This window comes from Mesorhizobium sp. M0276, from assembly GCF_040321755.1.
GTDB lineage: Bacteria > Pseudomonadota > Alphaproteobacteria > Rhizobiales > Rhizobiaceae > Mesorhizobium.
Map to the genome: position 1 here is coordinate 54,999 of NZ_JAMYSC010000017.1, position 57,671 is coordinate 112,669.

The window sequence follows — 57,671 nt, forward strand, 5'->3', positions numbered from 1 at the left end:
CACGCAGATGCGCGTCGAGCGCCGACAGCGGCTCGTCGAGCAACAGCACGCGCGGTTCACAGACAATGGCGCGGGCGAGCGCGACGCGCTGGCGCTGACCGCCCGACAGTTCGGAGACGCGGGCGCCGATCTTGTCGGCGAGGCCGACCATGTCGAGCGCTTCGCCGACGCGTTTTGCCTGTTGGCTGCCTGAAAGTCTGCGCAGCGACAGGCCGAAGCCGACATTTTCTTCAACATTCATGTGCGGAAACAGTGCGTAATCCTGGAACACGGTGTTGACCGGCCGGTCGTAGGGCCGCAGCGCCGTGATGTCGCGGCCGTCGAGCACCACCTTGCCGCTCGACGGGCTTTCGAAGCCGGCGATGACGCGCAGGCTCGTGGTCTTGCCACAGCCGGACGGGCCGAGCAGCGTGATGAACTCGCCGCTGACAATGTCGAGGTCGACGGCGTCGAGCCCGACGATGCCGCCGGGAAAGATCTTCGAAACCGCCTGCAGCCGGACGAGGGGATCAGGCGCCATCGCGAACCTCGGACGGCTTCGTGGTGTTGACCCAGAGGATCTGGCAGCGCTCGGTGCCCGGATTGCGGAAGGCATGCAAAAGCGTGCTCTTGAAGGCAAAACTGTCGCCCGCCTTCAGCACGTATCTTGTCGCATCCACCACCAGTTCGACCTCGCCCGACAGGACGAAGCCGAACTCATGCCCGGCATGGGCATAGGCCTCGGCTGTGCCGCCGCCGGCTTCCACCGTCACCAGCATGCCGGTCAGCGTCGCGCCAGGCGGCGACAGCAGCGCCTTGGCAATGCCTTCCGATTTGACCGGGATTTGCCGCCGGCTGCCGGCCCGTACACAATAGAGATCGTTGGCGGCATCGTTGCCGTCGGCGATCAGCGCCGACGGCTCGATGTCGAGGGCGGCGGCGAGCGGCCAGATCACCTTGACGCGCAGCGAGGACATGCCGCGCTCGATCTGGCTCAGTGCCCCGATCGACACGCCTGCCCTGGCGGCAAGATCGGCCAGCGACAGCTTGCGCTCGAGCCGCAGCGCCCGCACCCGCCGGCCGACCCGCACATCGGCATCGTCCTTCGGCTTCTCAGCCGCTTCGTCCAGCATGTCCATAGGTCGGTCCTTGTTGTGGTCACTTCACTGGCGCGGTGCTTCGCGGTTCTGCCTTCTCCCCTTGTGGGGTGAGAAGCGGTTCGCGCAGCGAACGAAAAGCCAATTGCTTGGCTTTTCGAGCTTCGAACGCCCTGAGCCTGCGAAGGGCCGGGCGTGGCTAGTCGATCCACCCTGCCGGGTCCCCGCTGCTTCGCAGCGTCCCGGCGTTCGCCGGCCTTTCATCGTGCCACTGGCACGATGAATTCGCCTACGCGAACCGGCTGCTCACCCCACAAGGGGAGAAGGGAAGATCTCAACTCAGCCGCCGGCCTTCACCTTCTCGAACATCTTGGCCAGCTCGTCATTCTGTTTTATCGGGCCGGTGAAGATGGTGGTCTTCAGCATCACTTCCGGGTCGGATGGCAGTTGCAGTTTCTCCAGTTCCTCATTCGGCACGGTGGCAAAGGCGGAACTCAGCGAGCTGCCATAACCATAGGACTCGATCAGGTATTTGCCGGAGTCGGCATCCAACCGGCTGTTGATGAAGTCGTAGGCGAGATCGACATTCTTGGCGTCCTTGAGCATGACGAAACCGCAGGCCCAGGTCAGCATGCCCTGCTTCGGCTTCATGAACTCGACCGGCACGCCCTGCTTCTTCAGCGAGGTGGCCGACGCGTTCCAGGTCATGGCCGCGACCAGCTGGCCGCTGGCCAGCGCTTGTTCGACCGAGGTCATGTCGGTGGTGTAGTTGGAGAGCAGCGGCCGCTGCTCGCGCAGCTTCTCGGCGACCTTGTCCATCTCGGCAGGCGTCATGTCGAACGGATTGACGCCGGCCAGAAGTGCGGCAACGATCGGCGTGTCGTGCACCGCGTCGATGGTCGCCATGCGGCCGGCATACTGCTTGTCCCACAGGAGGTTCCAGCTCGCCTCCGGATTCTTCACCAGATCGGTGCGGTAGAGGATCGAGGTGTTGCCCCAGTCCCACGGCACCATCCAGACCTTGCCGTCACCGGCCTGCAGGTCGGGCAGGTTCTTGAACACCGGGAAGATCGAATCCCAGTTCTTGATGCGCTTGGTGTCGATCGGCTGCAGCAGGCCTTCCTTGTTCCAGCGCGCCACCTTGTCATAGCAAGGGTGCGCAATATCGGGGCGGAAGCCGGCCTTGACCTTGGTGAACGCGTCGTCGTCGTCGCCGAAGATCGAGGCCTCGACGCCGTCGGGGTGCGCAGCCAGGAAGCTCTTGTTGAAATCGGGCAGCTCGTAGCCCGACCAGGTGAAATATTGCAACTTGTCGCCAGCGAAAGCGACGGTCGACGACAGCGCCAATGCCAGGGCGGCCAGGCCGGCCCGGATCGTCTTTCCAGATATCAGGTCGCCAGATTTCAGGTCGCCAGATTTCAGGTCGCCAAATTTCAGGTCGAATGCCATTGCAGTTCTCCTCTCTTGGTTTGTTTTGGTTGCAGTGGAACGGCGGGCGCCGCTGCGGCCAAGCCGCGATGGCGCAGGATTTCGGCTGCTGCCGCGATGACGAAGGACACCGCCAGGATCGACGTGCCCAGCGCCATGACCGTCGGCAGCGATTTGGGGAACCTGAGCTGGCTCCAGATGTAGAGCGGCAGCGTCGGCTCGGTGCCGGCCAGGAAGAAGACGACGATGAATTCGTCGAAGGAGATCAGGAAGGCCAGCATGAAGGCCGAGACGATAGCCGGCAGGCTGAGCGGCAGCATGACCCGCCGGAACGTCGTCCAATCTGAAGCGCCGAGATCGAGAGCCGCCTCGCGAATGGTTTTCGGGATGGCGGCGAAGCGGCTGCGCATGATCACCACCGTCGTTGGCAGCGCCACCAGGATGTGGCCGAGAACGATGGCGATGCGCGATGGCCCGAGGCCGATGAGGTTGATGAGGATGAGCAGCGATATGCCGACGATGACGCCGGGGATCAGGATCGGCAGCCGGGCAATGCCGCTAATGGTGACGGCCAGCGGCGAGCGGCCATAGAGATCCATATAGGATACGGTGATGCCGCACAGCGTCGCCCCCGTGGCGGCAATGACGCCGATGACGAGGCTGTTCAGGAGCGCACCGGTCAGCGCCGAATTGCCGAACAAAGTCGCGTACCATTGCAAGGTGAAGCCTTGCAGCGGAAACGCCGCCTGGATCGAGTTGTTGAAGGAAAACAGCGGGATCAGCAGCACCGGCAGATAGAGAAAGACCAGATAGGCGATGACATAGACGCCAAGCCAGCCGCCGTCTGCCTGCGTGCGCCGCCCCTTGCTCATGTGCGGCTGCCAAATCTGCGGTCGGCGAAGCGCGCGACCAGCACCACCCAGAGGATGACCAGCATGACGGCGACGGAGAGTGCCGCGCCAAACGGCCAGTCATTGGCCTTGCCGAATTGCGCCTGGATCAGCGTGCCGATCATGGTGCTGGCCGGACCGCCGACGAGAGCCGGCGTGACATAGTCGCCGACCGTCGGCACGAAGACGACGAGGGCTGCCGCCAGCACACCCGGCATCGAATTGGGCAGCACGACACGGCGGAAAGAGGTGAAGGGCCGCGCGCCGAGATCGGAAGCAGCCTCGATCAGCGATTTCGGGATCGTGTCCAGCGCCACATAAATCGGCAGGATGGCGAACGGCGCATAGGCGTGCGCCAGCGTGACGACGACGGCGGCCGGCGTGTTGAGAAAGGCCAATGTCGGCTCGGACCAGATGCCGCTTTCGATCAGCGCCGAGTTCAGCACGCCATTGTATGCGAGCACGATCTTCCAGGCGAAGACGCGCAGGAGATAGCTGGTCCAGAACGGCAGCGTTACCAGGAACAGCAGCAGGCCGCGTCGCCGGCCGGTGTGGAAGGCGAGATAGTAGGCGACGGGATAGGCGGTGACGACGGTGGCCAGCGTGACAAGCGCGGCAATGATCAGTGAGCGCAGTGTCACCGTCCAGTACAGCGGATCGGACACGACAGTTGCAAAATTCGCCACGGTGAAACCGGCGCCGAGCAGCGACCCGTCATTGCCGCGGAAGGCGAGGAAAAGCACCAGGCCGAGGGCAAACAGGATCAGCAGGAAGGTGACAAGCGCGCCCGGCAGCAGCATTGCGGCCCGGAAGCCCGATGACGACCGGGCCTCTGGCGCTGGTGCTGCAACGATGGTCGACATCGACCTGCCTGCCGAGATTTTGAAATTGGCTTAGAGTTTTTCATATTCATGAAACTGTCAAGCGGAATCCCAACCGAACCCCATCGGAATGAATTGCGGTGGTCAGCGCTCCAGCGCGTCGAGCAGGCGATACCAGGCGATGATCGAGGCGACGCCTACCTGCCGGAAGGCGTGGAATGGGATCGGCCGGATCGGTGAAAGCGGGAACGGCAATTGCCTCGCGTCACCACTTTGGAGATAGCCAGCGATACGCCCGCCAAGCGCTGTCATCAGGCCGACACCGCGCCCCTGGCAGCCGACCACGGCAAGCAGGCCCGGCTCCGGCTCGTGGATGTGCGGCAGGTGGTCCGGCGTCATCGCCACCCGGCCGAACCAGCGCTTCTCGATAGCGATTTTGGACAGCACGGGATAGAGCCGCCGCAGCGCCCGCTCGAGATGTGCCCAGTCACTGGTGCTCGTCGGCAAGGCCATTCGGCCACGCCCGCCAAGCACCAGCCGCCCGTCGGCGCTCTTGCGGTAGTAGACGAGAATGCGCCTGGAGTCCGACACCGCCTGCCCCTCAGGCAGGATCGTGGCTGAAAAGTCGGGTGGCAATCGCGCTGTCGCGATCTGGAACGAATGCAACGGCACGATCGTCTCGGCGAGACCGGGGATCAGACCATCCGTATAGGCATTGGTCGCCAGCACGACCGCTTTTGCCTGCAATTGCACCCCGTTCTCGGTTGAGATCCGCCAAACGCCGGCGCTCTTCTCCAACCGGACCACCTTCTGGTGTTCGGCGATTTTCGCGCCCGCTGCTGCGGCAATTCGTGCCAGTTCCGATGTGTAAGCAAGCGGATCGATGACGCCTGCACGGCGATCGAGCCAGCCGCCGAGATAGCCCTGCGCGCCGGTCATCGCCCTGATCTCCGTCGCGCTCAAAAGCCTGACATCGGCACCGCGCGCCCGCCACTGCCGGTCACGGTTTGCCGCGGCCTTCAGCGCGACCTCGGTGTGCGCCGCCTGGATCCAGCCATTGCGAACGAACGGCACTACCAATTTTTCGCCGCGGATCAACTCGAAGACGGCATCGGCGGTGGAGGCGGCGAAGTCGACGAGAGCCTGGCCGCGCTCCGGGCCAAAATGCGCCAGCAGCCATTCCGGATCATATTTCAGGCCGGGAATGACCTGGCCGCCATTCAGTCCTGATGCACCCTGGCCGATTTCGCCGGCCTCCAGCACCTGCACGGACAGGCCAAGGCGGGCAGCATGCAAGGCAGTCGACAGCCCCATGATCCCACCGCCGACAACGACGACGTCGGCACGTTCGCCGCTGGGAAAAAGTGATTGAAACGTCGAGGCCGCTTGCGACTTGCGCCAGATCAGATCGGAGAATGGTGCCGGCAAGAGGTTCACCTGAATGCGCTACGTCAGGTGAAAATCCTAGTCAGGATTTCACAGTTTTGAAAGAGCATTCCCAACTTTTGCCTCTGGACCAACGCCAGCAGACCTGTCGGACAATTGCAGTCCCAAGACGGGATAGACCTTTGACCGGAATCCGGTGAAAGTGCCGCCCCAATCCAGTCAGCCGCACTGCCGATCATTTCAGAGGACCGAATACCATGACGAACCAGACGCACCTGCCCACCGAGGGGCTTTTTGTCGGCCGCGTCAGCAGCGCCTCGCATCCGCTGGTGGTCACGGTGCGCGACGGCACGGTCTTCGACATCACGTCGCGTGCGGCGCCAACCATGCGCGACCTTTGCGAGTTGGACGACCCGGCAGGGCACGTCCGCTCGGCCAAGGGCAAACCGATCGGATCGCTCGATGACATCGCCGCCAACAGTTTTGAAACCAGGCGCGATCCGGCAAAGCCGTATTTGCTCTCCCCAGTCGACCTGCAGGCAGTAAAGGCCTCGGGCGTCACCTTTGTCGTCAGCCTGCTGGAACGGGTGATCGAGGAACAGGCGCGCGGCTCGGCGGAAAAGGCGGACGCCATCCGCGCCGACATTGCCGGACTGATCGGCCACGATCTGTCGAAACTAAAGCCCGGTTCGCCCGAAGCGATGGAGATCAAGGCCAAGCTCATCGCGCGTGGCGCCTGGTCGCAATATCTGGAGGTCGGCATCGGCCCCGATGCCGAGATCTTCACCAAATGCCAGCCGATGGCTTCGGTCGGCTTCGGCGCCGATGTCGGCCTGCACCCGGTGTCGACCTGGAACAATCCGGAGCCCGAGATCGCCATGATCGCCGCCAGCAGCGGCAGGATCGTCGGTGCCACCATCGGCAACGACGTCAATCTGCGTGACGTCGAGGGGCGTTCGGCGCTGCTGCTCGGCAAGGCCAAGGACAACAATGCCTCGGCCGCACTCGGTCCCTTCATCCGCCTGTTCGACGACACCTTCTCGATCGATGACGTCAAGCGCGCGGTCGTGCGCCTCAAGGTCGAGGGCGAGGATGGGTTTTCGCTGGAGGGCGCGAGCTCGATGGCCGAGATCAGCCGCTCGCCGGAAGAGCTGATTGCCGCCGCCATGGGTCCGCACCACCAGTATCCGGACGGGCTGGCGCTCTATCTCGGCACCATGTTCGTGCCGTCGAAGGATCGCGGCGAGAAGGGCAAGGGTTTTACCCACAAGGTCGGCGACATCGTCACCATCTCGTCGGAAAAATTCGGCGCGCTGGTCAACAGGGTGCGGCTATCGCCCGATTGCCCGCACTGGACCTACGGCGCCAGCCGTTTGATGCGGGAACTGGCGAAGGCCGATCTGATCTAGCACCTTTCGACACGCAGCCGTGGGTTCGGTTGTTGACGCTGGTCCGAGGAGTGGCCGCCGGCGTCATCCTCGTCAGTGCTGGTTGCGCTATCGCAGGTCGGGCAAACAGGACGACCCGTTCGGCTCAGTTCGACGCCAGTTATCCGACAGTCTGAAAAATCACATCAACTGATGCGATCTGATGGGAGCGCTGATGGCGCCCCGTCAGGCGCCAACTACATCTGCAGACGGAGGCTTGCCAATCGCCGAAAAAGGGAATGCTCTGACGGCGCTGGCAAAGACGCAATCCGGCGGTCGCCGGAACAAGGGACGGATTGAGAACTGACCATCGACAAACGGGAGGAATCAAATGCTGACACGGCTAAGACTCGTCCTATACGGCCTATTGGTGGCGCTGACGATTGTTCCGGCAGCGGCACAGGCCAAGACATTCTACTGGATTTCGCATGGCGGCCCGGCCGATCCGGTCTGGACCTACTTCCTGGCCGGCGCCAAGCAATGGGCCAAGGACACCGGCAACACCGTCAACACCTCGTTCCACAATGGCGATGTCGCCTCGCAGCAGGAAGCGGTTCGCGCCGCCCTCTCCGCCAAGGCCGATGGCATCGTCACCACGAGCCCCGATCCGGGCAGCCTGGTAGAGATCGTCAAGGAAGCGCGTGCGGCGAAAGTGCCGATCATCAATTTCAACACGCCGGACCCGAAAGCGGACTTCAACGCGTATGTCGGCGGCGACAATGTCACCTTCGGCAAGCACTGGGCACAATACCTGGTCGACAAGGGGCTGGTGAAGAAGGGCGACTTCGTCTGGATGCCTGTCGAGGTCCCCGGCGCCACCTATGGCGTCCAGGAAGAAGAAGGCATCAAGAGCGTCTTCGGGCCGCTCGGCATCACCTATGAAATCACCGAAGCCACGCTCGACCAGGCTGAAGTGATCAACCGCATGGTCGACTACCTCACAGCCAACAAAGCCAAGGTCAAGGCGATCATCGGCCTCGGCGATCTCGTCACCGGCTCGATCAAGCGGGTGTTCGACCAGGTCGGCATCAAGCCGGGCGAAATCCCGGTCGTCGGCTGGGGCAACTCGCTCGACACCACCCAGGAAGTGCTGAACGGCTACGTCAATGCCGGCCAGTGGCAGGATCCGCAGGCGACCAGCTATGTCGCACTCTCGCTCGCCAATATGGCCGCGAGCGGCATTCCTCCGGGCTTCAACGTCATCACCGGCGCGCTCTACGAGAAGGACACCGCGCAGGTCTACGACAACATCCTGTCCGGCAAGTAATATCCCGTGCCCAAACAGTCGCGATCGCCTCGGTGGTCGCGACTGGCTTCCTATTTTCGCCGAGCCGTTCACGCACGGATATGCAGGGCTCAGCCTTTCCACCCATATCGCGGGTTGCTCGTGGAAAATCGTTCGTTCATCCAACACTTCGTCGCACGGCCAGAATTCGGCCCCCTCGTGCTGCTCGTCGTCGAGATCGCCGTTTTCTGGGGCATCAACCACGACTTCCTGTCGCCGCAGAACATCTCCAACACGCTTGCCTTCACGGTCGAGCTCGGCCTGATCGCGCTGGCGATGACGCTGTTGATGACCTCGGGCGAATTCGACCTCTCGGTCGGTTCGCTGTTCGGTTTCTCGCCGGTGCTGATGTGGACGCTGTTCAACAGCGGCCTGACATCGCTGGAGGTCGGCTTTGTCGCCGCACTGCTGGTTGCCGGCTTCATCGGGCTGGTCAACGGCTGGTTCGTCACGCAGCTCAAGATCCCGTCCTTCCTGGTGACACTCGGCATGCTTTTGGTGGTACGCGGTACCGCCCTTTTCGTCACCGATGGCTTTCCGCAGCGCACCTGGAGCGCGGAAGGCAGCTGGCTGGCAGAGGCGCTGGTCGGCGATTTCTTCATCGGGCCGTTCCGCATCTACATGTCGCTCTTCTGGTTCATCGCCGCGGCCATCGCGCTCGGCTATGTGCTGACGCAGAGCCGGACCGGCAATTGGATCCAGGCGGCCGGCGGCAATCCCAATGCGGCGCGCGCCCGCGGCGTCAATGTCAGCGGCGTCAAGATCGGCCTGTTCGTGCTGTCGTCGGTCATGGCCTCGCTTGCCGGCGTCATCTCCTCGTTGCGCACCTCGGCTGCCAACCCCAACAGCGGCACCGGCTACGAGCTGGAAGTCATAGCCATGGTGGTGATCGGCGGTACAGCACTCACCGGCGGGCGCGGCACCATCATCGGCACCGTGCTCGGCATCCTGATCCTGCGCGTGATGCGCAACGGCATCGTGCTGATCGGCGTGCCAGGCCTTGCCTACAACATCTTCATCGGCGCGATCATCCTTGGCATGATGGCGCTCCATTCATGGCTGGAACGCCGGCATCAGGCAGGGACTTGAACCATGGCCGAGCCACTGATCCGCATGCAGAACATCCGCAAGTCCTATGGCCGCGTCCAGGCATTGGAGGATGCCAATTTCCATGTCAACGAACGGGAGATCGTCGGCCTGCTCGGCGACAATGGCGCCGGCAAGTCGACGCTGATCAAGGTGCTTTCGGGTGCCGTTCCATTGACCAGCGGCGATATCTTCATCCGCGGCCAGAAGGTGAGCCTGCGCAGCACCAGCGACGCCATCGCCCAGGGCATCGAAACGATCTACCAGGACTCGGCACTGGTCACGCAATTGTCGATCGCCCGCAATCTGTTCCTCGGGCGCGAGCCGCTAAAGCCACCGCGCTTCCTCAACCGGATGGACCAGGACGCGATGAACACGGTCGCCCGCGATCTGCTCAAACAGGTCGGCATCTCCAAGAACATACCGCCGACGACGCCGATCGGCTCGCTGTCGGGCGGCGAGCGCCAGGCGGTGGCGATCGCGCGCGCCATGCATTTCGACAGCGACTTGATCATCCTCGACGAGCCGACCAACAATCTCGGCGTCGCCGAAACACAGGGCGTGCTCAGCTTCGTTCGCAACGCCCGCGATTCCGGTCATTCCTGCATCTTCATCGCGCACAACATCCACCATGTCTTCCAGGTGGTCGACCGCATTGTCGTCATGCGCCGGGGCAAGGTGGTCGCCGACGACATCGACCCTAAGAAGACCAGCGTGTTGGAAGTCGAGCGGATCATCACCGGCATGTCGGACAAGGAAATCCGTGATGCCATTGCCGATGGCAAGCCATCGCACTGACTATCTGTGATGGACGGCAATCATCCGTCACCTCAGGTCGCATCGTTCATCTGGCGCGGCCTCGCATCGGCGCATAGGTTGCGGCATGAAAATCCACCGTCTCGGATATCGCCCGCAATCGCGGGCCGTGGGTTGCGGCATGAAAGCCACCGTCTCGGATATCGCCCGCAACTGCGGGCTGTCGACCGCAACGGTCGACAGGGTGCTCAACAACCGACCGGGTGCGAGTGCCGCCAACCGGCAGCGCGTCATGGAGGCGGCCAAGCAGCTCGGCTATCTGCCGGTCGCCGATCAGGTGACGCTGCCTTCGCGGCCCGCGCACCTCGAATTCCTGCTGCCGATCGGCAGCAATGCCTTTATGCGCGATCTTGCCGGGCATATCGAGGATTACGCCGCGCGCCTGCCGCTCGTCGCCTCGTGCCGGATCCACAACCTCGCCGGCATCTCGCCAAACGCGCTGCAGAGTGCCGTCGAAAATCTCTCGCTCAAGGCCAATGGCGTCGGTGTGATCGCCGTCGACCATCCGCGTACGCGCAACATCCTGCGCGACATCGTCGACGCCGGCATGCGCCTGGTGACGCTGGTGTCCGACGTTCCGGCGGCACCGCGCTCGGCCTATGTCGGCATCGACAACCGGGTGGCGGGACGAACGGCGGCGCTGTTGATGGGACGCTTCCTTGGCGGCCGCACCGGCCATCTGGCGATGGTCGTCGGCTCCCGCTCCTATCGCGGCCACGAGGAACGCGAGATGGGTTTTCGCTCAGTGGTCAATGAAGAGTTTCCCAACCTGACGGTGAGCAGCGCAGTCGAGATCAACGACGAGCCTGAGATTAGCTATGCCGAAACCATGAAGGCACTGCGCAACGAACCGGAACTGCTGGGCATCTATTGCGTCGGAGCCGGACATTCGGGCGTTGCAAGGGCGATCCGGGAAGCGAGGCCGAACCGCAAACCGGTGTTCATCTGCCACGACCTCACCAAGGACACACGCGGCCATCTGGTCGACGATCTGCTCGATGTCGTCATCGACCAAAATGCCAGGCTGATCGCGGAACAGTCGGTCATTCGCCTGCTCGGCTCAATTGCCTCCTCGGCGCCCTACCTTACCAGGAAGTTCATCGAACCGCGGTTGATCTTCAGGGAAAACATTCCGGTGCAGTGAGGTGGGCGACAAGGCACAACCCGGATTTGTACGACAATTGACACGGCAAATCTGCACAGCAGCTATGCAGGATTCATTATTGCCGAATCATTGGGCAAATCGTAGTTTCTGGTTGTCGGCCATCTACTCCTCCCAGATGCGATGCCGACGCTGAATGGGGTGCACCTCCTCCCGCACCACATTCGAAATCGAGCCCGCTGCCACCTCCTCCCGGCAGCGGGCTTTTTTTGTTCGGTCCTTGGAAATTTCCGGTGCAGCCTGCGTTGGGCCGGCGGTGATCGCCTCGGTCACACGACGGGCAAGACGCCAACAGTCGCGGTGGAAATCAACCGGCGGCGGTGCCCCGGAAGGAAACGATCAACCCTTCGGCCATGCGCACGAACTGCATGCTAGGACCTTCGTTTCCCACGGTCTGCACGCTGACACGCGCGCCCTCGAACAGCAGCGACAGCGTATCGGCGAGCAGTTCGGCCTGACCGATACCCGCATCCCTGCATAGCGTTACAAGGCGCTCACGCTGGGCTTCCTTGAGCTCCTTGATCACCAGCCTGGCCGGATGGTCCGGCTCGGTCAGTTCAGCGGCGGCATTGGCCATGTCGCAGCCACGACCGTCAGCATTGAGCATGGCAGCCGCCTTGCGAACCCAGGCATGCAGCTGGGCAAGCTTGTCACCAGGAAATTCGGCTTCAAATACATCCCACATAGCGCCGGCCTTGGCCGCATTGGCGCGCAGGCATTCGACGATCAGTTCGTCCTTGGATTCGAAGTGACGATAGAGCGTCATCTTGTTCGTGCCGGCAGCTTCGGTGATGGCGTCGACGCCGACGCCCTTGATGCCATGTTTGTGGAACATGTCGCGTGCCGTCTCCAGGATTCGCTCCCGGGGACGAGAGCGCTCCACGACGCCGTCTGTCATCATGATCTCCTTTCGTTTCCAAAAAACCCTCGGCCACCTCTTGACTAGGGTGTTACCGGTCTGTAACTTCCAGAATGTTACTTACTGGTAACACCTCTATCGTCCGTCGTCAATAACAAGGCCGTGAACTGGCCCTGCCAGGCGAAGGCGGATGAAAAACTGCCAATCATGCGGCCTCGGCCGGTGAAGAGATGAAAAACGGTTCGCGAGCATGGGCTGCGAACCGACAGACAAGGAGCCGGCCAATGCCACAGCGCCGCGATCTTACCATAGAGGAAGCCGTCCGGGATCCGATGATCCGGCTGGTCATGAAAGCCGATGGCGTCGATCCGCGCGCCTTCGAAAACATGCTGCGCTCACTCGCCGATGCGCAGCAGCGCGAGGTGCCGTTATTCCGTTCGCAGGATGAGTTCGGTGTCGGGCGCGCTCAACGGTTGTCCAGGGTTGCCAGTGCCTTCGGCAGGGCAACGGCGGCCGGGGAGGCGTGTGTGTCGTGGTAAACTTTTTCATCCATCGTCCGATCTTCGCCTCGGCGATCGCCATCATCATGGTGCTCGCCGGGACGATTTGTTATTTCCTGCTGCCCGTCTCCCAGTTCCCCGACATCACACCGCCGCAGGTCGTGGTCAGCGCCCATTATCCGGGCGCCAGCGCGCAAGTGGTGGCAGACACGGTAACGACGCCGCTCGAGCAGCAGATCAACGGCGTGCAAGGCATGACCTACATGTCGTCGACGAGCTCCAATGACGGCTCCTCGACCATCACCATCACCTTCGATGTCGGCTATTCGCTGAGCACAGCCGCGGTCGACGTCCAGAACCGCGTCTCGCAGGCAGCCTCATCGCTGCCGGCGATCGTCAACCAGGGCGGCGTGACGATCAAGAAGCAGAACCCGAACTTCGTCCTCATCGTCAACCTGACATCGCCGGACAGTTCCGTCGATCCGGTGGCGCTGAGCAACCTTGCCTATCTGCAGGTGGTCGATCCGCTGAAGCGGTTGCCGGGCGTCGGCGACGTGCAGATCTTCGGCGAGCGCCGCTATTCGATGCGCGTCTGGCTCGATCCCGACAAGCTTGCCAATCTCGGCATCACCGCGGTCGACGTGCAAAACGCCATCGCCGAACAGAATGTCCAGGTGGCGGCCGGCAAGATCGGCCAGTCCCCGGCCCCGGCTGGCACCGCTTTCGAGATGCAGGTCAATGCCGTCGGTCGCCTGAGCGATCCCAAGGAATTTGGGGACATCGTCGTGCGCGCCAATACCGGCACCGGCTCGCTGGTTCGGCTGCGCGACGTCGCCCGCATCGAACTCGGAGCGCTGCAATATTCGTCGTCCGCCTTCTTCGGCAAGGATCCGACCGTCGTGCTCGCCGTCTACCAGATGCCGGGTTCCAACGCGCTCGATCTGCAGCAGCGCGTCAAGGACAAGATGCAGGAGCTGTCCGGCCGTTTCCCGAAGGGCGTCTCCTATGCGATGCACTACGACACGACCCGCTTCGTCTCGGCATCGATGCATGACGTGCTGATCACGCTCGGCGAAGCGCTGGTGCTGGTCGTCGCCGTGGTGTTCATCTTCCTGCAAAGCTGGCGCACGACGATCATCCCGACCATCGCCATACCGGTTTCGCTGGTGGCGACGCTGGTCGTCATGGAGATGCTCGGCTTCTCGCTCAACATGCTCTCCCTGCTCGGCATGGTGCTGGCGATCGGCCTCGTCGTCGACGATGCCATCGTCGTGGTCGAGAATGTCGAACGACAGCTGGAGGCCGGGCTCAAACCGCTGGCGGCCACCAAGGCCGCGATGGCCGAAGTCACCGGTCCTATCATCGCCACGACGGCGGTGCTGATGGCCGTGTTCGTCCCTGTTGCCTTCATTCCGGGCGTCTCCGGCAGGCTTTACAATCAGTTCGCGCTGACGGTGGCGATTTCCGTCGGTATCTCCGCCTTCAACTCGCTGACGCTGAGCCCCGCGCTCAGTGCCGCCTTCCTGCGGCATCGCGGCGAGACGCAGTTCGCCCCGTTCCGCTGGTTCAACACAGGCTTCGACAGGCTGTCGCATGCCTATGCGCACGGCGTGCGCATTCTCATCCGCCTGCGCTGGATCATGCTCGGCCTGTTCGCGGCCGGACTGGTCGCCACCTACTTCGTCTGGCAGCGCCTGCCCTCGACCTTCCTTCCGGTCGAGGACCAGGGCTATTTCTTCGTCGTCATCCAGTTGCCCGACGGCGCTTCGCTGGAACGCACCGACGCGGTGGCCAAGAAGGCGCGCGACATCCTGCAGGCAACGCCCGGCGTCGAAATCGTCGGCTCGATCAGCGGCCTGAACTTCCTGACCAGTGCGGCTCAATCGAACTCGGCGGTCGAGTTCGCCATCCTGAAGCCATGGGAGGAACGCGGTCCCGATCAGAGCGCCTCCAAGCTCGTCGCCGACGTGCGCGGCAAGCTGATGCAGATCCCGGAAGCGTTTGCGCTGAGCTTCGATCCACCGTCGATCCCGGGTATCGGTACGACAGGCGGCTTCGAATTCGTCGTCGAAGACCTCACTGGTCGCGGCAGCGCAGCTCTCAACGACGCGACGCAAGCTGTGATCGCCGAGGCGCGCAAGCAGCCGGAGATCAATCCGCAGCAGCTGTTCTCGCCGTTCTCGACCTCGACGCCGCAGTTCAACTACGACCTCGACCGCAGCAAGGCGAAACTGCTCGGCCTTAACCTGCCGGATGTGTTCAGCACGCTGCAGATTTATCTCGGCTCGCTCTACGTCAACGATTTCAACCTGTTCGGCCGCACCTTCCGGGTGACCATCCAGGCTGACAAGGATGCACGTGCGGGCGCTGCCGACATTTCGCGGCTCTATGTGCGCAATGCCTCCGGCGGCATGGTGCCGCTCAGCACACTGGGCAAGCTCGTGCCGTTCGTCGGCCCGGAAACCGTGCCGCACTACAACAACAACGCCTCGGCCTCGATCAATGGCGGCGCTGCACCGGGCTTCTCCTCGGGCCAGGCGGTCGCCGCGATGGAACGGGCCGCCGCCACCGCGCTGCCCAGGGATTTCGGTTTCGAATGGACCGGCATCACCTTCCAGGAGCTCAAGGCAGGATCGATCGCGTCCGTCGTCTTCGGCCTCGCCATCGTCTTCGTCTTCCTGATCCTGGCGGCGCAGTACGAGAGCTGGGCGATGCCATTCATGGTGTTGCTGGCGGTGCCGCTCGCTCTGTTCGGCGCGTTCGTGGTGCTGTGGATGCGCGGCATGCAGATCGACGTCTACTCGCAGATCGGCTTCGTTATGCTGATCGGCCTGGCGGCGAAGAACGCGATCCTGATCGTCGAGTTCGCCCGGCGACGGCGCGAGGAAGGCTTGAGCATTGTCGAGGCGGCGATGGAAGCCGCCCGGCTCAGGCTGCGGCCGATCCTGATGACGGCCTTCGCCTTCATCCTCGGCGTGCTGCCGCTGATGTTTGCGACCGGCGCCGGTGCAGCAAGCCGTCAGTCGATCGGCACCACCGTCTTCGGCGGCATGGTCGCCGCGACCATCCTGTCGCTGGTGTTCGTGCCGGTCTTCTACGCGGTCATCGAACAGCTGCGCGAACGCCGCGGCAATGACGAGCCCGCTACTCAAGACAATGAGCCAACGACTGAGCACGCCTTCCCGCCCCTGGCGGAAGCGGCCGAATAAGATTGGAGACTGATCATGCGTAAATGGAAAATCGCTTTGGGAACGGCTGTCGCGCTGGGTGCGATCTCGGTGGCCAGCGTCCACCTGCTGGACATGGGCAATCTCAGCCTCAATGCCGGCACGGCCGGCGCCGCACCCGCCCCGGCGGCGTTCGTCATGCCGGTGCCGGTGGTCAGCGTCGTCAGGAAGACGATCCCGATCTACCTCGACTACGCCGCGCGGACGGAACCGATCCGCAGCATCACCTTGCAAGCCAGGATTCCAGGCTATCTGCAGGAACAGAACGCTGCTGACGGCGTCGACGTCCGGCAAGGCGATCTTCTCTACAAGATCTCGCCTGACGACTTCCAGGCCGCTCTTGACCAGGCGAAGGCGCAGGTGCAGCGCGACGTGGCAACGCTCGACTACGCCCGCTCCAATCTTGGCCGCGGCACCGAGCTTGCCAAGAGCGGTTACCTCGCCAAGGACGGCTTCGACCAGCGCACCAGCACCTTGCGCGAGGCACAGGCGTCGCTCGCGCTCAACCAGGCGGCGGTCCGCACGGCAGAGCTCAATCTGAGCTATTCCGAAATCCGTGCGCCGTTTGGTGGACGCCTCGGCCGCAACCAGGCCTCGGTCGGAACGCTGGTCAGCGTCGCCGGCACGGTGCTCAACACGCTGGTGCAGCTCGATCCGATCTACGTCACCTTCAATCCGAGCGAGACAGATCTGGCCGAGATCGAGCAGGCCCGCGCCAGCGGCCCGATCGAGGTCGAGGTCCTGCTTCCCGGCCAGACCGAGGCGAGCCAGAAGGGCGAACTGACCTTCATCGACAATTCGGTCGACCGTTCGACCGGCACCATCACCGCGCGGGCGACGATCGGCAACGGCAAGTTCACCCTGTTGCCGGGCCAATATGTTCGTGTCCGGCTGCATGTGAGGCAACAGGCCGATGCGCTCATGGTGCCGCAGACGGCGCTGGGCTCGAGCCAGCTCGGCAAATATCTCTATGTCGTCGGCAAGGGCAACACGGTCGACCAGCGGCTGGTTTCGCTCGGCCCGACGAGCGGCGATCAGGTCGCCATCTTAAGCGGCGTCGCCGAGGGCGATCAGGTCATCACGGGCAATCTGCAGAAGATCGGACCCGGAATGCCTGTATCTCCAACGCCGGAAAAGCCGGCCACCTGAACTCCCCCGTCAGGACCGGCTTCAGCGCGGCGCCCCGCCCTACACCAAGGGCGCGGGCGCCGCTTTCGTGAGCAGTCCCCCCAGTCAGGAATGGCCGAGACGCACCGACACCGGTGACATCGCGATCGGCCGGCCAGTCTCGGGATCGGCGCGGGCCATGACGCGGTGACCAACGGCGAGGCCCAGTCTCGCCGAGATGATCGCCAGGCCGGCGCCTTCGAAGAATTCATAATGGCTCTTGTTCGATTGTCGACAACCTGATTGGGTTGCTGTCTCTCTTACCGCGCGGCCTCGAACAGTGCCCGTTGAAAGGCGTTTGACTCGTCCCCACCATCGCAGCCAACGGAAAAGACACGTGCAGGTCCAAACCATCAAAGCCTACCACGTCGTGCAACCTTTCGTGGACGGGCCCTACCGCATGTCGAAGGGGCGCGTTGCCGATGCCTTCGACGCTGTGATCGTGTCCATTACCTCCGACAGCGGCCTCACCGGCTGGGGCGAAATGGCGCCGCTCGGCAATTTCTATTCGCCTGCCTTCGCGGCCGGCGTCCGCGCCGGCGTGGTGGAGATCGCCCCGCATCTGATCGGCCACGATCCACGCGGGCTTGCCAGCGTCGGGCGGCTGATGGACACGGTGTTCAAGGGTCATCCCTACATCAAGTCGGCGCTGGACATGGCGTGCTGGGATCTCGCGGCGCGCGCCGCCGACGTGCCGCTGGTGACGCTGCTCGGCGGCCAGGAGAGCGAGACGGCTGAACTCTACAAGGTCGTCACGCATGGCAGGGTCGAGGCCATGGCCACGCTGGCCAAGCGCATCGTCAAGGACGGCTTCCACCGGCTGCAGGTCAAGGTCGGCGGCAATGTCCACGACGACATCGAGCGCGTCACAGCGGTCGCCGCCTCGGTGCCGAAAGGCACGGTTATCTTCTGCGACGCCAATGCCGGCTGGACGCCCTACCAGGCGCGCCAGTTTGCCGACGCCACACGGGCCATCGACTATACATTCGAGCAGCCCTGCACGACGATCGACGAATGCATGTCGGTGCGCCGCTCGCTCGACAAGCCAATGGTGCTCGACGAGTCCGTCGCCTCGCTGGACGACATGCTCGACATCCACCGCAAGGGTGCTGCCGACGGGCTGACGCTGAAGATTTCGCGGCTCGGCGGCGTGAGCAAGACGCGGCAGATCCGCGATCTTGCCGTCGACCTCGGCTTCATGATCACCGTCGAGGATACTGGCGGCGCCGAGATCGACACCGCTGCGATGGCGCATCTGTCGCTGTCGACGCCTGAAGAGCGCCGGCTGCACGCCATCGCTTTCCATGAATGGGTGACGGTGCGCACGGCGTCGAACATGCCGCCGGTCACCGGCAGCCGCATGGGCATTCCGGACGGACCGGGCCTTGGCATCGACGTCGTTCCCGATCTCCTCGGGAAAGCTTTCTTCGAGGTCGGGCGCTGAGATGAAAATCCGCGGCATCAAAGCCGCGCCGATCAATTTGCGCCTTATGCCTGGGCGCTCGGCGAACTCGACGGGTTTTCGCCGACCGCTGTCGAGGTCGAGGATGGGCGCTTGATCGGAACATAGCGCAGCGCGTACCTTCCCGAAAGCAGGGAGGGCTATCGATGGATCTTTTCAAACTTGACGGCGATGTCGCGCTGGTCACGGGCGCCGGCAGCGGCATCGGCCAGGCGATCGCGATCGGGCTGGCCGAGGCGGGTGCCGACGTCGCCTGTTTCGGCCATGCGTCCAAAGGTGGACTGGACGAAACCGCGCACCGGATCACCGCACTCGGCCGCAAAGCGCTTGTGCTGACCGGCACGGTGACGTCTGAGAGCGATCTCGCGGCGGCGATCGATCGCGTCGAGGCCGAACTCGGTGCGCTGACCGTCGCCGTCAACAATGCCGGCATTGCCGGCTCCGAGCCCGCCGAGACGATGCCGCTGGAGACATGGCAGAAGGTGCACGAGGTGAATGTCGCCGGCGTGTTCCTGTCCTGCCAGGCCGAGGCCCGCAAGATGCTGGCGCGACGCAAGGGCTCGATCATCAACATTGCCTCGATGTCCGGCACGATCGTCAACCGGGGCCTGACGCAGGCGCACTACAATTCCTCGAAAGCCGCCGTCATCCACATGTCGAAGAGTCTCGCCATGGAGTGGGCCGACCGTGGGCTGCGGATCAACGTCATCAGCCCGGGTTACACCCTGACGCCGATGAACAAGCGGCCGGAGGTGGCGGAAGAGGTCAAGATCTTCAAGCGCGACACACCGATGGGGCGCATGGCGGCGCCGGAGGAAATGGTCGGGCCGACAGTGTTCCTGGCCAGCCGCGCCTCAAGCTTCGTCACCGGCCTCGACCTGATCGTCGATGGCGGCTACGTCTGCTGGTAGGCTTCGACTTCGCCTGCAGTCTGAATTTATACGTCCCGAAGGCGTTAGTCGTTGCGCGACATGAACCTTGGTATATATAATTTCATCCTGTGAAACGGTCTTGGCGAGATGGGGCTTGCTGGGCCAGCAGCCGAGAGCAATTCCAGCAAAAGTGCGAAGCGGTTTTGCGTCCGGAATTGCGTAAAAAAACAAACGAATAGAGCATGGAGGCGATCGTGTTTCGCCGGAAATGCTCTGGATCATGGGAACACCTTGCAGGGCGCCGCAGGACTGGCAATTGATCCGCAGATGATCGCTCCCGCGGCGATCCGTCGGCAGCCATGACGCTGAGACTCCCAGCATTTTCCATCATCACCAGAATTGAGCACCATCTTGCCTGTGTTGGCCAAAGCCAAGGCAGCAATTTGGCGCCGACGGGCTTGCGCAGGGACCAGTCTTTCCAACACAATCAAGAATAGCCGCAAGAAGGGAACCAACGATAATTTTCACACAGCTTGAAGGAGAACAAGCATGTCATTTCGAAGCCGGATCTCGAAACTTTCGATGGGTGCCGTCGCGCTCGCGACGTTAGGCCTGCTGACGCCGTCCGCCCAAGCCGCCGCACCGGAATCCAACGATCCGATCAAGATCGCGCTGTTCGACTGGACCAGCGTCAATCTGAATGCCAAGATCCTCGGCGGCATCCTGGAAAAACTCGGTTATACCGTCGAATATCCGACCGCCGACTACCTCTCCAGCCTGACCACCGGTCTCACCAATGGCGATCTCGATGTCGGCCTGGAATTCTGGGACACGACCGCAGGCGAGGCCATGAAGGCCTCCGATGCGACCGGACAGACCGAACGGCTGGGCAAGCTCGGACCAAAGGCCAAGGAAGAGTGGTGGTTTCCCGAATACATGAAGGAGAAGTGCCCCGGCCTGCCCAATTGGGAAGCGCTGAAGGACCCGAAATGCGCCGAGGCCTTCTCGACGGCGGAAACCACACCGAAAGGGCGTTATCTTGGCGGGCCGGTGACATGGGAAGGCTTTGATGACGAGCGCGTCGAGGCACTGAAGCTGCCCTTCACCGTCATCCATGCCGGCACCGACGCGGCGATGTTCGCCGAGCTGGATTCCGCCTATCAGCGCAAGGCGCCGATCATGCTGTGGATCTATTCGCCGCACTGGGCGCCGGCCAAATACAAGGGCGAGTGGATTGAATTCCCCGAATACACGCCCGAGTGCTACAACGACCCAAAATGGGGCGTGAACCCCGACGCCAAATATGATTGCGGCAAGCCGCATGGCGAGATCTGGAAATACTCCTGGGCCGGCATGAAGGACAAATGGCCGGTCGCCTACAAGGTGACGAAGGCCTACACGGTCGACACCGACGAACTCAACAAGATGAGCGGCGAGATCGATCTCGGCGGCAAGACGCCGGAAGATGTCGCCGCCACCTGGATCGCCGCCCACGAGGCCGACTGGAAAGCCTGGGCGCAGTAATCGTTCCAACTGGAAAAATGAGACCCGGCTGCTTGGTCAGCCGGGCCTCAATTCTTGATGTTCCAGAAGGACGTTTGAATGACGGACAAGACTGAACAGGGACCAAACGCCGCGGGCACGCCAAAGGATGCCCGCCCGATAAAACTTGCCTGCCGCAATGTCTGGAAACTGTTCGGATCGAATGCGGCCAACTTCATCCGAGAACGCGACGGCAAGGCCAGCATGGCTGAAGTCGCTGCTGCCGGACTTGTCGGCGCGGTGCGCGCCGTCGATCTCGAAATCCGCCAGGGCGAGATCTTCATCATTATGGGTCTGTCGGGCTCCGGCAAATCGACGCTGGTGCGCTGCATGTCGCGGCTTGTCGAGCCGACCCACGGCAAGGTCGAATTCGAGGGCAAGGACCTCCTGAAAATCTCGGATGCGGCACTGATCGAATTGCGGCGACACCGCATGGGGATGGTGTTCCAGAATTTCGCGCTTCTGCCGCATCTCAACGTGCTGGAGAATATCGCCTTTCCGCTCAGCATCCAGGGACAGGACCGGCCGACGCGCGAAGCACGGTCCCGCGAGGTCATCGAACTCGTCGGCTTAAGCGGTCGCGAGCATTTCTATCCGCGCGAGCTTTCCGGCGGCCAGCAGCAACGTGTCGGCATCGCCCGCAGCCTGGCGACCAAACCGGAAATCTGGTTCCTCGACGAGCCGTTCTCGGCGCTCGATCCGCTGATCCGCCGCGAGATGCAGGACGAGCTGATGCGGCTGCAGACCATGCTGCACAAGACCATCGTCTTCATCACCCATGATTTCGACGAAGCCATCCGGCTGGCCGACCGCATCGCCATCATGAAGGACGGCGAGGTCATCCAGATCGGCACGCCGGAGGAGTTGGTGGTCAATCCGGCGACCGACTATGTCGCCGAATTCACCCGCGACGTTGACCGCGCCAAGGTGATCTCGGCTCGCAGCCTGATGCGCGCCTGCGACGGATCCGAGCATGGCGGCACGGTTTCGCCCGATGCCAAGATCGCCAGCTTCTCGGCCGGCATCGTTGCCGCCGACAAGCCGTTCGCGGTGGTCAACGGCACCGGCAAGCCGATCGGCGAGGTGACGCCGCAAGCGGTGATCGATCTGCTGGCCGGCATCGACCGCTCGAGGGCTGGCGCATGACGGTGACGGCAAGCGCCCGCGAGGCAAAGGCGCGACCGATTCAGGTCTGGCTGCTGGTCTGGGCGTTCGCGCTTGCCGCCGTGCTTGTCGTGTTCCTGTTGCAGGACTGCCTGCCCTGGGCGGTCAATTATCCGGCAAGCGCCGTCGTGCCGGTCGCCGACTGGGTCAGCGCGCTGATGCGCTGGATCAAGTCGAACCTGTCGTGGCTGACCCGCTCGATCACCGCTGTGCTCGGCGTGCCGCTCGACTTCGCGCTTAACCTGCTGGCCAAGAATTTCAAGATCGGTCACGGCACTGAGGCTTATGTCCTGCCACGCCTGTCCTGGGTCGGCGTCTGCGCTGCCGCCTTCCTCGCCGGACATGCCGTTGGCGGCCGGAAACTCAGCCTGCTGGTTGGTGGCTGCTTCCTCTACATCGCGCTGTTCGGCCAATGGACCAGCGCCATGCTGACACTGGCGCTGATCTCCATCGCCGTGCCGTTCTGTATCGTCACCGGCCTGTTCGCCGGCATATGGGCATGGCGCAAGCCGTGGGCCGAAAGGCTCATCGTCTCCCCTGCCCTTGACCTGATGCAGACGATCCCGACCTTCGCCTATCTCATTCCGATGCTGCTGCTGTTCGGCAACAGCCCGGTGTCGGCGATGATCGCCACCGCCATCTTCGCCACCCCGCCGATGGTGCGCGCGACGATGCTCGGACTGTCGCGGGTGCCGTCCGAGATCGATGATTTCAGCGAGATGGCCGGCTGCACGGCACGGCAGAAACTGTGGCGGGTACTTTTGCCTTCCGCACGGCCGACGCTGATGGTCGGCGTCAACCAGGTCATCATGCTGGCGCTGAATATGGTGATCATCGCCTCGATGATCGGCGCCGGTGGCCTCGGCTATGACGTGCTTTTGGCACTGCGCGCGCTGAAGGTCGGCGAAGCGATGGAAGCCGGTCTCGCCATCGTGGCGCTCGCCATCGCGCTCGACCGGCTGAGCCAGGCCATCGCGCACAAACAGGCCAAGGGTCATGTCCATCGGGAAATGAGCCCGAGCCTCTGGCGGCGTTACCCCAATCTGACGCTGGCCGTCATCATCCTTGTCGTGACAACGCTGCTTGGCCTGTTCGTTCCGGCCTTCGCGGCGGTGCCGAAGGCGATCACCTTCACCACCGCACCGCTGTGGAAGGCGGCGGTGAACTGGGTGACGATCAATTTCTTCGACACGATCGAGGCGTTTCGCGTGGCGCTGATTCTCAATTTGCTGAACCCGCTGCGCGCCTTTTGCGAAGGGTTTCCGTGGCTGGGTGCCGTTTTCCTGCTCGGCCTCGCCGGCTATCGGCTTAGCGGTTTCCGCCTGGCGGTATTGGTTGCCGCTCTGACCGCCTTCTGCGCCATCACCGGCCTGTGGGAAAAAACCATGGCGACCGTCTATCTCTGCGGCATCTCGGCCTTCATCGCTTGCCTGATCGGCATCCCGATCGGGCTGATGGCCTCGCGCAGCGACCGCTTCGAAAAGATCGTCACCCCGATCATCGACACGCTGCAGGTGCTGCCTTCCTTCTGCTTCATCATCCCGGTGGTGATGCTGTTTCGGGTCGGTGATGTTACCGCGATGATCGCAACGATAGCCTTCGCCGTGGTGCCGGCGATCCGCTACACCAATCACGGCATCAGGCAGGTGCCGCCAGCGCTGATCGAGGCGGCCAAGGTGTCCGGCTGCACGCCGCGCCAGACCTTCTTTCGCGTGCAACTGCCGCTGGCGCTGCCGGAGATCATGCTCGGCGTCAACCAGACGATCCTGATGGCGCTGGCAATGATCATCATCTGCGCCATGGTCGGCACGCGCGATCTCGGCCAGGAAGTGTTCATCGCGTTGTCCAAGGCCGATTCCGGCCGCGGCATCGTCGCCGGCCTGGCAATAGCCTTCATCGGCATCGTCGCCGACCGGCTGTTCAGCGCCTGGACGGCGAAAGCCAGGGCGAGGCTGGGGTAGATTCGTCAGCGAACGAACGCAGAGCTTCATTTCCGGTCGTGGCCCAATGACCCGGTTAGGTCGGAATCCGATCCAATGCGACATTCGCCGTACTAGGCGTCTGCCTCGCGCCATATCCGGACCTTGCCGGTGATGCCGTGAATGTTAAGTCTCGGCTCCGATGCGGACGTTCCGCCCGAGTTCGAAGACTGAGAGCGACCGTTCTGCCAATGAGTGGCGTCCCACATCCCACTCCTTGCGTCCATTGGGAGAGGTCGTTGTGGACCAAGCCCTACTACCCGGGCTTGTGACAAAGCCGATCCAGCGCGTCTCGAAGTGCAGTGGCGGCATCGCCACGCTCGTCAGGGGACATCAGCTCCGGTTCAAGTTCCAGCCTGAAGTGCGGCAGCTCGGTTCGAACAGCACAACGAGCGGCCGCCAGATTGTCCTTCAGATCGATGACGCGGTAGGTGGCGACGGGATAGGCGATCCCCTTGACCTGGACGTGCCCCAACTCCTCACAGTCGATTGAGTCCTTCACTTGCGCAAACGTCTCGTAGGAAATGAGGATGGCCCCCGGCGGCGCCTCCTGCTCCAGGCGCGAGGCGAGATTCACGGCGCCGCCGATTATCGTGTAGTCCATCCGGTCCTCGCTGCCGAAGTTACCGACGGTGCAGTAGTCGGTATGGATGCCGATGCGACAGCGCAGCGGTGTTTCGATCCCCATGTCCCGCCAGACTTCGGCAAGCTCGCTAATCCGCTTTTGCATTGCAAGTGCCATCTGCGCGCAAGCCAGCGCGTCCTCCTTGACGCCGCGAGTCTCGGGATCGCCGAAAAACATCAGGATCGCGTCGCCGACATATTTGTCGATTGTCGCGCCGTGATCCGAAGCAATTTTCGACATTTCCGTCAGATAGTGATTGAGGAGTTGGGTGAGATCCTCGGATTCCATTTTGTCAGTGGTCTCGGTAAAGCCGGCGATATCGGAGAAGCATATTGTCAGTTTCTTCCGCTGGCTAGCGATCCTGACCTCCTGGCGGCCGGTGAATATCGAGCGATACACTTGGGGCGCCAGATACTTCGCCAGCTTGCTGGAAAGCGCCTCCAGAACCACGGATTTCTCGGCGAGGTTCTCCTCCCTTTGCTTCAGCTCAGTGATGTCCGAATAGACGGCGACCGTGCCGCCGGCGCTGATCCGCCGCTCGCTGATCATGACCCATCGCCCATCGCCTCGCCGCTGCACCCAAGGTTCGCCAGGGTTGCGGTGCCGCGAGAGGCGCTCGGCGACCCACTCCTCGACCCGCCCCTCGGCGTCCCTGATGTAGCCGCGCTCAGCGGACCGGCGAATGATTTGCTCGAATGTCGTGCCGGGCGTCAGTTCGGTCTCCAGACCGGTGTAGAGCAATTCGCGGTAGCGGCTGTTGCTGAGGACGAGCCGGTCCTCCCAGTCGTACAGAGCGAATCCTTCGGAGATGCTTTCGATGGCATCGATGAGCCGCTGACGAGCTTCCGCAACGTCGCGCAGATTCTTTTCCTCGATCTCGACAGCAGTATCCCGGAAGAGTCTCAGCGCTTCGGCCATGCGCCCGATTTCGTCGCTGCCAGCTGCGGGCAGCGGCGCACGAAGGTTGCCCCCCGCAATCGCGAGCATGCCCTGGCTCACGGCCCCCAGTCGGGCAAGGAGGCTGCGGTCGACATAGAGCCAGACAACCAGAACCGAACTCAGGAGGCTGAGGAAGGCGGAGCCGAGCACAACCGCGGTGCCGTAGCGCTGGACGAGCGCGGCTTCGCGACCGGACGCAGCGATCTCCTGGTCTGCCGTGGCGACCAGGCGATCGACGCCAGCGGTGAGATTGCGCGACAGTCGATTGTTCTCGGCCAGAAGCCTTTCGCCCTGTGCCAGGACAGCAAACTCGTCCTCCCGCGCCTTGGGGATGCTGTCCTCGCCGTCGGTCAAACCCTTGAATTCGTCGACACGCTGCCGGAAGCGGATCCGCAGCTTTTCGTCGATCTCCGTGGCAACCTTTTCAAGAGCAGTGAGCGAACGGCGTAGCGGAAAAAGGATCAACGCCAGGTCGCCCGGCGTCGGCGCGTTCGCGACCTTCACCAGCGCGTCGTTGACCGCCGAGATCTCCAGCTGCGCCTTTTGCTGGGGGATGTAGGCCGCAATCGCCTGGACCAGGTCGGCCATCGCCGCTGCGCGTCGATCAGGCGACAGCGACGTGTCGGCCGCGACCGCCCGCCATTGCGGGAGCCTGGAATCCATCACTAGGATGCCGGTGGCGACAAGGCGCTGGCTGCCGGTCGTCGTCGCGGCGAGGCGGTTCAGGAGTTCCTCCTTACGGGCTACCACGTCGAGCCGGGCGACAACAAGAGAGTCGAGCTCCTTCAGGTTGCGCCTCAGAACAATCGCGGCTTCCTCGATCTCGGCCAAAGGCACTGTGCCCGACGTGGCATCCCGGAGGTCCGTGCGCAGGGCCTCGAGGCGGGACATCTCGAGCGCGACGGCAGCCGAGACCTCGCTGTGCTGAGCCCTGCTTGTCGCTGCCAGCACCGATGGCGCGGCAGCAGCGACCCGTTCGGCCTGGCGCGACAGCTGGAGGGAGGCGAGCGCCGACGGCACTCGATCCGTGGTAATTCGGTCGACGACGTCGCCAACCTGGAGGAAGGCATAAAGCGCCGCAGCGGTTGCTAGCACCGCAAGGGCGCTGATCCCGAAAAAGGCGAGCAACAGCCGGCCGCGTATGCCGAGGCGTTCAAGCATCTCGGCGAGTCGGAACAGTCCGGCCACACTGGTCTTCATCAGACTAGACGTCTCAGCCGGCGCGCCGGCGATCAGCGAATCCTATTCAACCGGCACGTACTCTCCGCCGCGCCAGACGTACCAAACCCAGCTCTGCTTCGTGAGGTCGCCCTTGTCGTCGAAATCGACCCGGCCGATGACGGTGTCGAATTCCTGTTCGTGCAGTGCCGCAATGACGGCCTTCGGCTCCAGCGAACCTGCCTTCGAGACGGCCTGGGCCCAGACCTGGACCGCGCAGTAGCTCAACAGCGTGTAGCCCGCGGGTTCGAAGTTCTCCGCACGGAACTGCTCAACGACCGCGGCCGCTTCGGAGCTTCGCCTCGGGTCCGCCGGGAACGTGAAGAGGGTCCCCTCCGCCGCGGGGCCGGCGATCAGGGCAAATTCCTCGGTCGCCAAAGCATCTCCGGATATGAGCTGAAGCGTATAGCCACTGTCGTGTGCAGCGCGAGCAATCAGCGCAACCTCGGCATGATACCCACCCACATACAAGGCCGAGACGCCGGCGGTCTGCAACGTAGCGACCTCGGCCGAATAGTCGTCCTTCCCGGGAATGTATGCGTCGTAAACGGCCTCAGTCACGCCCCGCTTGTTCAGCTGCTTCCTGGTCTCGTCGGCGAGACCCTTCCCATAGGTCGAGTTGTCGTGGAGGATCGCAATCTTCTTGTTGCCCCAGCGATCGGCAAGGTAGTTGCCGGCGATGAAACCTTGCGCGTCGTCGCGGCCAATAGTGCGAAAGACATTGGCACGGCCCTGTTCGGTCAGCTGCGGATTGGTCGAGCCTGGGGATATCTCAACGACGCCCGCCTCCTGGTACACTTTTGATGCGGGGATCGAGGCCCCGGAGCAATAATGCCCGACGACGAGCACGACCCCGTCAGCCACCAGCTTCTTGGCGGCCGCCACAGCTTGCTCGGGATCGCAGAAGTCGTCGACCGAGATGAGCCTCACCTTCTGGCCGAGCACGCCGCCCGCCGTGTTGACGTCGGCCACTGCCATCTCCGCGCCGCGCTGTCCCTGCTCGCCGATCCAGGCGAGCCGTCCCGTCATCGCAGCCGAGACGCCGATCAGCACCTCCGCCCGCGCGGAGCTGAACACGGCCGCGAGAACTAAGATCGCTATGGCGATGATGCGGTGCATATGTGCACCCCCTTAGCTGTAGCTTACGCCAATCCCGTCAGAGCCGACAGCCCCTTCGGCAAGCGCGACTGTCTCCGGCTGCTATTGCAGCGCACATCTAATTTGGCGAAGCAATCATACACTGGAATGGCGTGTCGTAACCTCGTTCGCTGAGGTCGGAATCGCGCGCAATCCGGACGTTACCACTGACCGGAGTGAGCGTCGTGATTGGGTCAACTTGGGTCGTCCAGGCTCTCGGCGTCAAATGGCCGAGAAGGGCCGGGACTCGATCGTTCAGAATGATCGGGTTTTGACCCTAAGCCGCGGACTCTATTTTCGTTTTCTTATTTGACCATGATCTTTTCCGAACGGAGGTCAGCGAAGCAAAAACCGGTATCCACTTTTCGCTGATGCGACCCTTCGGTTCGGAGGCCGGAGCTACTCAGCCGCTACCCCCTCCACTTCCAGATAGCTCTCCATCGAATCGTCCAGTGCCTGGAGCCAGGGCGTATGATGCAGCGGTGCCATGGTGCCGGTCATCAGCGAGCGATAGGCGTGGTCGCGGAAACTCATAATGTCTTCGCCCTTGTGGTGCTCCCACTCCATGAAGGTCTGGTTGACCGCCTCGACGTCGAAACCGGGATAGTCGGTCTGATCCATCAATTCCTTGGTGTAATCGCCCTGGAACCAGATCATCTGCTCGGCGTCTTCCAGCGTTTCCTCACGCGCCCGCCATTTCGCGCCGTGCGCGGCCATCGCCTCGGCCGACGGCAGCTTGATGCGGCCCATGATCACGTCTCGCGCGTACCAGGCCTGCGCGTCGAACATGTTGAAGGTGTAGAACTGATCCTGCATGCCGATATAGGAGAGCTGCGGGTTCTTCTCCCACACGACGCCTTCATAGAGATCGAGCGGCCACATGCGATTGGCGGTCTTAAGCTTCAAATCGTCGGTGAGGAACGGGAAGGAATGCAGGTAGCCGGTGCACAGGATGATGGCATCGACATCTTTGGTGGTGCCGTCCTTGAAATGCGCCGTCTTGCCGACAACTTTCTGCAGCAGCGGCACCTCTTTCCAATTCTCCGGCCATTTGAAGCCCATCGGCTTCGAGCGGTAGCTGGTGGTGATCGATTTGGCGCCGTACTTGTAACATTGCGAACCGATGTCCTCGGCTGAATAGGAACGGCCGATGATCAGGATATCCTTGCCCTTGAATTCCATCGCGTCGCGGAAATCATGGCTGTGCAGGATGCGGCCGTTGAAGGTGGAGAAACCCTCGAAATAGGGCACGTTGGGCACCGAGAAATGCCCCGAAGCGACGACGACATTGTCGAACTCTTCCGAGTAGGTGACGTCATTGGTGCGGTCATGCGCGGTGACGGTAAATTTCTTCGTCTCGTTCGAGAAGGTGACCATGCGCACCGGGCTGTTGAAGCGCACCCATTTGCGCAGGCCCGACTTCTCGACACGGCCCTTGATGTAATCCCACAGCACGGCGCGCGGCGGATAGGAGCCGATCGGCCGGCCGAAATGCTCCTCGAAAGTGTAGTCGGCGAATTCCAGGCATTCCTTCGGGCCGTTGGACCATAGGTAGCGGTACATCGAGCCATGCACAGGATCGCCGTGCTCGTCGAGGCCGGTGCGCCAGGTGTAATTCCATAGGCCGCCCCAGTCCGACTGCTTTTCGAAGCAGACGATCTCGGGGATGTCGGCGCCCTTGTCGGCCGCCGACTTGAAAGCCCTGAGCTGTGCCAGGCCGGATGGACCGGCTCCGATGACGGCAACGCGACTTTTCATGGCAGGCCTCCCGATCTGATTTCGGCTTTTGTCTTGACGCGATCCCCAAGGGAAAGCGCAACCGGCTTTTCCCGGGAAAACCGCTTTACGCTTTTCATGGAATTGCTCTTACGAAACAAATTTCACTCACAGGACAATAATTGGCCCTTTCGTGCTGTCAACCGGCCGGTGCTGAAACAAGGTTGCACCGTGATGGATTTCCGAAAAAAACTGGTGCGGCCAAACGCGGGATCACGCGCATGCGCCTTCAGGCGACTTGCCGTCGCAGTTGCGCTGCTGTATCGGCAGCTGACATGTTCACCTAGAGTGAAATAAATCCCAGGAGTGCCGGGGCGACATGGCGAAGACAGTTTCCGATTCCAAGGCTGGTCCAGTGGCCGTGAAGGCCAAGCCGCTGCCAAAGGTCTCGGCCGACGGGAAAACCATCCGCGCGCCGCTGACGCAGAACCCGCACGCCATTCGCGACACCCGCGAAAAAGTGCTGGAGGTCGCGATCGGCCGCGAGGTGCGGGCCTTCCGCAAGAAGCTCGGCATCACCGTCGCTGATCTCGCGGTCGCCACCGACATTTCGCTGGGCATGCTGTCGAAGATCGAGAACGGCATCACCTCGCCGTCGCTGACGACCTTGCAGGCGCTGTCGCGGGCACTCGGCGTTCCGGTCACAGCCTTCTTCCGCCGCTTCGAGGAAGAGCGCAGTGCCGTCTTCGTCAAGGCGGGCGAAGGCCTCGATGTCGAGCGCCGCGGTACGCGAGCCGGCCACCAGTACAATCTGCTCGGTCATATCGGTTCCAACACCAGCGGCGTCGTCGTCGAACCCTATCTGATCACGCTGACGGAGGATTCTGATGTGTTCCCGACCTTCCAGCACGAGGGCATGGAGTTCCTCTACATGCTCGAGGGCGAGGTCGTTTACCGGCACGGCAGCAACCTCTACCCGATGAAGCCCGGCGACAGCCTGTTCTTTGACGCCGATGCACCGCACGGGCCGGAGCAGCTGACGAAATTGCCGATGCGCTATCTCTCGATCATCTGCTATCCGCAGAGTGCGGGTTAGCAGCTACGGCGCCTCTTTTGCAGTACCAGGCCGAAAGGTCCGAATTAGACACTGCAAGAACCGCAAGGTTCGAAGCGCTGGGCTGGACCATCCTGCGCTTCTGGAACGACGACGTTACCCACGATATCGACAATGTCTGCCAGCATATGTGGCTGGGCTGGGTGGCGCATCGTGAATCGCGCCAAAGCCGTGGTGGGACATTGGGCAAGGCCGACGCTCTACGGCGCCCCCCTCTGCCCTGCCGGGCATCTCCCCCTCATGGGGGGAGATTGGCAAACGTCCCCAGGAAAACTCAATCCGGCCCGAACCCCGGGCTCGTCGCGCTCCCATCATCGAGCTTCGACAACCACTCGACCAGCGCCGAACGGTAGCGCGTCAAGCCTTTGTAGTTGGCGAGTTCGTCGGGAAGGTCGCGGATGACGCGGTGCAGGCGCCGTGCCCATTTCGGCTGCGTCACCAGTTCATCCATCTTGATCAGATAGCAGCGGATTGGAAAGACGATGCCGTTCGAGCGCGGCAGGCGCCAGAAGCTCTGCAGTTCGACGCGCAGATGCACCTTGTCGCCGACATTTTCGGGCGTCACCGTCGCCCGGTCCGGTCCCCATTTGTGGTAGTTCTCCGGGCTCGTGTCGAGGCGCGGGTTGATGGTCATCGTCCAGTTCAGGCGCCGGGCCGGCTTGCCTTGCTGGATGTTGGTGAGGAATTTCAGCGCCCTGACAAAAATCCCCTTCTCATGCGCCAGTGGCACCGGCGCGTGCCATTCGAAGAAATTCATGCCGATGTCGAAATCGAGCGACCAGTCGGCCTGGGTGGTGACCATGCCGGCATCCATCCACAGATTTCCGTCGCGCTGGTCGAGGATGCAGAAATCGCCCTGGCTCTGCCGGGTGATGTATTCCATCGGGCCGTAAGGCAGCGTCGAGGTGTCGCCGAAGGTGAAGGTGTCGTCGATGCCGAGCGGGCGGTTGATCCAGCGCCAACGATCGCCGTCACGGGTCAGCGAGAAGTGCTCGGGATAGCCAAGTGCCTGCTGCTCCATCAAAAGTTCGAGCAGATCCCAGCCGGCCAGCGTCATGTGCGGCAGCGACTGGCAGCGCAGCGGATCCTCGGCCAGCACCAAGGCACGGTCGTGCATCTCGGCGACATAGTGCTCGTCGACGTCGATCAGGTTTTCCAACACGCTGCCCTTCGGCCCGACGACATGCGGCTCGATGTTGACCGCATACATGTAGGCGTCTTCGTGGAACGGGAACGGAAACCGCCTTATGTGCTCCGGGCTGTTCCTGAAGGTGAAATCGTCGCGGAACGTTTCCTTGCGAAAGGTGATGCCCATGATTTTCTCCTAGCGCTCCAGGACCAGCGACCGGCCCTCGAAGCGCGACACGCATGGCATGATCTTACAGCCCGAACGGTGCTCTTCCTCGCTCAGCCAGTGGTCGTTGTGGATGAACCTGCCGTCCGAAGAGATGACGTTGGTTTCGCACTGGCCGCAGACGCCGCCGCGGCAGAGATAGGGCGGATCGACGCCGGCCGCCTCGATCGCCTCGAGCAGGCTCTGCTGTTCATCGACGCGAATCGTCTTGCCGCTGACGGCAAGCGTCACGTCGAACGGCAACCCGGGCTGGGGCGCCGCGAAATGCTCGAAATGCACGGTCTCCGGCGGCCAGCCGAGGCTTGCCGCGCGGTCGCGCACCCAGCAGATCATGCCGGCCGGGCCGCAGACATAGAGATGCGTGCCGAGCGGCTGCGTCGACAGCAGCCGGTCGAGCTCGATGCGTTCCTCGCGATCGTCGTGATAGAGCCTGATGCGACGGCCGTAGCGCTCGCGCAGCACATCGGCATATGTGCCGAGCGATGCGGTGCGGCAGGTGTAGTGCAGCTCGAAATTGCCGCCTTCGGCCGCCAGCTGCGCGGTCTGCGCCATGAACGGCGTGATGCCGATGCCGCCGGCCAGCATCAGGTGCTTCCTGGCGCGCAGGTCGAGCGAGAACAGGTTGACGGGGTAGCTGACCACCATCTCCATGCCGGGGCGAACATGCCTGTGCATGAACAGCGAGCCGCCGCGGCCGACATCGTCGCGGCGCACCGAGATCGTATATTCGCGGGTGTCGAGCGGCGAGCCCATCAGCGAATAAGGATTGAGCCTGGTGCGCTCGCCGTCGCGCATCTCGACCACGACATGGGCGCCGCCGGAAAAGGTCGGCAAAAGCTCGCCGTCGCGGCGACGGAAATGGAAGCGGGTGACCAGGTCGTTGACCGGTACGACATCGCTGACCACGACATCGAGTTTTGTTGTTCCGGTGCTCATCGAAAAATCTCCTCCATCGGAGGAATCTCCGAGCGATCTTCCGCATTGATGCAGACGCCTTGGAAGGCGGCGATGCGCCTGGAATAGTGGTCGCGCACCAGGAGCAGCAGCCCGCAGTGCGCGCAGGTCGCCGGCTGCGTCGTCACATTCTCGGTGATGCCCTTGCAGTGCACGCACTGCATGCGCCGCGCCAGCGAGCCGCGGTGCTCGGTCTGGATCGAGGTGTGGTCGATGCCGGCTTCAAGCGCCACCTGCATCGCCTGGCCGATCAGGCCTTCGGTGCCGGCGAGATAGAGGCGCAGGCCCATATGCGCGTTGGCGAATGTCTGCCTGAGCCGTGGCAGCAGGCTGGCGAAGGACGGAGCCTGATGAAACTGTGCCGGTTTCAGCGCTTCGAGCGCGGCGATGTGTCTACCGTCAGGGCCAGGAATGAAGACGATTTCGACCCCGCCGAAGAACCCGGCCGGCGCGCCGCCGGCCATGTCCCTTATCGCCAGCGCCCCTTCCGCATCCGCGATAAATAGATGATGCTTGCCAGGCTGCGGAGACAGGGTTCCGTAAACCGGCCGGCTGATGATGCTTTTGACTGCCATCTAACTCTTCGTGCCTCGAACCCCTCGCCGTTGACTATGCCTCAACCTTTCGCCGTGCGCTTGGTCTTCTTGGGATCATCGAAGGGAAGCGGCTGCGCGGTGGCCTTGATGGCACCGCTCTTGTTGCGGATTTCGAGCTTGGTGTCCTGGACCGCGCAATCGACGTCGAGCCGGGCGATACCCATCGATTTCTCGACCAGCGGCGAATACATGGCGCAGGTCACCACGCCGACCTTTTTGCCGTCGCGATACACAGGCGCGCCTTCATCGGCCGGCTCCTTGCCGTCAAGCAGAACGCCATAGATCTTGAAGCGCTCCTTGCCCTTCAGGCGGTAGTGCTCCTCGGCGCCGCGAAAGCCCGTCTTGCCAGGGCTGACGGTGAAGTCGAGGCCGAGTTCCCACAGCGTGTCGCCGGGGCCCTCATTGTCGAACGGATACTTTTGGGAATTGTCGTAGGGATAAAAGAGCAGGTAACTTTCGACGCGCAGCATGTCGAGCGTGGTGAAGCGGCACGGAATGATGCCGGCGCTCTTGCCCTCGTCGAGGATCCTGTCCCAGATCGTGCCGGCATCCTGGCCGCGGCAGAAAATCTCGTAGCCGCGCTCGCCGGTGTAGCCGGTGCGCGAGATCATCACCGGAAAGCCGAACAGCTGCGTCTGCATGTGGTGGAAATAGTTGAGGTCGCGGATGCCCGGCACGTGCTTGGCCAGATAGTCGACCGATGTCGGACCCTGCAGCGACAAATCGTGCAGATTGTCGTCGAAGCGCAGCGAGACGTCGCGTCCCACCGAAGCGCGCTGCAATTCCTCATGGCCGGTGCCCGATCCGTGCACGACCATCCAGGCATTGGGGCCGGTGCGGTAGAGGATGCAATCGTCGGTGAATTTTCCCGCCTCGTTCAGCATGCAGGCATAGGCCGACTTGCCGGGATAGATCTTTTCGACATCGCGCGTCGTCGCCAGGTCGATCAGGTGCGAGGCGTGCGGTCCGGTGATGTGGACCTTCTTGAGGCCGGAGACGTCCATCAGGCCAGCCTTGGTGCGGATGGCGATGTACTCCTCGTCGGCATCCTTGTCGTAGCTCCACGCGGTTCCCATGCCGCTCCAGTCTTCGAGCTTCGAACCGAGCGCGCGATGGCGATCCGCCAGGGCCGAAAATCTCCAGGATGCCGTCATCCGCACGTCCTCCGCTTCGAAAAATCTTTTGCCGTTCCCCGCTCCCTGCGCAGCGGCGGGAGCTTTGGCCGAATATTGACCGCAAACGTCAGGGCGCCGCAATACCCATAAGCAATTAATTTCATTGTGAGGCAAAATCCGTTGCGCGAAGCAAACGGTTAACCCGGCGTAAATCGCGCTTGACAATTGCGGGATTCGGACGGAATTTATGAAAAAAATTTCACTCTCTTGAAAGAGGGCAGCGGGCGGCCAATTCGGGGTCGAACGTTGGGAAAAGGGGAAAACCGATGTCAGACATGCACCGGCGCATCGAAGCGCTGTACCGTTCCGACGTGCGCGGCTCCGCGCTCCTGATCGTGTGCCTGTGGGCGACGATCCTTTTCGTCCTCTTCATGACGTGGCCGTACGTCCCGAACGCGGGGATCAAGGCGGTCGTTGCCGCCGCCGCCGCTGCCGTGCTGATCTTCAACACGGCCGCCATCCTGGCGATGGTCAAGCACTACAAGGAAGACAAGGAATTCATCTACGGGCTCGATATCAAGAACGCCGACGCATTCCGCAACCGCAAGTCCTGAGGGGTAGAAGAGATGCCGCGCTACACGCCACCGGAGCAGAGCAAGGCCGGGCAGGTTTTCGACATCGCCGTCGTCGTGGTCGCCATTTTCGTGGCGCTGTGGCTGCCGCTCAAGCTAGGCCTTGCCGGTGCGGCAAAATCAATCGACGCGCTCGACGCCAAGACGTGGGAAGCGCTTGGCCAGAACCCGACCATGGCCTCGATCTGGGAAAAGCTCGGCTACACGCCCGAGACCGCGCATGACATCATCCAGAACCGCTTTCACTATGTCATCGACTGGCCGACGCTGATCATCATGGCCGCCGTGCTGATCGGCTATTTCGTCTTCCTGTTTCGCGCGTCCGACCGCGAATATCGCGACGTCATCAACGAAAAATTCGACGACAAGTAGAAGCTTCGACGACAAAAATTGGGGCACGCACCATGTGGACGGTACTCTCTTACGCATGCTGGGGCATCTCGATCGTGCTTGCCCTGTGGATGCTCTACGACTGGTTCAAGGTCGACACGACCTTCTCCGAAGAGGTGCTGACCTCGTCGCGCGAAGGTGAACTGGAAGCCGTTTCCGAAAAACACCGCATCTGAGTGGGGATTGAACAATGACGGTTACACTTGAACCGGCAATCCACGGAGACAGGGTTTCCCTGCTGCGCGTGCTTGGCCCGGCCCATGTCTGGGCGCTTGGCGTCGGCATCGTTCTCGTCGGCGAATTCACCGGCTGGAATTTTGCCGCCGACAAGGGCGGCGCGCTGGCCGCGCTGATCGTCTGCTGGGTTGTCGGGTTGCTCTACACCTCGGTCGCGATGATCGATTCCGAGGTGACATCGACCGTCGCCGCCGCCGGCGGCCAATATGCGCAGGCCAAGCACATCGTCGGACCGCTGATGGCGTTCAATGTCGCGCTGTTCCTGGTCTTTGCCTACACCATGCTCGAAGTGTCCGACGCCATCCTGCTTGGCGACACCATCGTCGCCAAGGCGGGGGTCGAAGGGCTGACCCACAATTCCTTCATCGCCGCGACCATCGTCGTGCTGGCGTGGCTGAACTATCGTGGCGTGCTGATGACGCTCAACGTCAACTTCGTCATCACCGCAATCGCCTATATCTCGATCGTTATCCTGTTCTTCTCGGTCAGCCCGTGGACGCAAGGCGCCGTGCTGAAGCTCAACGAACTGGTCACCCCCGGCAACGCCCTGCCCTATGGCTGGATCGGCGTCATCGCCGCCTTCCAGTTCGGCATCTGGTATTATCTCGGCATCGAGGGGACGACGCAGGCCGCCGAAGAAGTGCGCTCGCCGGCCCGCTCGCTGCCTTATGGCACCATGGCCGGCATGATCACGCTTTTGATCGCCGCCGCCATGACCTGGTATGTCTGCGCCTCGATGATGCCCTGGGAATATCTGGGCATCACCTATTACCCGTTGTGGGACGCGGGCAAGCTGACCGGCAGTCCGCTGCTCGAGAACCTGCTGTTCGTCGCCACGCTGCTTGCCGCGCTGGCCTCGGCCAATGGCTGCATCAACGATGCGGCGCGCGCCTGGTTCTCGCTCGGCCGTGACCGCTATCTGCCGACCTGGTTCTCGGCCGTGCACCCGAAATATCGCACGCCCTACCGCTCCATCCTGTTCCTGCTGCCGATCGCGCTGGCCTTCGCCTTCATCGCCGACCTCAACCAGGCGATCACCTTCTCGATCCTGTCAGGCGTGCTGCAATACACGTTCATGAGCATCAACATCGTCATGTTCCGCAAGAAGTGGCCGCTGGGCTCCATACGTCGCGGCTACACGCACCCGTTCCATCCGATCCCGGCCGTCGTGCTGTTTTGCCTGTGCGTGGTGACCTTCTTCGCCATTTTCCTCGGCTTCGGTTCGCAGCTGATCGCCATGGTCGCCTTCTACTTCCTGATCTCGCTGTGGTTCCACTTCTACCGGTACAGATTCGTGCGGCGCGGCGACCAGTTCACCATGCCGTGGCCGAAGCCGCAGGGGTATTGATGGGAGTAGGCCCGTCCGGACTCCGGGCGGGCCTGGCATGAGAACATGTCCGAGGTGACATCAGCACTGCTTGCCGGGGCCATTGTCCTGGCTCTCGTCCTCCACCTTGCCTGGCTGGCGCGCATCGGCCGCAACAGGGCCTCGGCTGCGCTCGCCGTCGAGCAGGGCCGCGTCCGCACAATCATCGCCGACGCAGCCATTGTCTCGGAGGGCACCGCCGGCGTCATCACCTGGCAAGGATCATGGAGAGGCCGGCGCGTGCAGGTACGCACCATCGTCGATACGCTGGCGACGCGGAAACTGCCGGCGCGCTGGCTCAGTGTTTCGGTCACCGAAGCGGTCGCCGTGCCAGCTACCTTCGACATGATGATGCGGCCGGGCTCGCCGACGACCTTCTCCAATTTCGATCACCTTGAGCATACTCTGCCGAAGGCCCCGGGATTTCCTGCCGAGGCGGTGCTGCGCACCGACCGCAGGGCGGCGCGCTTTCCCCAGGGCCTCATCGCCAGCCATATCGAGATCTTTGCCGAGGGGCGCGCCAAGGAACTGCTGATCACCCCGAACGGAGTGCGTATCGTCTGGCTGCTGGCCGAGGCCGAACGGGCACGCTACGGCGTTTTCCGGCAAGCCGAATTTGGCGGCACCACACTCGATCCAGCATTGATCGAAAGATTGCTGGTATCGGTATCGGCGCTGCGCGACGCCATCAACAAAACCGAACGGCAGGCCGCATGACCAGTTCCACCCCCTCACCAATCAATCCCTATCTGGTTCTCGGCGCCGCAATCGTGCTGCCGGCAAGCGGACATGTCATTCTCGGCGTGCCGGTGCGCGGCCTGCAGTTCCTCTTCTTCATGGTGATTCTGGCATGGGTCACGGCCAAGATCGCGCCGCCTGATGCCAGCTTCGTCGGCCGCCATGCCGGCGGCTTCCTGATCTATGCCCTGTCGATCCTCGACGCCTACAAGATCGCCCGCATCCGCACCGCCAAATGGGTTCACAATGCGCGGACGGGCAGCGACAATTCGCATGGCGGCATTACGCCACACACGTAACCAGAGGAAAATTTTTTTCATATCATTGAATTTCGTCAACGCATTCGATACACCATCTTATAGCTACAAACGTTGGGAGGCTGACATGTGTGGAATTGTCGGACTGTTTTTGAAGGACAAGGCGCTGGAACCCCAGCTTGGGGCGATGCTGTCGCAGATGCTGATCTCGCTCAGCGATCGCGGTCCCGACAGCGCCGGCATCGCCATCTATGGCGCGCCTTCCAAGAATGAGGCCAAGATCACCATCCAGTCAGCCAAGCCGGAGCGCGATTTCCGCGGCCTCGAGGCGGAACTCGCCAGGGCCATCGGCACACCGGTGACGATCGCGGTGAAATCCACCCATGCGGTCGTCAGGACCACGCCTGCCAAGATCGACGAAGCGCGCGAAACCATCCAAGCGCTACGCCCCGACATCCGCATCATGGGCGCCGGCGACGTTGTCGAGATCTACAAGGAAGTCGGCCTGCCCGAGGCCGTCGTCGATCGCTTCGATGTTCGCAAGATGACCGGCACGCATGGCATCGGCCACACCCGCATGGCGACGGAATCGGCAGTGACGACGATGGGCGCGCATCCGTTCTCGACCGGCGCCGACCAGTGCCTGGTGCACAATGGTTCGCTGTCCAACCACAACAATGTCCGCCGCGAGCTGATCCGCGAAGGCATGACCTTCGAGACCGAGAATGACACCGAGGTCGCCGCCGCCTATCTCTCGTCGCAGATGGCGCATGGCAAGAATCTCGGCGAAGCGCTCGAAGGCACGCTCTCCGATCTCGACGGCTTCTTCACCTTCGTCGTCGGCACCAAGAACGGCTTCGGCGTGGTGCGCGACCCGATCGCCTGCAAGCCCGCCGTGATGGCCGAAACCGACCAGTATGTCGCGTTCGGCTCGGAATATCGCGCGCTGACCAAACTGCCCGGCATAGACAATGCGAGGGTCTGGGAACCCGAGCCCGCAACCGTCTATTTCTGGGAGCACTGAGTTCATGCCGGCAATAAACCTTTCAATGACGACGGCGCACGTGCCTCGGGTCTTCGATCTCGACCAGCTGTCGCTGCGCGAACTCAACCAGGCGCTTCACAATCTGGCTCCCGGCTCGAATGAAACGGCCTGGGAGGTGCTCCATCCGAAAGGCAGTCATTCGGTCGCCGTTGGCGTCGACCAGCCTGTCGCCATCGATGTGCGCGGCAGCGTCGGCTATTACTGCGGCGGCATGAATTCCGGCAGCACGATTACCGTGCATGGCTCGGCGGGTCCCGGCGTCGGCGAGAACATGATGTCGGGGTCGATCACCATCAAGGGTGACGCCAGCCAGTATGCCGGCGCCACCGGCAGGGGCGGCCTGCTGGTCATCGAGGGCAACGCCTCGTCGCGCTGCGGCATCTCGATGAAGGGGATCGACATCGTCGTTCACGGCAATATCGGCCACATGTCTGCGTTCATGGCGCAGTCCGGCAATCTGGTGGTGCTTGGCGACGCCGGCGACGCGCTGGGCGATTCCATCTACGAGGCGCGGCTGTTCGTGCGCGGCAAGGTCGACAGCCTGGGTGCCGACTGCATTGCCAAGGAGATGCGGACCGAGCACCTGGAATTGCTGCAGGGCCTGCTCGACCGCGCCGGCGTCACCGGCGTCAAGCCGTCGGAGTTCAAGCGCTACGGCTCGGCGCGCACGCTCTACAATTTCAATATCGACAACGCCGACGCGTATTGAGGCAGCATGACCTACAGGAACCCGCCGACGACGCCGCGCAAATCCGCGACCTTCGACGACTATACGCTTTCCGAAATTCGCCGTGCCGCGGCGACCGGCATCTATGACATTCGTGGCGGCGGTGCCAAACGCAAGCTGCCGCACTTCGACGACCTCTTGTTCCTCGGCGCCTCGATCTCGCGTTACCCGCTCGAAGGCTATCGCGAACGCTGCGACACCAGCGTGGTGCTGGGTTCGCGTCATGCCAAGAAGCCGATAGAGCTGAAGATCCCGATCACCATCGCCGGCATGAGTTTTGGTTCGCTGTCGGGGCCCGCCAAGGAAGCACTTGGGCGCGGCGCGACGCTGGCCGGCACCTCGACCACCACGGGCGATGGCGGCATGACCGAGGAAGAGCGCGGCCATTCCAAGCAGCTGGTCTATCAATACCTGCCCTCCCGCTATGGCATGAACCCGCGCGATTTGCGCCGGGCCGATGCCATCGAGGTGGTCGTCGGCCAGGGCGCCAAGCCTGGCGGCGGCGGCATGCTGCTTGGCCAGAAGATCTCCGACCGCGTCGCCGAAATGCGCACGCTGCCGAAAGGCATCGACCAGCGCTCGGCCTCGCGTCACCCGGACTGGACCGGACCCGACGATCTCGAGATCAAGATCCTCGAACTGCGTGAAATCACCGACTGGGAGAAGCCGATCTACGTCAAGGTCGGCGGCGCGCGGCCCTATTACGACACTGCGCTTGCCGTAAAGGCCGGCGCCGATGTCGTCGTCGTCGACGGCATGCAGGGCGGCACCGCCGCGACGCAGGAAGTGTTCATCGAGAATGTCGGCCAGCCGACACTTGCCTGCATCAGGCCGGCGGTGCAGGCGCTGCAGGATCTCGGCATGCACCGCAAGGTGCAACTGATCGTCTCCGGCGGCATCCGCAACGGCGCCGATGTCGCCAAGGCGCTGGCGCTCGGCGTCGATGCGGTGTCGATCGGCACGGCTGCCCTTGTCGCGCTTGGCGACAACGATCCTCACTGGGAGGCGGAGTATAACGAACTCGGCACCACGGCCGGCGCCTATGACGACTGGCACGAGGGGCGCGACCCGGCCGGCATCACCACGCAGGACCCGGAACTGATGAAGCGGGTCGATCCCATCGCCGCCGGACGCCGGCTGGCGAACTATCTCAAGGTGATGACGCTCGAGGCGCAGACCATTGCGCGTGCGTGCGGCAAGAACAGCCTGCACAATCTCGAGCCCGAGGACCTCGTCGCGCTGACGATCGAGGCAGCCGCCATGGCCGGCGTGCCGTTGGCCGGCACCAACTGGATACCGGGGAAGAACGGCTTCTGATCAAGGAAAGGCCGAAGCCCACATGCTCTGGGGCCAACAATCGACAAAAAATGGGGAACTGCGGTGACACTTGATCTTGCTGAATTCGCAAGGGCGAAAAACGTCAAATACTTCATGATTTCCTACACCGACCTGTTCAGTGGCCAGCGTGCCAAGCTGGTGCCGGCGCAGGCGATCGCCGACATGCAAAAGGATGGTGCCGGCTTTGCCGGCTTTGCCACCTGGCTCGATCTGACGCCGGCGCATCCCGACATGCTGGCGGTGCCGGATCCGAATTCGGTCATCCAGCTGCCATGGAAGCCTGAGGTCGCCTGGGTCGCAGCCAACTGCATCATGGACGACAAGGAGGTCGACCAGGCGCCGCGCAACACGCTGAAGCGGCTGGTCGCGGAAGCCGCCAGTGACGGCATGCACGTCAAGACCGGCGTCGAGGCCGAGTTCTTCCTGATCTCACCGGACGGCAAGACGATCTCCGACGAATACGATACGGCGTCGAAACCTTGCTACGACCAGCAGGCGGTGATGCGCCGCTACGATGTCATCGCGGAAATCTGCGACCACATGCTGGCGCTCGGCTGGGGCGCCTACCAGAACGACCACGAGGATGCCAACGGCCAGTTCGAGATGAACTGGGCCTTCGACGACGCGCTGGCGACCGCCGACAAGCACTCGTTCTTCAAATTCATGGTCAAGTCGATCGCGGAAAAACATGGCCTTCGAGCGACCTTCATGCCCAAACCCTTCCAGGGACTGACCGGCAATGGCTGCCACGCCCATATCTCGGTGTGGGACAAGGCCGGCAAGACCAACGTCTTCGCCGACAATGCGATGGAACTCGGCCTGTCGGCGAAGGGCAGGAATTTCCTCGGCGGCATCATGAAGCATGCTTCGGCCCTGGCTGCGATCACCAACCCGACAGTCAATTCCTACAAGCGTATCAACGCGCCGCGCACCATTTCGGGCGCCACCTGGGCGCCGAACACGGTGACCTGGACCGGCAACAACCGCACCCACATGGTGCGCGTGCCCGGTCCCGGCCGCTTCGAACTGCGCCTGCCGGATGGTGCCGCCAACCCTTATCTGCTGCAGGCGGTCATCATCGCGGCCGGCCTCGACGGCATCCGCTCGAAAGCCGATCCGGGCAGGCGCTACGACATCGACATGTACCAGCACGGCCATACGGTGGAGGGCGCGCCGAAGCTGCCGCTCAACCTGCTCGATGCGTTGCGCGAGTTCGACAACGACAAATCGCTCAAGGCGGCGCTGGGTGAGGAATTCTCGTCGGCCTACCTAAAGCTGAAGCACCAGGAATGGAATTCCTATGCTTCGCACTTCACGCAATGGGAGCGCGACCACACGCTGGATATCTGACGACCCAGCGCGATGCGAGCGTCCTCGGAATGAACGTATGAAATATTCGATCTTCTCGCTCGCCCGCGCCGCCCTGTCCGGCCACAAGAACTGGCAACGCACCTGGCGCGACGCCACGCCGAAGGATCACTACGACGTGGTGATCATCGGCGGCGGTGGCCACGGGCTGGCAACCGCCTGGTTCCTGGCCAGCGAGTACGGCATCAGAAACGTCGCCGTGCTCGAGAAAGGCTGGATCGGCTCCGGCAATGCCGGCCGCAACACCACCATCATCCGCTCCAATTACGGCCTGCCCGGCAACACCGGCTTCTACGAACTGTCGATGAAGCTGTGGGAGCGGATGGAGCAGGACCTCAACTACAACACGATGGTCAGCCAGCGCGGCGTCATTAACCTCTACCACTCCGACGCGCAGCGCGACGCCTATGCACGGCGCGGCAACACGATGCGCATCAACGGCATCGATGCCGAACTGCTCGACCTCGCCGCGGTCAGGAAGATGATACCGTTCCTGAACTTCGACAATGCGCGCTTTCCCGTGCAAGGCGGCCTCCTGCAGCGGCGCGGCGGCACGGCGCGTCACGATGCGGTGGTCTGGGGCTATGCCCATGCGGCAAGCGCGCTCGGCGTCGACATCATCCAGAACTGCGAGGTCACAGGGTTCACTCGCGACGCCAACGGCAAGGTGACCGGCGTCGAGACGTCGCGCGGCAAGATCGGCGCCGGAAAGGTCGGCATGGCGGTCGCCGGAAGTTCCTCGCGTGTCGCGGCAATGGCCGGTTTGCGCCTGCCGATCGAAAGCCATGTGCTGCAGGCCTTCGTCTCCGAGGCGATCAAGCCGCTCATCCCTGGTGTCATGACCTTCGGCGCCGGCCATTTCTATGTCAGCCAGTCCGACAAGGGCGGGCTGGTCTTCGGCGGCGACATAGACGGCTACAATTCCTACGCCCAACGCGGCAACATGCCTGTGATGGAGGACGTCTGCGAGGGCGGTATGGCGCTGATGCCGATGATCGGCCGCGTGCGCCTGCTGCGCCAGTGGGGCGGCATCATGGACATGTCGATGGATGGCTCGCCGATCATCGACAAGAGCCCGGTGGACGGGCTCTACATCAACGCCGGCTGGTGCTATGGCGGCTTCAAGGCGACGCCGGGCTCGGGCTTCGTGTTCGCCCACCTTCTGGCGCGCGACACGCCGCACGAAGAGGCGGCGCGATTCCGCCTCGACCGCTTCCGGCGCGGTGCGATGATCGACGAAAAGGGCCAGGGTGCCCAACCGAACCTGCATTGAAGGCGGCCTTAGAACAGCATGCGCATTGTCTGTCCCTTCTGCAGCGAACGCGAACTCGGCGAGTTCACCTATCTCGGCGATGCCAAGCCGGTGCGGCCGGTTGCCGGTGCCGGGGAAGACGAGGTCTATGACTACGTCTATCTGCGCGACAATGTCGCCGGGGAGACCAGCGAATACTGGTACCATGGCGGCGGCTGCCGGGCCTGGCTGAAGATCACCCGCAACACGCTGACGCATGAGATTTCGTCGGTGGAACCGGCGGCGGGCGCTGGGGCGAGGCAGGTCGCGAAATGAGTTTTCCTGTCGAGACCATAGCCGTCGCGAAAAGCGCCAGCCCTCCACCTCCCCCTTGTGGGGAGGTCGGACCGCAGGTCCGGGTGGGGGGCGGTGCCGCGGGGGGGGCCCCCCCCCCGCGCCCGCCGCCCCCCCCCCCCCCCCCCCCCGCGGTGGGGGGGCCGTCCCGCGCCGGGGGGGGGGGGGGCCCGGTGCCGCACCCCCACCCCGCTGCTGCGCAGCGACCCTCCCCACAAGGGGGAGGGTAAGAGGCGGCGCAACCGTCTCGCATTTCATCGAACTCACGGAAAGCCGGCAATCGTGACGTCGTCCCAATCCCATCGCCTTACATCCGGCGGTCTTGTCGACCGCTCGGCGCCGCTGACCTTCCGCTTCGACGGCAAGACTTTCTCCGGCTTCCAGGGCGACACGCTCGCCTCGGCGCTGATCGCCAATGGTGTCAAGCTGGTCGGCCGCTCGTTCAAATACCATCGCCCGCGCGGCATCCTCACCGCCGGCTCGGAAGAGCCCAACGCGCTGGTCGAGCTGCGCACAGGCGCTCGGCGCGAGCCGAACACCAAGGCGACGACGACCGAACTCTATGACGGGCTGGAAGCCGCCAGCCAGAACCGCTGGCCATCGCTGCGCCACGACGTGATGTCGGTCAACCAGCTGTTCGCGCCGATCTTCGTTGCCGGCTTCTACTACAAGACCTTCATGTGGCCGGCGAAATTCTGGGAAGCGATCTATGAGCCGGCGATCCGCCGCGCCGCCGGCCTTGGCCGCGCCGCCGGCGTCGCCGATCCCGACCACTACGACAAGGCATGGGCGCATTGCGATGTGCTGATAGCCGGCTCCGGCCCGGCCGGTCTGGCCGCAGCGTTGGCAGCCGGCCGCTCTGGTGCCCGCGTCATCCTGTGCGAAGAAGATTTCACGCTCGGCGGCCGTCTGCTGTCGGACGGCGGCACGATCGATGGCTTGCCGGCAGCCGAGTGGCTGTCGCGGACGCTGGCCGAATTGGCTGATATGCCCGACGTCCGCATCGTGACCCGCACGACATTGTTCGGCGTCTACGATGGCGGCACCTATGGTGCGATCGAGCGGGTCAACGACCACCTGCCCTCGCCGCCCGAGCATCAGGTGCGCCAGCGCCTGTGGCGGATCGTGGCGAAGCGCTGCGTTGTCGCGGCCGGCGCCATCGAACGGCCGATCGTCTTTGCCGGTAACGACACGCCCGGCGTGATGATGGCCTCAGCCATGCGAACCTACATCGCGCGCTATGCAGCGACGCCGGCTAGGCGCATCGCGCTGTTCACCAACAATGAGGATGGCTGGCGTACGATCGAGACCGCGCTTGGCGCCGGACTTCAGATCGCAGCGGTCATCGACACACGGCCTGATATATCTCTAGCCCACCGATCGCTCGCTTCCAAGGGTGGCTTCGCGGTGCTGCACGGCTCCGTCAGTGGTGTCGAGGGCGGCAAGGACGGCGTCAGGAAAATCGCGGTGTCGCTGACGGGCGGCGCGCGCGCCGAGGTCGAAGCGGGCGGCCTCGCCGTTTCCGGCGGCTGGAACCCGGCGGTCGGGCTGACCTCCTACCATCGCGGCCGGCCGAAATGGCGTGACGACATCTCCGCCTTCGTGCCCGACGGCGCGCCACCCGGAATGGTTGCCGCCGGGGCCGCCAACGGCGACTTCGGACTCGGCGCCTGCCTGAGCCAGGGATTTGCCGCCGGCGCGGCAGCGGCGCGTGACGCGGGGCACAATGGTATGGCGGGTGCCACTCCTGTCGCCGACGACGAGGCCTTTTCGCTGACGCCGCTCTGGCATGTCGCCGGCAAGGGAAAAGCCTTTGTCGATTACCAGCATGATGTCACCGCTTCCGATATCGAACTGGCGCAGCGCGAGGGCTTTGAATCCGTCGAGCACCTGAAGCGCTACACGACGCTCGGCATGGCGACCGACCAGGGCAAGACATCGAATGTCGCCGGCCTCGCTATCATGGCCGCGGTAAGCGGACGATCCATTCCCGAGACCGGGACGACGATCTACCGGCCTCCTTACGTGCCGGTCGCCATCGGCGCCTTCGCCGGCCATCACCGCGACGAGACTTTCCATGCGACGCGGCTGACGCCGTCGCATCACTGGGCGGCCGAACAGGGTGCGATCTTCGTCGACACTGGCCTGTGGAAGCGTGCGCAATGGTATCCGCGCGCCGGCGAAAAGGACTGGCTGGAATCGGTGACCCGCGAGGTCAAGGCGGTGCGCGGCGGCGTCGGCTTCTGCGATGTCTCGACGCTCGGCAAGATCGACGTGCACGGCCCGGATGCCGGTGCCTTCCTCGACCGCGTCTACATCAACACCTTCTCCAGCCTTGCGGTGGGAAAAGCCCGCTACGGGCTGATGCTGCGCGAGGACGGCATCGTCTATGACGACGGCACCACGTCGCGGCTGGCCGAGGATCACTATTTCCTGACCACCACCACCGCCAAGGCCGGGCTGGTGATGCAGCATCTTGAATTCTGCCGGCAGGTGCTGTTTCCGGAACTCGACGTCCAGCTCACCTCGGTCTCCGACCAGTGGGCGCAGTTCTCGATCGCCGGGCCCAAGACACGCGACCTGCTCAGGGAAGTCGTCGACCCGTCGGAAGACCTGTCGAACGAAGGCTTTCCGTTCATGGGCGCGCGCGAAGTGGCGCTTCGCGGCGGCCTCAAGGCGCGGCTGTTCCGCATCTCGTTCTCCGGCGAGATGGCCTTCGAGATTTCGGTGCCGGCACGCTTCGGCGACGCCATGGCGCGCAATCTGATGCTGGCCGGCGCGCCATTCGGCGTCACGCCCTACGGCACCGAGGCGCTCGGCGTCATGCGGATCGAAAAGGGCCACATCGCCGGACCGGAACTGAACGGCACGACGACGGCGGCCGATCTCGGCTTGGGCAAGATGATGTCGACCAAGAAGGACTATATCGGCCGCGTCATGGCGGGGCGCGAAGCGCTGGTCGCGCCGGATCGCCAGGTCGTTGTCGGCGTCAAGCCGACCGACAAGGCTCGCCGGCTACGCTCCGGCGCGCATGTCATTCCGAAAGGGCAGACACCTGGCCCCGGCAACGACCAGGGGTATGTCACCTCGGTCTGTTTCTCGCCGACATCGGACCAATGGATCGGGCTCGCACTTGTCGAACGCGGCCGCGAGCGCATCGGCGAGACCGTACACGCGCATGACCCATTGCGCGGTGAGGACTATGATGTCGAGCTGTGCAATCCCGTCTTCTGCGATCCCGATGGAGGGCGCCAGCGTGGCTGAGTTTTCCTGGGCTCCCCGCAGCCCCCTCGAGCACGCGCTGGTCGCCGGTCGGCATGGTGCAAGCAGCATCGAGGCCGGCGTTTGGCTGACCGAGATCCGGAATTTCGACCTGATCCAGGTGATGGCGCGGCGCGGCCAAGCGGCTGAACTGGCAAGGGCGGCCATGGCCCGTTTTGGCGTGGCGGCTCCCGATGTGCCCAAGGCGATACAGGCTCAGGACGCCACGCTTATCTGGTCGGGACCGGATCAGTTCTTCGTCCTGTCGAAGGGCGGCAGACACACGATGCAAACGCTGGCGCCTTCGTTGTCCGGACCTGCCTCGCTGTCGGACCAGTCGCATGCGCGCGCCATGATCAGCATTTCCGGCGCCAAGGCGCGCATGATGCTGGCCAAACTGTCGTCGATCGATCTGCACGCGGGAGTATTTCCGATTGGCGCCGCCGCCGCAACCTCGATGGACCATACCAGCGTGACGCTCTGGCGCGGCGGCGACCGGCCGGATGGGCAGGCGGTGTTCAATTTACTGGTGTTTGCGACGTTTGCCGAAAGCCTGTGGGGCACGATGCTTGATGCGGCGGCTGAATATGGCGTCGACGTCAGCCATTCCGAGGAACTGGCGTAGCGCTTGTGCGCGCCCTCCGCCTTGCCAAACGCAACCGCACTGCTATTCTTGCTGCTAAAATAATTTCACACACAGGCAAACTTGTTTCTCTAACCGCAAGGCTGAGATGAGCCGGTCGCCCTACCCCGCAATTGCAGCCGGACCGCCCCGGCCGAGCCTCATCCTGAGACCCGGCCAGATTGCGCTGCCGCCGGGCATGGAGCGTTATACGATCCAGGGTAACGGCGCGGTGCTCATCGAAATCGAAGCCGGCGACACGATCACAGTCCGCAATGTCGAGGGCGGCCAGGCCTGCGAGTTGCTGGCCTGGGACAAGACCGGCGCGACCGGCTCCGACATTTTTGGAGAAACATCGAACAGCAATGCAGCCGGCATCAAGGCGCTGTTGGCCGAGGGCGACAATAGTCTCGCATCCCTGCGGGGCGGGCTCTCACGCCGGCAGGTGCAGCTGGACCAGGCCAAGGCGGTGCGCGTGTTCGGCGGCGCAACACCGGCCGGCACCGAGCAGGCTTTCACCGTCGCGCGCGACGGCTCGATGGTCATCGCCGCACCCGGCGGGCCGATGCTGGTCGATGGCCACGACACCGCGACGCCGCTCACGGTTATCGTGCGCCGCGCCACAATCCACCCGGCGGCGAAATCGCAACTGGCCGATCCGCTGGCCGATCCGGTGCTGGACCTGCGCGTCCATTCGGCGACGGCGCAGTCCTATTTCGTCAAGGCGGGCGACTATCTGCAGATCATCGATGTCGATGGGCGTCAGTGCACCGACTTCCAGTGCTTTTCGGCACGCAAGCTGGACAAGGGCCGCGACCATCCGCTCGACGTGACGACGACGCGCACGCTGATGGGTGCGAGCTACCCGATGCCCGGCTTGCATTCGAAATATTACGACCAGGACATGGAGCCGCTGGTTGAGGTGGTGCAGGATACATGCGGCCGGCATGATGCCTTCGCGCTCGCTTGCGCTGCCAAATATTACGACGACATCGGCTATCCCGGACACACCAACTGCTCGGAGAACTTCAATCGCGCGCTGGCCGACAGAGGCGTCAATCCTCGTGCCGGCTGGATGGCGATCAACTTCTTCTTCAACACGGCAATCGACTCGCATGGTATCATGGTGTCCGACGAGCCATGGTCGCGGCCTGGCGACTATGTGCTGCTGCGCGCGCTCACCGACATCGTCTGCGTCTCCTCCGCCTGCCCCGACGACACGACCCCGGCCAATGGCTGGAACCCGACCGACATCCATGTGCGCACCTATTCCGGCCAGCACAAATTCTCGCGAGCGATCGCCAGACGCATGACGCCTGATTCGGAACCGAAAATGACCCGCGAGACCTCCTTTCATTCGAGCTTTGCCAAGCACACCCGCAACTTTCAGGAGTACAGGGGCTACTGGCTGGCCAACTCCTTCGCCAAGGAAGGACCGATCGCCGAATACTGGGCCTGCCGGCAGGATGCGGTGATCATGGACCTGTCGCCGCTGCGCAAGTTCGAGGTCACTGGTCCCGACTCCGAAGCGCTGCTGCAGTACACGCTGACCCGTGACGTCAAGAAGCTCGGCGTCGGCCAGGTCGTCTACTCCGCCATGTGCTACGAACATGGCGGCATGATCGATGACGGCACGCTGCTGCGCCTCGGCAAGGATAATTTCCGTTGGGTCGGCGGCGACGATCTGTCCGGCGAACGGCTGCGCGAGACAGCGGCAAAGCTGGGGCTCAACGTGCTGGTGCGCTCCTCCACCGACCAGATGCACAATGTCGCCGTGCAAGGGCCGAAGAGCCGCGACATCCTGCGTGAAGTCATCTGGACGTCGCCGCTACAGCCGTCGATCGATGAACTCGAATGGTTCCGTTTCGCCGTCGCCCGCATCGGTGGCGGCAACGGCATTCCGGTCGTCGTCTCGCGCACCGGCTACACCGGCGAGCTCGGCTACGAGATCTGGTGCCACCCGCGCGACGCCGAAAAGGTGTTCGATGCCATCTGGGCGGCCGGCCAGCCACATGGGCTGAAGCCGATGGGGCTGCAGGCACTCGACATGGTGCGCATCGAGGCCGGGCTGATCTTCGCCGGCTACGAATTCTCCGACCAGACCGATCCGTTCGAGGCCGGCATCGGCTTCACCGTGCCGCTGAAGAGCAAGACCGACGATTTCATCGGCCGCGAGGCGCTGATCCGTCGCAAAGAGCACCCGCGGACGAAGCTGGTCGGGCTCGACATCGACGCCAATGTCGCCGTCGGCCATGGCGACTGCGTGCATGTCGGCCGCGCCCAGATCGGCGTCGTCACATCAGGCATGCGCTCGCCAGTGCTGAACAAGAACATCGCGCTGGCCAGGCTCGACGTCACGCATGGCGCGATCGGTACCGAGGTCGAGATCGGCAAGCTCGATGGCCATGCCAAGCGGCTGCCGGCGCGCGTCGTCGCCTTCGCGCATTACGATCCGCAGAAGACAAAACCGCGCTCATGAGGACCGTTTTCACGACAAACAGGTCGGCCGGTCTGTAATTTCACCGGTCGCGTGAATCCTACGCTCACAAGCGTGATGTGCATGGCTTCACAAAACGCTTGACCTGAAAGCGCGTCGGATCAATCTTCACTGTTAAGAAAAAAATACGACTGAGTGGAAACACCGGCAGTCGCTCAATGCATGCGTCGATGATGAAGCCTCGCGAAGTCGCGGCCGTCACGAACGGGGAACATCAAAAAAGGGGAACAAAGACACATGAGCACGATAACGACTGCCCTGGAGCCGATTGCAGAAGGCAAGCTGCACCGGAATATCGATTGGCGCGGTGCCTTCTGGGTGGCGAGTGGCGTCCCTGCCCTCGTCCTGTTCTCGATCGGCGGCATTGCCGGCACGACCGGAACGTTGGCCTTCGCGATCTGGATCGCCTCCATGATCATGGGCTTCCTGCAATCCTTCACCTATGCCGAGATCGCCGGCCTGTTCCCGAACAAATCCGGCGGCGCCTCGATCTACGGGGCCACCGCCTGGCTGCGCTATTCCAAATTCATCGCGCCGCTGTCGGTCTGGTGCAACTGGTTCGCCTGGTCGCCGGTGCTGTCGCTCGGCTGCTCGATCGCCGCCGCCTACATCCTCAACGCGCTGGCGCCGGTGCCGCTGTTCACCGACGCCTCGCCGGATGTCGTCGCCTATATCGCCGCGCATACCGGAACGAGTGCCGCCGACGCCATCACGGCGGTGACAGCCGCAGCAACGCCGGCGATCCGCAACTGGACGCTCTACAGCCACACGCTGGGACCGGTCTCGTTCACGTTCAACGCGACCTTCTTCATCGGCGCGGTGCTGATGCTGATCATCTTCGCCATCCAGCATCGCGGCATCCTCGGGACGGCCAACGTGCAGAAATATATCGGCCTGCTGGTCATCATCCCGATGCTCATCGTCGGCGTGGTGCCGATCATCACCGGCCAGATCAACTGGGCGAATTTTTCGCCATTTGTACCGCTGGCGGCTGCCTATGCTCCAGAACCCGGCGCCTGGAATATCGCGGGCTGGACGCTGGTGCTCGGCGGCATGTTCATCGCCGCGTGGTCGACCTACGGCTTCGAGACCGCCGTCTGCTACACCTCGGAGTTCAAGAACCCCGGCACCGACACGTTCAAGGCCATCTTCTATTCCGGACTTTTGTGCATGCTGCTGTTCATCCTGGTGCCGTTCACCTTCCAGGGCGTGCTCGGCCTCAACGGAATGCTGGCCACGCCGATCGTCGATGGTTCCGGCGTCGCCGACGCATTGGCCGGCATGGTCGGTGGCGGTGCGCTGATCCACAGCCTGCTGGTGATGCTGATGATCCTGGCGCTGGTGCTGTGCATCATGACCGCCATGGCCGGCTCTTCGCGCACGCTCTACCAGGGCTCGGTCGACGGCTGGCTGCCGCGCTATCTCAGCCACGTCAACGAACATGGCGCACCGACCCGCGCCATGTGGACCGATCTCGTTTTCAACCTGATCGTGCTGGCCATTGCCTCGGCCGACGCGACGAGCTTCTTCTTCATCCTCGCCGTGTCGAACTGCGGCTACATCATCTTCAACTTCCTCAACCTCAACGCGGGCTGGATCCACCGCATCGACAACGGCCATATCGCGCGGCCCTGGAAGGCGCCGAGCTGGCTGCTCGGGATCGGGGCGATCTTCGCCTATGTCAACGCCATCTTCATGGGCGCCGGCGCCAAGGTGTGGAACCCGATGGCGCTGTGGGCCGGAATGATCACTGCGGCGCTGATCATCCCGGTGTTCTGCTTCCGTCACTACGTCCAGGACAAGGGCAAGTTCCCCGACCACATGCTGGCCGACCTCGGCATGACGGGAGCCGACCTCGCGGTCAAAAAGGCGGGCATGCTGCCCTATTTGACGCTGGTCGCCGGCGTGGTGGTGATGCTGCTGGCCAACTGGTACTTCGTCATCTGACGGCTTCCGAAAAAGCCGGTAGCGGAAAGCCGTAACAGGATGGACAATCGGCCGGTCGAAACTCGACCGGCCGATATCGTTTATTCAGCCGCCAGGGCCAGTCGAGGCCTTTCGGCTTCTTTGCTGGATGCCAAATCGTCTTCCTTCTCGGCAATCCTCTTTGGCTCGCGGCCGAAGAACAGGGCGTAGCCCGCCGGCAGGACCAGGATGGTCAGCACAGTGGCAACGAGGATGCCGCCCATCATGGCGTAGGCGAGCGGCCCCCAGAACACACCGCGCGAGATCGGGATCAGTGCAAGCACCGCCGTCATCGCTGTCAGCACGATCGGCCTGAAGCGGCGCACGGCCGAGCCGACGATCGCTTCGTAGCGGTCCATGCCTCTCGCAATGTCCTGGTCTATCTGGTCGACCAGGATGATCGAGTTGCGCATGATGATGCCGAGCAGAGCGATGACGCCGAGGATGGCGACGAAGCCGAACGGCGCGCCGCTGATCAAAAGGGCCGCCGCAGCACCGATGATGCCGAGAGGACCGGTCGCCAGAACCAGCATCGCCTTGCCGAAATGCTGCAGCTGGATCATCAACAGCACGACGATGACGGCCAGCATTATCGGCGCCTTGGCGGCGATCGAAGCCTGGCTTTCCGCCGAATCCTCCGCACCGCCCTGGATCTCGATCTTGTAGCCGGGCGCCAGCCCGTCACGCAGGCCCTGCATGTCCTTGTACATCTTGGTGATGACGTCGTTGGACTGCACGCCATCCGGCAGCGTCGCCCGCACGCTGATGGTCGGCAAGCGGTCACGGCGCCATTCGATGCCTTGCTCCATCACCGGCACAACTTTGGCCACCTGCGACAGCGGCACGGAGCCGCCGAAATCGGTCGGAATATAGATGGAGTCGACCGAGGACAGCAGGCTGCGGCTGGCATCCGGCTCGCGGGCGACGATCGACACCGTCTCCTCGCCGTCGCGGAAGTCGTCGAGCGGCACGCCGGACATGGCCGCCCGCAGCGTCTGGCGGATGCGCTGCGAGGTGACGCCGAGCGCACGGGCGCGATCCTGGTCGATGTCCAGCTTCATGGCCGGCACCGGCTCGAGCCAATCGTCATGGACTGCGCCGAGCAGCGGATTCTCGTGGAACTTCGCCTTCACCTGGTCGGCGATGCGGCGCACCTCCTGGCGATCCGGCCCCATGACGCGCATCTGCACCGGCCATCCGGTCGGCGGACCGAGGAACAAACGGTCGACCTTGGCGCGGATCGACGGAAAATCCTCGGCCAGGACGGTGCGCAATTTGACGATCAGCCGTTCGCGGGCCGGTTCGTCATTGGCCATGACGAGCAGCTGGGCGAAGTTCGGGTTGCTCAGCTGCTGGTCGAGCGGCAGGAAGAAGCGCGGCGCGCCTTCGCCGATATAGGTCGCGATGAAGCGCTTGTCCTTGTCGTCCATCATCTTGGCTTCGAGCGCCTTGGCCTGTGCCTCGACCTCCTTGATGCTGGTGCCTTCCGGCAGCCAGAGATCGACGAGGATTTCCGGACGCGACGATTGCGGGAAGAAGTTCTGCGGGATGAACTGGAAGGCCCACAGGCTGGTGCCGAAGGTGACCAAAGTCATGGCCAGGACGATGATGCGATGGCGCACCGCCCAGCCGACGGTTCCGCGCAGCCGGCGATAGAAGCGCGTGTCGAAGGCGTCGTGGTGGCTGCCAGCATGCTTGCGCTGCTTGAGGATCATGTTGCCAAGCCATGGCGTGAAATACACCGCGACGAACCAGGAGACGACCAGCGCGATGCCGACGACATAGAACAGGGTGCGGACATATTCGCCGGCCGTCGAGGCGGCGAAGCCGACCGGGATGAAGCCGGCCGTGGTGATCAGCGTGCCGGTCAGCATCGGGAAGGCGGTCGAGGAATAGGCGAAGCTTGCCGCCTCGATCTTGACCAGCCCCTCTTCCAGCTTCCGCTCCATCATCTCGACGACGATCATGGCATCATCGACAAGCAGGCCGAGCGCGATGATCAGGGCGCCGAGCGAGATGCGCTGCAGGTCGATGCCGAGTTCGTACATGATGGCGAAGGTGGCGGCGAGCACCAGCGGGATGGTGATGGCGATGATCAGGCCCGAGCGCCAGCCGATCGACAGGAACGAGACGACGAGCACGATCAGCAGCGCTTCGCCGAGCGCATGCATGAACTCGGCCACCGCATCCGTGACGACGCCCGGCTGATCGGAAATCTGGTCGACCGAAACGCCATAGGGCAGCGCCTCCTCGAAGCGCTTGTAGGTGACCTCGACGTCCTTGCCGACATCGGTGACCTTAAATCCCTTGGCCATGACGACGCCAAGCTGCACGCTGTCATGACCGTTAAATCGGTATTTGCGCTGGAACGGATCTTCCAGACCCGAGGTCACCGTGGCGATGTCGCCCAGCCTTGTGACCTGGCCGCCGGCGCGCAGGCGCAGGTTCCTGATATCCTCGACTTTGGCGACGTCGCCTTCGACGGAAATGCGCACCGAATTGGTGCCGGTGTCGACCGACCCGGCCGGATCGACATTGTTCTGTCCCTTGATCGCGTTCTGCAGATCGGTCAGCGTCAAGCCGCGTTCGGCGAGCGCCTTGGACGAGACATCGATATAGAGCTTTTCCGGCTGATCGCCGATGATGACGGCCTTCTCGACGCCGGGCGTCGTCAAAAGCATGTCGCGCGCCTGGATGGCGAACTTCTTCAGCTCGGGATAACTGAAGCCCTCGCCGCTGATCGAATGCAGCGTGATGAAGGTGTCGCCGAATTCGTCGTTGAAATAGGGGCCGAGCAGACCTTGCGGCAGGTCGCCTGATATGTCGCCGACTTTCTTGCGCACCTGGTAGAAGGCGTCGGTCACCTCGGCGGTGTTGGTGTCGCCCTTGATCTGGACCGTGATGATGGCACTGCCGGCGCGGGTGAAGGAGCGGACGAAGTCGAGATGCGGCGTCTCCTGCAGCTTGCGCTCGATCTTGTTGACGACCTGGTCTTCCATCTCCTGGATCGACGAGCCCGGCCAGATCGCCTGGACGACCATGACCCGGAAGGTGAAATCGGGGTCTTCCTTCTGGCCCATGCGCATCAGGCCGAGCGCGCCGGAAATGATGATCAGGCCGAACAGGAACCGCGCAATGGCGGGGTGGCCGATTGCCCATCGCGACAGGTTGAAGGGCCGCTTTTCTTCCGTGGAATTGGTCATGGATGCAGATCCATCTGTTCAGCAATCGAGGTTCGGAGTGGCTTCCGGGCGGCAAGGCTCTCCGAGAGGAGAAACGCTCATCGCGGTGGGACGCGAAAATCGATGTGGGGGTTACATCAATCGAGCGTCTCGGGTGGGCGCTTGCCGCCCGGAAACCAGCGGCTGCGGGAACGCGCAGCCGGTTGTCTGTTGTCAGCGCACCTGCTTGGTGTCGCCGCCGTCACCCGCCGCGGAGGCGGATTGCAGCACCGTGTCACCGGTGAGTTTCACCTTGAGATTCTCGGCCATGAATTGCGTGCCGGCAGCGACCACGACGTCGCCGGGCTTCAGACCCTCTGCGACACGCACGCCATCGGCGGCAAACTTCGCTACCTTGACCGGACGGGCATGAACGGTGTCGGCGCCACGATCGACGGTCCAGACGATCGACTGGCTGTCTTTCTCAGCCAATGCGCTCAGCGGGATCGAGACGAGCTGCCGCTCATTGGCCGCCGAGGCTTCGATGCTGGCGGTCATGCCGAGAAGCACGCGCGGGTCGTTTGGCAGGCTGACGCGGACGGCAAAGGTGCGCGATTGCGGATCGGCGCTGCCCGAGACTTCGCGGACCTTGCCGTCCAGCGCCAACGCGTCGTCGGACCAGAAGCCCGCCTTGACGACCTTGCCCGGCTTGAATTCGGCGATTTCCATTTCCGGAACGGCGATCAGCACTTCCTTTTCGCCGTCGACCGCGACGGTGATCACCGGCGAGCCGGAGCCGACCACCTGGCCGACATCGGCGCTGACTGCGGTGACGATGCCATCCCGGTCGGCCTTGAGATCGGTATAGCCAACTTGGTTCCTGGCCTGGGCGAGCGTCGAGCGGGCGGAATCGCGGGTGGCGACGGCCTGATCGTAGGCCAGGGTCGCCTGCTCCAGCTGCGATTTCGGCGCGAAGTTCTTGTCGAACAGCTGTTCGGCACGCTTGCGGGCAAGCTCCGATGTCTCGACCTGCCGATCGGCGGCATCAAGGGCTGCCTGCGCGCTCTTGACCGAAAGGTCGTAGTCGATGGGATCGATGCGGGCGAGCACATCGCCCGAGGCCACGTGCTGGCCGATGTCGACGAGGCGCTCTGTGATCTTGCCGTTGACCCGGAAAGCCAGCGCGCTTTCGGTGCGGGCCCGCACCGAGCCGGAATAGGAGAGCGTGCGGGTATCATGCGCCTGGGCGATCTCGACGACCTTGACCGGACGGATGATTTCCTTGACTTCGGCTTTTTCCTGGCTGCAGCCGGCGAGCCCGAGGGCCGCGACCATCAGGCCGGCAACTGGCAGTTTGCGGAGGATGGAACTGGACAAAGACATCTTGTACTCCCGACTGGAGATGAACGGTCGACACCGGCGTTTGGCGGCTATTACTTCAAAGCCCTGATCGCATAGTCGATCAGGTCGTCGGGCATCGCCCGGTTGGTCTTGGCAAGGCATTGCGCCACCATCTGCGGATGGCACAGAATGACGGTCGAGGCGCCGAAGCACCGAGACGCGAT

General features: G+C 63.1%; 47 protein-coding genes and 1 pseudogene (2 of these 48 cut by a window edge). 31 read left to right on the forward strand and 17 right to left on the reverse strand.

Annotated features, from left to right (window positions below):
* From NKJ01_RS15640 to NKJ01_RS15665, 6 genes are all read right to left on the reverse strand, one after another.
* Positions 1–520, reverse strand: the 5' portion of a protein-coding gene (locus NKJ01_RS15640) for an ABC transporter ATP-binding protein (RefSeq protein WP_352729157.1). Its footprint begins 566 nt before the window's first position; 520 of the gene's 1,086 nt are visible here — the first part of the coding sequence; it begins with the start codon at positions 518–520; its stop codon lies beyond the left edge, outside the window.
* The gene (locus NKJ01_RS15645; RefSeq protein WP_352729159.1) at positions 510–1,118 is read right to left on the reverse strand and encodes a cupin domain-containing protein; all 609 of its coding nucleotides are present in this window, start codon (positions 1,116–1,118) and stop codon (positions 510–512) included. The genes NKJ01_RS15640 and NKJ01_RS15645 overlap by 11 nt, the downstream gene beginning before the upstream one ends.
* 297 nt (positions 1,119–1,415) lie before the next feature.
* Entirely contained in the window at positions 1,416–2,525 is a 1,110-nt protein-coding gene (locus NKJ01_RS15650; RefSeq protein WP_352729161.1) for an ABC transporter substrate-binding protein, read from the reverse strand.
* Positions 2,510–3,376, reverse strand: coding sequence for an ABC transporter permease (locus tag NKJ01_RS15655; protein WP_352729163.1), 867 nt, complete (start codon positions 3,374–3,376; stop codon positions 2,510–2,512). The genes NKJ01_RS15650 and NKJ01_RS15655 overlap by 16 nt, the downstream gene beginning before the upstream one ends.
* Positions 3,373–4,257 carry an ABC transporter permease gene (locus tag NKJ01_RS15660; RefSeq protein ID WP_352729165.1) on the reverse strand — a complete coding sequence of 295 codons (885 nt, stop codon included), beginning with the start codon at positions 4,255–4,257 and terminating at the stop codon, positions 3,373–3,375. Before NKJ01_RS15660 ends, NKJ01_RS15655 begins: the two co-directional genes overlap by 4 nt.
* A gap of 102 nt (positions 4,258–4,359) precedes the next feature.
* The gene (locus tag NKJ01_RS15665) at positions 4,360–5,643 is read right to left on the reverse strand and encodes an NAD(P)/FAD-dependent oxidoreductase (RefSeq protein WP_352729167.1); all 1,284 of its coding nucleotides are present in this window, start codon (positions 5,641–5,643) and stop codon (positions 4,360–4,362) included.
* 215 nt (positions 5,644–5,858) lie between these two features.
* Here NKJ01_RS15665 and NKJ01_RS15670 point away from each other — a divergent pair, with 215 nt between their 5' ends.
* The 5 genes from NKJ01_RS15670 to NKJ01_RS15690 all read left to right on the forward strand — a co-directional run bounded on the left by NKJ01_RS15670 (position 5,859) and on the right by NKJ01_RS15690 (position 11,359).
* Entirely contained in the window at positions 5,859–7,010 is a 1,152-nt protein-coding gene (locus tag NKJ01_RS15670) for a fumarylacetoacetate hydrolase family protein (RefSeq protein WP_352729169.1), read from the forward strand.
* 349 nt (positions 7,011–7,359) lie between these two features.
* Positions 7,360–8,295, forward strand: a complete 936-nt coding sequence (locus NKJ01_RS15675) for a substrate-binding domain-containing protein (RefSeq protein ID WP_023759038.1) — start codon at positions 7,360–7,362, stop codon at positions 8,293–8,295.
* A gap of 120 nt (positions 8,296–8,415) precedes the next feature.
* Positions 8,416–9,402, forward strand: coding sequence for an ABC transporter permease (locus NKJ01_RS15680; protein WP_352729171.1), 987 nt, complete (start codon positions 8,416–8,418; stop codon positions 9,400–9,402).
* A gap of 3 nt (positions 9,403–9,405) precedes the next feature.
* Positions 9,406–10,197, forward strand: coding sequence for an ATP-binding cassette domain-containing protein (locus tag NKJ01_RS15685; protein ID WP_023759036.1), 792 nt, complete (start codon positions 9,406–9,408; stop codon positions 10,195–10,197).
* A 139-nt stretch (positions 10,198–10,336) separates the two neighbouring features.
* Positions 10,337–11,359 (forward strand): LacI family DNA-binding transcriptional regulator, encoded by a 1,023-nt coding sequence (locus tag NKJ01_RS15690; RefSeq protein ID WP_352729173.1) that lies wholly within the window; start codon positions 10,337–10,339, stop codon positions 11,357–11,359.
* A 325-nt stretch (positions 11,360–11,684) separates the two neighbouring features.
* Here the strand turns inward: NKJ01_RS15690 and NKJ01_RS15695 are convergent, their stop codons facing one another.
* Entirely contained in the window at positions 11,685–12,275 is a 591-nt protein-coding gene (locus tag NKJ01_RS15695) for a TetR/AcrR family transcriptional regulator (RefSeq protein WP_352729175.1), read from the reverse strand.
* 245 nt (positions 12,276–12,520) lie between these two features.
* On the opposite strand from NKJ01_RS15695, the gene NKJ01_RS15700 reads away from it, so the two are divergent.
* From NKJ01_RS15700 to NKJ01_RS15735, 8 genes are all read left to right on the forward strand, one after another.
* Positions 12,521–12,775, forward strand: coding sequence for a hypothetical protein (locus NKJ01_RS15700; protein WP_023759032.1), 255 nt, complete (start codon positions 12,521–12,523; stop codon positions 12,773–12,775).
* Positions 12,769–15,945 (forward strand): efflux RND transporter permease subunit, encoded by a 3,177-nt coding sequence (locus tag NKJ01_RS15705; RefSeq protein ID WP_352600445.1) that lies wholly within the window; start codon positions 12,769–12,771, stop codon positions 15,943–15,945. Before NKJ01_RS15700 ends, NKJ01_RS15705 begins: the two co-directional genes overlap by 7 nt.
* Positions 15,946–15,960: 15 nt before the next feature.
* A complete protein-coding gene (locus NKJ01_RS15710) occupies positions 15,961–17,112 on the forward strand; it encodes an efflux RND transporter periplasmic adaptor subunit (protein ID WP_352729177.1) in 1,152 nt (383 codons plus the stop codon).
* A 355-nt stretch (positions 17,113–17,467) separates the two neighbouring features.
* Positions 17,468–18,574 (forward strand): mandelate racemase/muconate lactonizing enzyme family protein, encoded by a 1,107-nt coding sequence (locus NKJ01_RS15715; RefSeq protein ID WP_352729179.1) that lies wholly within the window; start codon positions 17,468–17,470, stop codon positions 18,572–18,574.
* Positions 18,575–18,738: 164 nt separating this feature from the next.
* A complete protein-coding gene (locus NKJ01_RS15720) occupies positions 18,739–19,503 on the forward strand; it encodes an SDR family oxidoreductase (RefSeq protein WP_352729181.1) in 765 nt (254 codons plus the stop codon).
* Between the two features lie 510 nt (positions 19,504–20,013).
* Positions 20,014–20,988 (forward strand): ABC transporter substrate-binding protein, encoded by a 975-nt coding sequence (locus tag NKJ01_RS15725; RefSeq protein WP_352729183.1) that lies wholly within the window; start codon positions 20,014–20,016, stop codon positions 20,986–20,988.
* A gap of 78 nt (positions 20,989–21,066) precedes the next feature.
* Positions 21,067–22,152 (forward strand): quaternary amine ABC transporter ATP-binding protein, encoded by a 1,086-nt coding sequence (locus NKJ01_RS15730; RefSeq protein ID WP_352729185.1) that lies wholly within the window; start codon positions 21,067–21,069, stop codon positions 22,150–22,152.
* On the forward strand, positions 22,149–24,131 hold the full coding sequence (locus tag NKJ01_RS15735) for an ABC transporter permease (RefSeq protein WP_352729187.1): 1,983 nt from the start codon (positions 22,149–22,151) through the stop codon (positions 24,129–24,131). The genes NKJ01_RS15730 and NKJ01_RS15735 overlap by 4 nt, the downstream gene beginning before the upstream one ends.
* A 274-nt stretch (positions 24,132–24,405) precedes the next feature.
* Here NKJ01_RS15735 and NKJ01_RS15740 read toward each other — a convergent pair whose 3' ends face one another.
* The 3 genes from NKJ01_RS15740 to NKJ01_RS15750 form a co-directional block, all read right to left on the reverse strand.
* Entirely contained in the window at positions 24,406–26,874 is a 2,469-nt protein-coding gene (locus tag NKJ01_RS15740) for an adenylate/guanylate cyclase domain-containing protein (RefSeq protein WP_352729262.1), read from the reverse strand.
* 81 nt (positions 26,875–26,955) lie between these two features.
* Positions 26,956–28,050 carry a branched-chain amino acid ABC transporter substrate-binding protein gene (locus NKJ01_RS15745; RefSeq protein WP_352729189.1) on the reverse strand — a complete coding sequence of 365 codons (1,095 nt, stop codon included), beginning with the start codon at positions 28,048–28,050 and terminating at the stop codon, positions 26,956–26,958.
* 417 nt (positions 28,051–28,467) lie between these two features.
* The gene (locus tag NKJ01_RS15750) at positions 28,468–29,826 is read right to left on the reverse strand and encodes a trimethylamine monooxygenase (RefSeq protein ID WP_352729191.1); all 1,359 of its coding nucleotides are present in this window, start codon (positions 29,824–29,826) and stop codon (positions 28,468–28,470) included.
* A gap of 337 nt (positions 29,827–30,163) precedes the next feature.
* Between NKJ01_RS15750 and NKJ01_RS15755 the strand changes: the two genes are divergently transcribed.
* Together NKJ01_RS15755 and NKJ01_RS15760 are read left to right on the forward strand one after the other, a co-directional pair.
* Complete coding sequence (locus tag NKJ01_RS15755) at positions 30,164–30,880, forward strand: helix-turn-helix domain-containing protein (RefSeq protein WP_352729193.1); 717 nt, start codon at positions 30,164–30,166, stop codon at positions 30,878–30,880.
* Between the two features lie 29 nt (positions 30,881–30,909).
* Positions 30,910–31,029: pseudogene (locus NKJ01_RS15760) on the forward strand (DUF559 domain-containing protein); the annotation flags it as partial.
* Between the two features lie 143 nt (positions 31,030–31,172).
* On the opposite strand, the gene NKJ01_RS15765 reads toward NKJ01_RS15760, so the two are convergent.
* From NKJ01_RS15765 to NKJ01_RS15780, 4 genes are read right to left on the reverse strand one after another with little or no spacing between them, the layout of a single operon-like run.
* A complete protein-coding gene (locus NKJ01_RS15765) occupies positions 31,173–32,213 on the reverse strand; it encodes a heme-dependent oxidative N-demethylase family protein (RefSeq protein WP_352729195.1) in 1,041 nt (346 codons plus the stop codon).
* 9 nt (positions 32,214–32,222) lie between these two features.
* On the reverse strand, positions 32,223–33,188 hold the full coding sequence (locus NKJ01_RS15770) for a PDR/VanB family oxidoreductase (RefSeq protein ID WP_352729197.1): 966 nt from the start codon (positions 33,186–33,188) through the stop codon (positions 32,223–32,225).
* Positions 33,185–33,781, reverse strand: a complete 597-nt coding sequence (locus NKJ01_RS15775; protein ID WP_352729199.1) for a dimethylamine monooxygenase subunit DmmA family protein — start codon at positions 33,779–33,781, stop codon at positions 33,185–33,187. The genes NKJ01_RS15770 and NKJ01_RS15775 overlap by 4 nt, the downstream gene beginning before the upstream one ends.
* Before the next feature lie 41 nt (positions 33,782–33,822).
* Positions 33,823–34,956 (reverse strand): aminomethyl transferase family protein, encoded by a 1,134-nt coding sequence (locus NKJ01_RS15780; RefSeq protein ID WP_352729201.1) that lies wholly within the window; start codon positions 34,954–34,956, stop codon positions 33,823–33,825.
* Between the two features lie 296 nt (positions 34,957–35,252).
* Between NKJ01_RS15780 and NKJ01_RS15785 the strand changes: the two genes are divergently transcribed.
* The 16 genes from NKJ01_RS15785 (at position 35,253) to NKJ01_RS15860 (ending at position 52,927) form a co-directional block, all read left to right on the forward strand.
* Positions 35,253–35,531, forward strand: a complete 279-nt coding sequence (locus NKJ01_RS15785; protein WP_352729203.1) for a hypothetical protein — start codon at positions 35,253–35,255, stop codon at positions 35,529–35,531.
* Between the two features lie 12 nt (positions 35,532–35,543).
* Complete coding sequence (locus tag NKJ01_RS15790) at positions 35,544–35,921, forward strand: hypothetical protein (RefSeq protein WP_023759015.1); 378 nt, start codon at positions 35,544–35,546, stop codon at positions 35,919–35,921.
* 32 nt (positions 35,922–35,953) lie between these two features.
* Positions 35,954–36,115: a hypothetical protein gene (locus NKJ01_RS15795; protein WP_023759014.1), complete on the forward strand. Its 162-nt coding sequence runs from the start codon at positions 35,954–35,956 to the stop codon at positions 36,113–36,115.
* Between the two features lie 14 nt (positions 36,116–36,129).
* The gene (locus NKJ01_RS15800; RefSeq protein WP_023759013.1) at positions 36,130–37,524 is read left to right on the forward strand and encodes an APC family permease; all 1,395 of its coding nucleotides are present in this window, start codon (positions 36,130–36,132) and stop codon (positions 37,522–37,524) included.
* A 45-nt stretch (positions 37,525–37,569) separates the two neighbouring features.
* Positions 37,570–38,259 carry a hypothetical protein gene (locus NKJ01_RS15805; protein WP_352729205.1) on the forward strand — a complete coding sequence of 230 codons (690 nt, stop codon included), beginning with the start codon at positions 37,570–37,572 and terminating at the stop codon, positions 38,257–38,259.
* The gene (locus NKJ01_RS15810) at positions 38,256–38,579 is read left to right on the forward strand and encodes a hypothetical protein (RefSeq protein WP_352729207.1); all 324 of its coding nucleotides are present in this window, start codon (positions 38,256–38,258) and stop codon (positions 38,577–38,579) included. The genes NKJ01_RS15805 and NKJ01_RS15810 overlap by 4 nt, the downstream gene beginning before the upstream one ends.
* Before the next feature lie 85 nt (positions 38,580–38,664).
* Positions 38,665–39,561, forward strand: coding sequence for a class II glutamine amidotransferase (locus NKJ01_RS15815; RefSeq protein ID WP_023759010.1), 897 nt, complete (start codon positions 38,665–38,667; stop codon positions 39,559–39,561).
* A gap of 4 nt (positions 39,562–39,565) precedes the next feature.
* Entirely contained in the window at positions 39,566–40,291 is a 726-nt protein-coding gene (locus tag NKJ01_RS15820) for a GltB/FmdC/FwdC-like GXGXG domain-containing protein (protein WP_352729209.1), read from the forward strand.
* Between the two features lie 6 nt (positions 40,292–40,297).
* The gene (locus tag NKJ01_RS15825) at positions 40,298–41,626 is read left to right on the forward strand and encodes an FMN-binding glutamate synthase family protein (protein WP_352729211.1); all 1,329 of its coding nucleotides are present in this window, start codon (positions 40,298–40,300) and stop codon (positions 41,624–41,626) included.
* A gap of 63 nt (positions 41,627–41,689) precedes the next feature.
* A complete protein-coding gene (gene glnT / locus NKJ01_RS15830; protein WP_352729213.1) occupies positions 41,690–42,997 on the forward strand; it encodes a type III glutamate--ammonia ligase in 1,308 nt (435 codons plus the stop codon).
* 37 nt (positions 42,998–43,034) lie between these two features.
* A complete protein-coding gene (locus tag NKJ01_RS15835; protein ID WP_352729215.1) occupies positions 43,035–44,288 on the forward strand; it encodes a sarcosine oxidase subunit beta family protein in 1,254 nt (417 codons plus the stop codon).
* Positions 44,289–44,306: 18 nt separating this feature from the next.
* The gene (locus tag NKJ01_RS15840) at positions 44,307–44,582 is read left to right on the forward strand and encodes a sarcosine oxidase subunit delta (protein WP_352729217.1); all 276 of its coding nucleotides are present in this window, start codon (positions 44,307–44,309) and stop codon (positions 44,580–44,582) included.
* 300 nt (positions 44,583–44,882) lie between these two features.
* Positions 44,883–47,864: a sarcosine oxidase subunit alpha gene (locus NKJ01_RS15845; protein WP_352729219.1), complete on the forward strand. Its 2,982-nt coding sequence runs from the start codon at positions 44,883–44,885 to the stop codon at positions 47,862–47,864.
* Complete coding sequence (locus tag NKJ01_RS15850; RefSeq protein ID WP_352729221.1) at positions 47,857–48,486, forward strand: sarcosine oxidase subunit gamma; 630 nt, start codon at positions 47,857–47,859, stop codon at positions 48,484–48,486. The genes NKJ01_RS15845 and NKJ01_RS15850 overlap by 8 nt, the downstream gene beginning before the upstream one ends.
* A 106-nt stretch (positions 48,487–48,592) precedes the next feature.
* Positions 48,593–50,962, forward strand: a complete 2,370-nt coding sequence (locus NKJ01_RS15855; protein WP_352729223.1) for a trimethylamine N-oxide demethylase — start codon at positions 48,593–48,595, stop codon at positions 50,960–50,962.
* Positions 50,963–51,217: 255 nt separating this feature from the next.
* A complete protein-coding gene (locus tag NKJ01_RS15860) occupies positions 51,218–52,927 on the forward strand; it encodes a trimethylamine N-oxide permease (RefSeq protein ID WP_352729225.1) in 1,710 nt (569 codons plus the stop codon).
* Positions 52,928–53,007: 80 nt separating this feature from the next.
* Here NKJ01_RS15860 and NKJ01_RS15865 read toward each other — a convergent pair whose 3' ends face one another.
* The 3 genes from NKJ01_RS15865 to NKJ01_RS15875 all read right to left on the reverse strand — a co-directional run.
* Complete coding sequence (locus NKJ01_RS15865) at positions 53,008–56,148, reverse strand: efflux RND transporter permease subunit (RefSeq protein WP_352729227.1); 3,141 nt, start codon at positions 56,146–56,148, stop codon at positions 53,008–53,010.
* Between the two features lie 192 nt (positions 56,149–56,340).
* The gene (locus tag NKJ01_RS15870) at positions 56,341–57,489 is read right to left on the reverse strand and encodes an efflux RND transporter periplasmic adaptor subunit (protein ID WP_352729228.1); all 1,149 of its coding nucleotides are present in this window, start codon (positions 57,487–57,489) and stop codon (positions 56,341–56,343) included.
* Positions 57,490–57,539: 50 nt separating this feature from the next.
* Positions 57,540–57,671: the end of a TetR/AcrR family transcriptional regulator gene (locus tag NKJ01_RS15875; protein WP_352729230.1), read on the reverse strand. It continues 474 nt past the right edge of the window; the window shows 132 of its 606 coding nt (coding positions 475–606); its start codon lies off the right edge, out of view; it ends in the stop codon at positions 57,540–57,542.

What these genes read in the sequence shown, in the direction of transcription:
- NKJ01_RS15750 (WP_352729191.1), bottom strand. Translation starts at nt 29,826, where the DNA reads ATGAAAAGTCGCGTTGCCGTCATCGGAGCCGGTCCATCCGGCCTGGCA.
- NKJ01_RS15740 (WP_352729262.1), bottom strand. Translation starts at nt 26,874, where the DNA reads ATGCTTGAACGCCTCGGCATACGCGGCCGGCTGTTGCTCGCCTTTTTC.
- NKJ01_RS15870 (WP_352729228.1), bottom strand. Translation starts at nt 57,489, where the DNA reads ATGTCTTTGTCCAGTTCCATCCTCCGCAAACTGCCAGTTGCCGGCCTG.
- NKJ01_RS15855 (WP_352729223.1), top strand. Translation starts at nt 48,593, where the DNA reads ATGAGCCGGTCGCCCTACCCCGCAATTGCAGCCGGACCGCCCCGGCCG.
- NKJ01_RS15765 (WP_352729195.1), bottom strand. Translation starts at nt 32,213, where the DNA reads ATGGGCATCACCTTTCGCAAGGAAACGTTCCGCGACGATTTCACCTTC.
- NKJ01_RS15755 (WP_352729193.1), top strand. Translation starts at nt 30,164, where the DNA reads ATGGCGAAGACAGTTTCCGATTCCAAGGCTGGTCCAGTGGCCGTGAAG.
- NKJ01_RS15695 (WP_352729175.1), bottom strand. Translation starts at nt 12,275, where the DNA reads ATGACAGACGGCGTCGTGGAGCGCTCTCGTCCCCGGGAGCGAATCCTG.
- NKJ01_RS15660 (WP_352729165.1), bottom strand. Translation starts at nt 4,257, where the DNA reads ATGTCGACCATCGTTGCAGCACCAGCGCCAGAGGCCCGGTCGTCATCG.
- NKJ01_RS15810 (WP_352729207.1), top strand. Translation starts at nt 38,256, where the DNA reads ATGACCAGTTCCACCCCCTCACCAATCAATCCCTATCTGGTTCTCGGC.
- NKJ01_RS15675 (WP_023759038.1), top strand. Translation starts at nt 7,360, where the DNA reads ATGCTGACACGGCTAAGACTCGTCCTATACGGCCTATTGGTGGCGCTG.
- NKJ01_RS15790 (WP_023759015.1), top strand. Translation starts at nt 35,544, where the DNA reads ATGCCGCGCTACACGCCACCGGAGCAGAGCAAGGCCGGGCAGGTTTTC.
- NKJ01_RS15860 (WP_352729225.1), top strand. Translation starts at nt 51,218, where the DNA reads ATGAGCACGATAACGACTGCCCTGGAGCCGATTGCAGAAGGCAAGCTG.
- NKJ01_RS15785 (WP_352729203.1), top strand. Translation starts at nt 35,253, where the DNA reads ATGCACCGGCGCATCGAAGCGCTGTACCGTTCCGACGTGCGCGGCTCC.
- NKJ01_RS15820 (WP_352729209.1), top strand. Translation starts at nt 39,566, where the DNA reads ATGCCGGCAATAAACCTTTCAATGACGACGGCGCACGTGCCTCGGGTC.
- NKJ01_RS15725 (WP_352729183.1), top strand. Translation starts at nt 20,014, where the DNA reads ATGTCATTTCGAAGCCGGATCTCGAAACTTTCGATGGGTGCCGTCGCG.
- NKJ01_RS15645 (WP_352729159.1), bottom strand. Translation starts at nt 1,118, where the DNA reads ATGGACATGCTGGACGAAGCGGCTGAGAAGCCGAAGGACGATGCCGAT.
- NKJ01_RS15825 (WP_352729211.1), top strand. Translation starts at nt 40,298, where the DNA reads ATGACCTACAGGAACCCGCCGACGACGCCGCGCAAATCCGCGACCTTC.
- NKJ01_RS15745 (WP_352729189.1), bottom strand. Translation starts at nt 28,050, where the DNA reads ATGCACCGCATCATCGCCATAGCGATCTTAGTTCTCGCGGCCGTGTTC.
- NKJ01_RS15690 (WP_352729173.1), top strand. Translation starts at nt 10,337, where the DNA reads ATGAAAGCCACCGTCTCGGATATCGCCCGCAACTGCGGGCTGTCGACC.
- NKJ01_RS15685 (WP_023759036.1), top strand. Translation starts at nt 9,406, where the DNA reads ATGGCCGAGCCACTGATCCGCATGCAGAACATCCGCAAGTCCTATGGC.
- NKJ01_RS15840 (WP_352729217.1), top strand. Translation starts at nt 44,307, where the DNA reads ATGCGCATTGTCTGTCCCTTCTGCAGCGAACGCGAACTCGGCGAGTTC.
- NKJ01_RS15800 (WP_023759013.1), top strand. Translation starts at nt 36,130, where the DNA reads ATGACGGTTACACTTGAACCGGCAATCCACGGAGACAGGGTTTCCCTG.
- NKJ01_RS15775 (WP_352729199.1), bottom strand. Translation starts at nt 33,781, where the DNA reads ATGGCAGTCAAAAGCATCATCAGCCGGCCGGTTTACGGAACCCTGTCT.
- NKJ01_RS15835 (WP_352729215.1), top strand. Translation starts at nt 43,035, where the DNA reads ATGAAATATTCGATCTTCTCGCTCGCCCGCGCCGCCCTGTCCGGCCAC.
- NKJ01_RS15805 (WP_352729205.1), top strand. Translation starts at nt 37,570, where the DNA reads ATGTCCGAGGTGACATCAGCACTGCTTGCCGGGGCCATTGTCCTGGCT.
- NKJ01_RS15700 (WP_023759032.1), top strand. Translation starts at nt 12,521, where the DNA reads ATGCCACAGCGCCGCGATCTTACCATAGAGGAAGCCGTCCGGGATCCG.
- NKJ01_RS15720 (WP_352729181.1), top strand. Translation starts at nt 18,739, where the DNA reads ATGGATCTTTTCAAACTTGACGGCGATGTCGCGCTGGTCACGGGCGCC.
- NKJ01_RS15655 (WP_352729163.1), bottom strand. Translation starts at nt 3,376, where the DNA reads ATGAGCAAGGGGCGGCGCACGCAGGCAGACGGCGGCTGGCTTGGCGTC.
- NKJ01_RS15795 (WP_023759014.1), top strand. Translation starts at nt 35,954, where the DNA reads ATGTGGACGGTACTCTCTTACGCATGCTGGGGCATCTCGATCGTGCTT.
- NKJ01_RS15650 (WP_352729161.1), bottom strand. Translation starts at nt 2,525, where the DNA reads ATGGCATTCGACCTGAAATTTGGCGACCTGAAATCTGGCGACCTGAAA.
- NKJ01_RS15710 (WP_352729177.1), top strand. Translation starts at nt 15,961, where the DNA reads ATGCGTAAATGGAAAATCGCTTTGGGAACGGCTGTCGCGCTGGGTGCG.
- NKJ01_RS15670 (WP_352729169.1), top strand. Translation starts at nt 5,859, where the DNA reads ATGACGAACCAGACGCACCTGCCCACCGAGGGGCTTTTTGTCGGCCGC.
- NKJ01_RS15770 (WP_352729197.1), bottom strand. Translation starts at nt 33,188, where the DNA reads ATGAGCACCGGAACAACAAAACTCGATGTCGTGGTCAGCGATGTCGTA.
- NKJ01_RS15865 (WP_352729227.1), bottom strand. Translation starts at nt 56,148, where the DNA reads ATGACCAATTCCACGGAAGAAAAGCGGCCCTTCAACCTGTCGCGATGG.
- NKJ01_RS15735 (WP_352729187.1), top strand. Translation starts at nt 22,149, where the DNA reads ATGACGGTGACGGCAAGCGCCCGCGAGGCAAAGGCGCGACCGATTCAG.
- NKJ01_RS15730 (WP_352729185.1), top strand. Translation starts at nt 21,067, where the DNA reads ATGACGGACAAGACTGAACAGGGACCAAACGCCGCGGGCACGCCAAAG.
- NKJ01_RS15815 (WP_023759010.1), top strand. Translation starts at nt 38,665, where the DNA reads ATGTGTGGAATTGTCGGACTGTTTTTGAAGGACAAGGCGCTGGAACCC.
- NKJ01_RS15780 (WP_352729201.1), bottom strand. Translation starts at nt 34,956, where the DNA reads ATGACGGCATCCTGGAGATTTTCGGCCCTGGCGGATCGCCATCGCGCG.